The sequence below is a fragment of the Synechococcus sp. W4D4 genome, from assembly GCF_047716805.1.
Classification (GTDB): Bacteria; Cyanobacteriota; Cyanobacteriia; order PCC-6307; family Cyanobiaceae; genus Vulcanococcus.
On record NZ_CP180404.1, the window covers coordinates 222,067 to 275,058 of the forward strand.

Below are 52,992 nucleotides of genomic sequence, written 5' to 3' on the forward strand. Positions count from 1 at the left end.
GTCAGCAACGCAAGGCGGCGAGAGCCTAAATCCTTTCTTAGCACTCGGATCTCTTCGTTGCTCGCTGGCGAGTCAGGACTTCCATCAGCACCCCTACGCATAGGGCATGCGATCGGTACCGGTCGGTTGTTCCATCAGCCGGCGTTGCTTGTTGAGTGGCGTTGGCAGGCCTTGGCCATCAACACTGAGGGTGCGGCTTAGACCATTTACGCGTGTCCCCAGAAGGGGGGAAGATTCCTCCCTTTTTTCTCGATAGAGACACTCAGTCGATGCGAAAGATGGAGGCCTCTTGATGGCGTTGATTAACTCCATCAAGAGGCCTGATCTTCAAAGAAGGGGAACATCTTGAGAGGGGCAGCCTGATGAGGACTGCCCCTGAGATGAGCCACTCTTTTGGGTAATGCTACCCTTCAATGGATCGAGATAGAGCGATGTAGGACGTTTCAGATGATGCGAGATCGAGGGGGAAATTATGTGCATTCCGCTCATGGATTGCTTCAATCCCAATGTTGCTTCGATTCAGGACGTCTGCCCAGCTGTTGATGGTTCGCATTTGGATGTCGAGTATGGATTGGTTGAAATTGAATCCATTGAGACCGAAGGAAAAGGAAGCTACGGCCAGTGATGAGCACCAAATTCCAATGGTTGGCCATGCAAACAGAATGGCATGAATACTTCTGCTGTTATCTGATGCTGCATAGGGAAATACAAGGCGGCCAAAATATGCATGTGCAGCCACTAAATTGTATGTGGTTTCTTTCTGCCCAAATGCATAGCCGCGGTTGATTGATTCTGCTTCCGTGGTCTCTCGCACTAGGCTGCTGGTTACGAGAGATCCATGCAGTGCAGCAAGGAGTGAGCCTCCAAAAGTGCCTGCAACGGCGAGCATGTGCAATGGGTGCATGAGCACATTGTGTTCGGCCTGCAGGACCAGCATGAAATTAAAGGTGCCAGAAATCCCCAGTGGCATTCCATCGGAGAACGATCCCTGACCCATGGGATAAACAAGAAAAACAGCCATTGCTGCAGACCAGGGAGCTGAAAACGCAATGGCAATCCATGGGCGCATTCCTAGGCGGTAGCTCAATTCCCATTGGCGCCCTAAATAGGCTGTGATTGCAATGAGGAAGTGGAGGACAATGAGCTGATAGGGTCCTCCGTTGTAAAGCCACTCATCGATGCTTGTGGCTTCCCACAATGGATAAAAGTGCAAGCCTATGGCGTTCGAGCTTGGAACAACTGCAGCTGTGATGATGTTGTTTCCATCGAGCAAGGCTCCGCTGATCGGCTCTCGAACTCCGTCAATATCGACCACTGGAGCGCACAGTATTGCGAGTACAAATGCGATGGCGCTTGTCAGTGCCGTCGGGATGAATAAGACGCCGAACCAGCCGATGTAAATTCGCTGCTTCGTTGAAGTAATCCATTCCGAGAAGGCTTTGCCATTCCTGAGTAGGCGTTTCTTTGTTGTCAATGTTGCCATAAAGATTCTCCGCTGATTGGGTGTGTCTCTTTATCTCTCTCTGGTGAGAGAAGTTTTTCTAGCAGTGTTTGTTTGTTGTGGGGTGATTCAGGGAGTTGTTTATTCTCCTGCGCTTTCCCGTGAATGCCCTTGTCCAGCTTGAAAGCCTTCCCTGGCTATTTGCGATTGATCAGCTCTTCTGCCTCTGTTCAGCAGCAGAAAAGAACCGAGCGTTCGATGTATCTGGAATCTCAATGTGGTTGAGGCATCTCTGCCATGGATCTGCTTGTTGGATCTCCACCAGTGATCAATGGTTTTAGCGTTCATTTGTGGGTAATCAGCACCGTTCAAAGATTTCGGAGCTTACTCTCCGTGATTATGCGCTCTATCGAGCCATTTGCTCTGAACTGGAAGCGCTTGAGGATACGATTCAGGTCGCCGGTGAAATTGGGCGTGATTTTCTTGAGCTTGCTGTTGCCATGCGGGACCGTCGGCTTCTGATTGAGTGGCTTCGTGAGCTCAATCTTCCTCCTAGTTCTGAATATACATATGGGGGAATTACTCCAGATCTTGAGGAGCAATTGCTCTCGCAATCTTCTGATTAGTTATTTGCCCCGGTGCTCGCCAAAAAAAGAGGGGGTTAAGCCCCTCTGTTGCCTCACCGGAGAGTCCCTCTCCGTCTTTATTCTGGCGTTGATTCACGGGAGTGAATGCGTCACTCAGGCTGCGAAACTGCTGTTAATCTGCAGTCAACTAGTGGGGCGGGTTCATGGTGCCCAGCAGGGCATATCCAGGCCAATGGCTTTTGTCATTCAGCTTGATGCCTAGCGATGAATCATTTCTAGGCATAGACCTGTGTTTGAAAGCTCGGGGTCAACAGTGCACAGTCGTCCCATGATTTCTTGATGATCGATCTCAGAGAGTGATCCGTCCCCGCGCCATTTAAGGCAGGTCGTGTTGGAGTGGGTCCTGTTTAGTCTGGATTCGATATGGAATCTTGTTAGCGAGTTCTTCATGGTATGTGTGACGGCTGGAATCATGTAATGCAAATCGATTAATCATCCTCTGGTTGGCCCTTGCGTGGATCTAGGGCGTATCTGCGGCACTTTCCGGTCTTGTCGTTGAAGTGTGCAGACGCATGCATCGGATGGTTTGGATTGCCTCTCGCGATCTCCGCCTCGGCTATCGTTCATTTTTCTTGTTTTTGCCAGCAAGACTCTGTATTGCTGTTATCTGCCGATTGCTTGGATCAGTCTTTCTATGGCGCCTTAATAACGACCCCTTTGGTTCAACCTGGGGCCTCGATCTAACGGTTGTCGCGAAGGCTGTTTAGTCCTTGCTCACCACAGCACTGACTTGTTCTGCGAAACGGTCCCATAGTCTGGAGACCTTGGATTGTTGAGCTGTGGTGCCCTTCTCCTGGCTGAATTGTCCCTGCTTTTTGGTCAACACTTCGTTGGTTAAGAGGCCCTGCTTCCTGATTTCTCTTCGCTTCTGTTGGAGGTAATCGCGAGATTGTCTAACGTTCATCGGCTGACTCTGCATGGGATTCAGGTTAGTCATTACAGGTCGTCCGGAGACTCCTTATCGCTAGCAAGGCAAAGAGCTGTTGCCATTGGGGCTTATGGCCTAGCTGTTGCTCGACTGGTGCTAGCCCACTCTCTCCAGGCCAGCCGCGGTGCGCTCCAGAGACTCAACAGCACCAGTGGTGTGACAGGAACTGCCGCGATGACGATGAAGGCCTGCAGCGCGTCAATGGACGTGCTGTCGCCCAGGCTTGTTCCGATTCGAAGCAGCACCAGGGTGAGACTGCCGATCATGAGGGCCCAGAACAATCGCAGTAACGGGGCGGGCTCGCGCTCTCCACTGACCACCATGGCCGCTGCGTAGCTCATCGAATCAGCGCTGGTGGCCATAAACAGAACCACCAGTAGGAGTCCCGTTGGGATTAACAGCCAGGCCAGAGGCAGTTGGCTGAGGATCGCCAATAAGGCAGCCGCCGCTCCGCTCATTTGAAGCGGCCCACTGATGGAACCAGCATCGGCGAGCTCCAGGGCGATTCCCGTGCCCCCCAGCAGGGTGAACCACAAATTGGTCACGAGTGGACAGAGGATGGCCACCGCCAGTACCAGCTCCCGCATGCTTCTGCCACGGCTGACCCCGGCGGTGAACAGCCCCATGAGTGGGGCATAACCCAGAAACCAACCCCAATAAAAAATGGTCCAACCGTTCAACCAGCCGGCTTGCTCGGCGTTGTTGCTCGCCAGGGCCATTGCGGGCAACTCGTTGATGTAGAGCAACATTGCACTCAGGAAATGCTGGAGCAGCCAGAGCCCTGGGCCAACCAAAAGGATTGCTGCCGCCAGCCCAAGGGTGAGTACAACGTTCAACTCAGAGAGCCATTTGATGCCGCGCTGAATTCCACTGACTGTGGAGGTGGCAAACACCGCTGTGAGCAAGATCACCACGAGGGATTGCAAACCAGCGCTGTCGCTGAGCCATGGCAGCTGTCCAGCTGCATTACTCAGTTGCAGGGAGAGAAAGCCCAGAGGGCCGACGGTGCCCGCAACAGCGGCGACGACCGAGAGCCCATCCGCGAAATCACCAACAGCTCCATCCACCCAATCCCTTGGGAGGACCCCCACCAGCAGTGAACGAGGCCGCAGGGGCTCCCCCCGTTTCTCCAGCATTGAGAAGGTGATGGTCACTGTGGTCGCCACCAGTGCCCAAGCCAAAAACCCCCAATGCAGAAAGCTCACGGCCAGCGCCGGATCAACGGCTTCTGAGCTGCCCCCAGTGATTTGTGGGAAGTAGGGAGCTGGAGATTGGAAGTGGAACAGAGGCTCTGCGGCAGACCAGAACACCCCTCCACCCGCCAGCAGTGTGCAGATCAGGACTGCGCACCAATCAAAAAAACGAATGGTTGGTTTGGCTCCGGCTCCCCCCAACTTCACTGATCCGATGGGACTGATCGCCAGGCCCATGGCCACGAGGAACACCGCGAGCACCAGCCACTGCCAGAGGCCACCGATGTGTTGGCTGATGATTGTTTTGCCATTGCTGGTGAAAGTCCTGGCGAGTTCCAGATCCACCGCTGCGATCAGCAGAAACAGAAGTAGTGGGATAGAACCAACCCAGAGGGGTGGCTGTTTCAGCCAGGGAACGTCCCGTGGGGTGATGATGTCAGGTTGTGGTTGTCTTTTAAGATCAGGCAAAACGCTTATGCAGTGACGGCAGGTCGTTGATGGCTCCAGCAGCTGACATCAACAGCTGGTTGTTGACCACTCGCGAAGCGCGCAAGGGAGTCGCCAATTAAGGGGGCAAACTTGAAGGACTGTCCTGACCCCCCGCAGAAGAGACTGATGGTTGGCGTGATGCGATCGAGAACGAAATTTACGTCCTCGGTCATTGAATAGGGGCTCATGACGGTCTCCACGCGATCTTGGATGCCCTCGAGCTCGTTGAATAGAAATTGATCCAAGAGTTCAACCAATCGAGGTGGAGGATCCCTCTGCATCAAGCCTGGTTCATGGACACGCAGTTCCTTGGGTGTCCAATCGATTCCACACTTGATCCGGGGACGCCCATCAGGGGTGTGGCTTAACACGGGGAAGCCGTAATAGAGGCCGCCGTCATCACCACGTTCTTGTTGAAAACAGAACCATTGGGGATAGCGATCTGCCAGCGCTGGATCGACCGTGTAATGCGCCCAAAGCATCGGCCAGATCTCAAGTTTTGGCTGTAGCCCCAGGGGGGCGAGCAGCTGTTGACTCCAGATTCCACAAGCGATCACCAGTTGATCGGCCCTGATGTGTTGCCCTTGTTTGAGGGTCACGCCGCGTCCATCAGAGTCAATGCTCTCTACAGGGGTGTGCTCCAGGAGTTGATGTCCTGCGGCCCGAGCTGTTTGGCACCAGTGCGCAATGACCCTGTCGCTGCGCACAGCTCCGGCCGTGGGTTCGAAGAGTCCTGTGAACTCATGTTTTGGCTTGAGTGGAAACCGTGCGGCGATCTCTGCCGAAGAGAGTGTTTCGTAGGGAATGCCCTGCTCATCCATGACCCGGCGGGCCCCAGGGATCGAGCCTTCGATGGTTTCCTCTTCCCAGCTTTCGCCGTAGAAGAGCAATCCATGGGTTGCCCTGAGCGGGACTCCAGCCTCTTCTTCTTCTTTGATCCACAGTTGATTTGCGGCTTGAGCCAGCTCGCAGAGCACTGGATCGGAGTACATCTCCCGGAACATCCGAGTCTCACCGAAGCTGCTGGCTTGGGCATGGGCGAGGGTCTTCGCTTCAAGTAGCAGGACATCGGTGATTCCTTGTCTCGCTAGGGCAGCGGCACAACTGAGGCCGGCCATGCCTCCACCCAGGATCAGGACGCTGACGCTCTTGGGGATGGTGAATGTCATGGATCATGCCTTCCTCTGAAGCTCAGACCAATCGGTCGTCCCTCAGAGCCTGCGGCGACGGTGCCCAGGGCTGTGTGTGCTGATGCTCCTCTCTTGCGCTGTTGCAAGTACTCATCGGAGCGGTTACGGATTTCCTCGCGTACAAAGGAATAGACCGCATCCGCTTCAGCTTGCCGCCAGCTATCTGGAGAGAAGCGCTCGATTGAGTCGGCGATGACCGCGCCTGCATTGACCAGGGGGTCGGGCAGTACAGGAATTGCTCGTTGGCGCAGCTCCTCAGCGAGATGGGCCTCATGAAATGGAGCATTGGCAGCCGGCACCACGGCTCTGGCACGCAGCGCTTCAGTCATGTCTTGATCAATCAGCCCGGAGATTGAACAAGGAAGCAGCAGATCAAGGTCCAATTCCCACCATGAACAATTTGCGGGAAGTGGGGTGGCTCCACGGAATCTGGCGCGGTCGCGATAGTGATCCATGGTGAACACCGTCCAACCGTGATCCACCAGAGAGCGGGCCACCGTTCCACCCACCGCTCCGCAGCCATGCACCAGAGCCCGACCTGGTTCGGCTGTTGCCAGCGTCTCGCCCAAGACGGCCTCCACGGCACCAAGCGTCCCATGGGCTGTTGCCGCACTCGCATCGATTGGACTGCCGACTGCGGCCAGGACATGGGGCGTGAGCGTCGTTAGACGCTCCATGTCCTCCAGGGTTGTGTTGAGATCACACCCAGTCACCATCGCTCCATCCAGGGACTCAAGGAGTGTTGCGGTGACTCCAATGAGCTCGTCTTTGACGGCGTCGAGATCGGCCGCGCGCGCCACAATTTTTCCGCCCGCGAAGCCGGTGCCGTAGAGATCGTGTTTGTGTGTCATCAGTGCTGCGAGCCGTCGACCATCGGCGATGCAGGCGTCATCGCTGGAGTACGGAAGTAGCCGAAGCCCGCCATTGGCGGGGCGACCCGGGTGGGTCGTCTCTCCAACAATGAAGACCGAGAGATGCGGCGAGACATGCTGCGACAGCACCGACACATCCGGCGGCGCTGTTGTCGATAACACCATCAGCCCACGCGCTCCATCATTTGGTGGTGCTCGACGTAGTCGAGGCTCCACTCATCCGGTGCTTCCGCGATGCGTTTCTCCAATCGCTGGTAAACCATGTCAGCGGCTTGAGTACCGGCCGCGTTGGCGAAGCTGTGGCGACTCCAGCTGCGAATGGTCGCCATGAGTCCCGCTGCGAAGGCGGCCGTATCACCGTTCTCTTTCCACCGGCGCCGGTACGGGCACTTCACATAGACGGTGCGTTGGTCGACGAGTCGCAGCCCATTTCGATGGGCGGGAGAGTTGGGATCCTTCAGAGGAGCCATGAATTCCTCGGGGGACTTGTAGAAGTTGTTGACCGTGCCGCTGCGGTACTGCTCCTCGCTGATCAGCTTCTCGTCGGCCATACCTCGCCAGATCTCGTGAAGTTGGTCGTGAACATTCCTGGTTTCACCTCCGTTCTCTCCGAGGTAGAGCCCCTGCTCATCGCGCGAGAGGTTGACCGTTAGCAAGCGCCCCCCGACCTTGAGCTCGCGGCTGCGGAGCTCAAGGATGTGATTCCAGTCCTTCATGGCTTGGGCCTTGAAGCGCTGGAGAGCTTCGTCATCTCCTGAGGCCAAGACGTGTGTGTGGGTGTTGAGGGGCCCCGGCGAGGCACTCAGCCAGTGCATTGCCGTGGCTGAAAAGCCAAAACTGACCGTCTCAGGGGCGACGGATGGTTCATAAAAACTGCGGGCACTCACAAGCACCGTCGGCTTGGGTGGCCTTGGGATTTGCAGGGCCAGGTTGTCTGCCAGTGCTTGGTTGTCGTTGCTGGGCAGATCGTTGCCAATCAGCGTGAGGTGTGCATTGGGGTGGTTGGCATGAAGCCGGTCCAGCACCTTTTGCCAGAGCCCGACGGCCGTTCCTCCGTCGGCAGCGCCGTAGTCGATCAGGATGTAATGGCGATCGCCCGCCAGGCTGTCCACACAGCTCAATGCCCAGTCAGTAGCAGCTTCAATGCAAAGCAGAGCCCCCTCAGTCTGTGAGCTGTAGCCCGTGGTCATCGCAATGGCCATCGAGTTCAACAGCACCTGGAATCAACGTACAACGTCAGAAATCAGTGCTTTGAAGCGTTGATTCAGCCTTGATTTTGATTAAATATTCTTTCTTGAAATGTTTTTCTCAGTGGAATTTATTTCTGACCTTTTTGATCAGGAATGCGCTTTCACCCGTGAGCTGAGGTCTGACCTCTGCAATGTCTGTCGGTGCAGCATCGATGGAGAGTGAAAAGAAAAGCCTTGGCGCTTGATTTTTGCGTTGGAGACCACAGCGTTGACCACGCGAGCGCCCCGTGGTGCACCGCACCAAATCACAGGGGGTAGGCCACTGTGTTCGCAAATGGCATTGGAGAGCTCCCTTCTGCTCAGGCGCATGTCATCGACCAAGTTGAAGGTGCCGTTTAAATCGCGATCCCAGGCAAATTGAACGCCTCGGGTGATGTCGTCAAGGTGAGTCCAGGCCGGAATGTGATCACCATCGCGAGCGATGCGTTGACCAGCGGCGTCCTTGACGAGTGAGACCATGTCACGGCCAGGGCCATAGATGCCTCCTAGGCGGAGAGTGCAGACGGTTGTGTTGCCACCCTGAAGCCCGTGAAGCGCCAGCTCAGCGTTGATCAGTAGGCGGTTGATGGGATGGCTGATGTCAAGCGGCGATCCTTCGCTCACGGTTTGACCGCCCTGGTCTCCAAAGACCCCAACTGTGCTGATGTAGGTGATGTGCAGTGGTTTCTGCTCTGGACGCTGCCGAAGAGCCTGAACCAGGTTGCTGATTCCTTTGGAGAAAACCTCCTCGTAGCTCTCGTCTTTCCGTGTTGGCGCAACGCTGATCAGGAGGCCGTCGAGTTGGTCGATGAAGCTGAAGTCCGCCTGGTCAGAGGCGATGTTGAGCTGCGCTGGCGTCACCCCCAGGTTTTTCAGTGCTTCAAAGCGAGACCGATCTCGGGTGGTCGCCAAAACGTCATGGCCGGCCAGCCGAAGTCTCTTGCAGACCGCGGATCCCACGTAGCCACAGCCGATAACACCAAAGCGCTGAGGCAAAACGAAGCAGTGCTTTTACAAATTTTTACATAGCGCCCCTCGTCGGCGTGGCTTCTGTTGGCCCCCACGGGCTTCGGTGAACCGAACCCTGTGGAGGTCACGCCCTGGCGGTGCCGTTCACGAGGCTAAAGAGAGTTCCGGGATTGGTATGGACCGTGTGGAGCGGGAGAATTGGCTGAAAATTGCCGCCAGGCTTGACCAGTCCGATTCGGCGGAGACTTGGTTTTGCGCCCGAGCAAAAGCGATTGCTGAGGGTCGTCCTGATCCCTTGGCTGAGCTTGGTCGGTTCCGCTCTTGATCGTTATGGGTGATCCTGCCGGCGCTCCAGACCTACAGGTCTGCTCGAATCTCGCCGTTTTCGTTGAGATACTCCGCGATGAGCGGAGAGGGCTCCTCGCGGTTTAAGGCTTCCAGCTCACGTTCGATGTTGCTCTGCATCTCTTTGTTTTGGTTGGCCTTGGCAATCGCCAGGACGCGCTCAAGCCGGATCTGCTCGCTCTCTTTCCAGGCTTGATCCACTACAGGGCCTCGTCGGTAACCCATCCTTGCGCCCATGGCAATGGCGAAGGGCGCGCCATTGATAAGCCATGCCTATTGAGGGGGTTTGCGGGCTTGATCTCGCTTGATGCTTTTCCCTGTGCTCTTTAGATTTTCTTCAAGAGAAATGCGTCGAGCCCCGTCCAGGGGCTCTTTTTTTTGTCTGTCAGCCGGCTTGGGGCGGCTGGCTGATCAGGCGCTGAACGACTTTGTTGCAGGCGGATTGGCTGTCCCTCTCGACCCGGGTCATGGCGCTCGGGGTTGGTGCTGGTCTTGCGAGTCCTGTCTTTTGCGGGAGAGGCTCTGCCTGTTGGGCCACCAATGAGATGCTCGATGGCGGTTTCGCTTGCCCCTTCGGACGATGGATGAGCAATTGGCTCGAATCGCATCTCAGCTGAACGATGCTGCTGCCTTTGTGACTCCGGAGGTGATTCGTGCCGGACGCAAGAGCGCTGCAGGTGCTGAGGCCTTGGTTGCAATTGAGTACGCAATCAACACGATGGGGAAGGCGCTTGTGTTGACGGACCTCAGCATTGACCCTGAACAGGATGCTGAGGTCCTTCGGAAATTCAGGCAGGGCTAGTCCTCGGGATGGCTCCGGACGAGTTGGTTGGCTGCGTCGTACCTGCGGGTAATGGACTGTGGGCCCCAGCTCCAGGTTGTTGCTTGCTGTTCAGGTGTATTTGAGATGGCAACGCTTAAACCCAAGGGTGCGCCATTGCTGAGTACCTCAAGCTTCGGGTCATGGCTTTGGCTTGATTCCTGCAGGCCGAGAGGGTGGGGAGAGGCCAGCGTGATGGGGGGTTCAGTGGAACCCTCTCTCCATTCGATGATGACGACGATTGATTCCAGCCAGGATCGGCTTTGGCGGATCACTGCTCTGCGGCGCTCCTGCGGTCTGCAAAGGCAGAACTCGGTGGTCCAAAACTCTTGGGTCAGGTATTGCGGGCCAAGAGACCAGTGCCCACCCGGCTCAATCTGCATCGATTCGGGGATGTCTCGGAAGGCAGACCTTGCAATCTTTCCTGACTGCTTGTAGGTCAAATTGGCCTGAATCAGATCGTTGCTCTCGAACACGCTGAGATGGCATGGAAAACGTTCGAGCTCCCGTCGGTTGCTCCCGATGCGGATGAAAATGCTTTTCCATTCTCCGCTGTTGTATTGAACTAGGTTGCCTCTCTGCTTTTCTATACGGCTCGATCTTGGCTCTTCGTTATGCATCAAGGACTGGGCGTTCAATGAATGAGCAAGGGATTCTTCAATACAGAGAGTGTCGCTGCTGCCTTCCTCTTTGGTTGTTGTGAAAAAATCCTAGGGTCTTTGCTGGTTGAGGTGTTTTGAGGGTTCTGGCCTATCGCCGAGTGCTGCTTGGAGTCTTAATCCTCTCGGGGTTTGTCGGCGTAACGCTGTTGGCTCAGGCCCACCTCATGCCTCCGATCCGGCAGGCGGTAGAGGCGATGGGGGTTTGGGCTCCCCTCGGGATCATGCTTCTTCGCGGATTGAGTATTGTTTTGCCTGCTTTGCCGAGCACGGCCTACTCGCTCTTGGCTGGGGCGCTGCTTGGCTTTAAGACTGGTTTTTTGACGATTGCAGTCACCGATCTCATTGCGTGCCTGATTGCCTTTTCGCTGGCTCGCTATTGGGGAAGAGGGCCCGTTCGTCGGTTGGTTGGGGATAAGGCGATGTCGGTTGTTGAGCGTTTTAGTGGGTCCAGGCTCGAGTCCAATTTCTTTTTGATGACGGGTCTTTTGATGACCGGATTCTTTGATTTTGTGAGTTTTGGCTTGGGTCTAGCGGGGACATCACTGCAGCGTTTCATGCCCGCCTTGGTTTTGAGCGTTGTGGCCAGTGATCTGCCGATCGTGGCCCTTGGTGCGGGCGTCTTTGATGGTGGGAAGACAACTCTGGTTGCTTCGATTGTGGGTGTTTTTCTGTTGGCTTTGGTGCAGGGCAAGGTTCGCCGCCGGTTTGCTGCGCTGAAACAGCTCAAGGGTTGAGTGTTCGTTACTTGTTGTTGATCAATGGCCGCGATGGATCCAATCAAGCATTCACTTGAGTCCTCATTTGAAAGTGAGAAACTCGTTCGTTGGATTAACGACTGCACGGAGTTGGAAGCGCTACGCGAGATGGCTCTCTTGCTGGTTCAGCAGCTGGCTCAGCAGAAAGCGGCTCGCGCCTGGATGGCTTCCCGTGCGTCTGAGTCTGAAAATTCCAAGCTGGAGATGTTGGCAGAGTTGATCCGTCGCTCTCAAGACTCCTCTGATCAAAGTCCTGATCAAAAGGATCCCTCTTGAGGTTCAGGAGCCGCTCGTGTCCTTTTTCTTCAGCACGCAGCCAGCGACTCCGCAGACCACTTCGTAGGCCTCTTGGCTCTTCTGGCTAATCAGTTTTTTGGTGTAGGCCCGTTTGGAGTTCCCCTGGGTCAGGCGGTCCATTGATTGAATCAGGCGCTTTTTGATTGAGCGCAGTCGCTGAAGGGCCATGGATCGGGCTGCATCCATTCCACATCTAGCGCCTGCTTGCCCCAGGTGGCTGCGGCTTCACTCTGCTGAGGGGTGCTCCTGGGCATTTCTCAGTTCAACCGCCAGTTCCTGCAGGCCAAAACCGGCCAGGGCCAGGAGTATCACGAGCCCTGCGAGTCCAAGGAGTCCGTCTTCCACCGCATCGCTTCGACTGGTTCTGTCGTAGCCATCTGCGCCCGCTGCGGCCACCCGCTCTCGATGGCCCGCGTTTGGATTCGCTTCTTTGCATTGGCCGCATTGGACCAGCGTTCCTAGACCGGGGGCACAAGCCTCAAGGGGTTGCACCCGTGTTTAATTCCCCCCACGCTGTACCGGCCCATGGCACCCGAGGAGATCTCCATCTCGCCTCCTTGCGCTGCCAACTGCAACTCCATTGTTCTGGGTGTCGCTACGTCAAAGGTGATCCGAGTTGCCACGGTTTCTGCAGCTTGCACGGGGCACTCTTGAGTCCCCACTCCCAGTTCTGGCAGGCCTGCAACGGACGTTTCAGCAAGCCGGTTCTGGTCTAGGGGCGGCTGAAATCAGCAATCCACTCTCGATCTGAACGGACTGGGAGGCAATGGGCATTAACCCCGATTGCTCTTGGCATTGCTTCCTCCGATGCTGAGCCCATCGATCTCGGAGGCGGATGTGACCGACACTCCACCGAACCAGTCCTGAGGAGCGAGCTGACCGAAGGCCCCTGCTCCAACAGTCTTCTACCGCTTGTGAGCGGGTCGTCAGATTGGACACAGAGTGAGCGTCTGATCTGTCGGCACTCCGTCTGCATCGCCTGAGGTGCCCTGGGAGAACCCACCGCTCGACACCTGGACCCTTGGCCCCAGGTGTGCCTCCTTCAGAAGCTCCGACCCACACGATCTCTCGAAGCCGGTGCCATTGGGTGCCGGCTTTGTTGTTGGGGGGTCAAAACTTCCCCAGCTCCCGCCGCTGACGTGGCCTCTGAGGTGCTGGGGTGTTTGCCGCGGGCAGGGGCGTTGGATTGGCTCTGGCTTGGGGCTCCGTTGTTGGGATGGCAGAGGTGCAGCGGTTGTCCTTTAACGCCAGCACCAAAACAGCCACCGATAAGAGCGACACCGCAACCGCATTGGCGACGTGGAATTTCATGGGCTGGCGCAGCCAAGTCAAGACCTCCTGTTCAGCATGGAGATGAATGCCAAGTTGTGCCGCGCCAGAGCCGCAAAAGGCTTCTTGGGTCAGCTCGCTGGTGACTAGGAGCCCTGGAAGCCGCTCCAGACCTCCAGTTCTTCCAAGGTCATGACACCTTCACGGCGCTCCTCCTTGTAGTCCCAGGTCGGGTAGGCCCTGACCTTGGCGGCCATGCAGCGTTTGCGCCCCTCCTCTTCTTTGTCGCATTCGACATAGGGCAGGAGTTCCATGGCCTCGACGCCAAAGAGCTCTTTCTGCGTGTTGCAGTGGGGACACCACCAGGCCCCATAGACCAGAAATCCCTGGCTCTGCAGGTGCTTGGCCAGTTGTTTTTGCCGCGTTGTCGACGCGCTGGCGGCTGCGGGTTGTTCCTCTGCCGCCTGGGCCGAGGGCACCAGCGCCGGCGTGGTGATCAGCAGCTCCAGGCTGAGGGCCAGGCGCCCGATGACTTGGACGCTGCGAAGGCCGGCCATGGCTTGCTTTGGAGGTGTTCGCCGCACCTTAAGGGTGATGCCGGGTCTGTTCACGCGTTCGGCCTTCCGCCTGTTTTGCCTCTCGCTCAATCAGCCCCGAGGCTGGGACACTTGAGGTGCCGTTGATCGTTCCTCCCCAGCTGCTGCGATGAGCGCCAACGGTTACCGCGACTATTTCAAAGTTCTGGGCGTTGAGCGTGGTGCCGATGCGGACACGATCAAAAAGGCCTTCCGCAAGTTGGCGCGCCAGTACCACCCGGATGTGAACCCCGGGGATCAGGGCGCTGAGGCGAAGTTCAAGGAAGTCAGCGAGGCTTACGAGGTCCTCTCGGATCCCGATAAGCGCCGGCGTTACGAGCAATTTGGGCAGTACTGGAGTCAGGCGGGTGCGGGCCCGGGCCCCGGCGGCGTGGATGTTGATTTTGGCCGCTACGGCAATTTCGACGACTTCATCAATGACCTCCTCGGCCGCTTCGGGGGGCCTGGGGGCGGAGCTGGTGGATTCCCCGGCGGTGGATTTGGTGGAGCCCCCGGCGGCTTCAGTGGATTTGGTTCTGGTTTCCCCGGCGGCTTCGCCGGCGGCCCCGGTCGTCAGGCCGCGCCGGTGAATCTCGATGCCGAGGCCAGCATTTCCCTGTCGTTCTCGGAGGCCTTCCGTGGCTGCGAGCGCACCCTGGCGGTGAATGACGAGCGCGTTCAGGTCCGGATCCCCGCCGGCGTGAAGCCGGGCAGTCGCCTCCGCCTGAAGGGCAAGGGGAACCTGCAGCCTGGAACGGGACGCCGGGGTGATCTCTATCTGACCCTCCAGGTCCAGGACCATCCGGTCTGGACCCTCGATGGAGATCAGCTCAAGGCGGATCTTCCCCTCAGCCTCGATGAGTTGGCCCTTGGTGGGGAGGTGCGTGTGGCCACTCCCGATGGTGAAGCCACCGTGACGGTGCCCCCGGCGATGGCCGTCGGCCGCAGTCTTCGCCTCAAGGGCAAGGGTTGGCCGGCCAAAGGAGGACGTGGTGATCTGCTGCTCAGCCTCAGCTTGAAGCAACCGGCCCGCTACAGCGACCAGGAGCGTCAGCTGCTCGAGCAATTGCGGGCTGCCCGCAGTTCTGATCCACGGGCGGACTGGATTAGCGCGGCTCGTCTGTAACTAAGCCCCCCCGATTGCTCGGTCTCTGTGGCCACCTGTGGCAGGGTTCGCCAAGCACTGCATTGGCTGTGAAGCGTCTTCTGCTGGGCTGTTTGGTCTGGGCGTCCATGCCAGCTGCCATGGCCTATGAGGCCTGGTTGGTCCGTTCCACCTTTGAGCCCCACAAGATCGGCCCCAAGGACGTGGCGGTCACCAAGGTTCCGATGCCGACCCTCAAGGGCTGTATCGAAACGGGTCGCCGCTGGGTCGCGGCAGCACCCAGTGATGGCAAGACATCTCGTGGATTCGACTGCATCCCCTACCGCTAGTGGCGAGGCTCCGCCCCCGAGGCCCCACTGGTGTAGATGTGGGGCTCAACCAGAGCGGGATTGATGGCTGCCAAGCGCCGGAAACTCAACAAGGAGATGGAGGCGGAGATGGTCGTCGCTCAGAGAAAAGTTGAGTTGATGACAGCCAAGATCCGAGATATCCGCGACGAAGATATTCAGAACGAATTTGCCCAGGCCTTTGCCCAGGTGCATTCCTCGCTGGCCCATCTGATTGAGGCCTATCGAGTCAAGGGCTTCTGCGAAGAAACCGAGGGCACCCTCGCCCTCTACAACGGCCTGATGGCGCGTTTCGAAGAGGAGTACGAGCTCTAGACGCCCCCTGTTGGATTCGAACCAACGACCGGCTGCTTAGAAGGCAGCTGCTCTATCCAGCTGAGCTAAGGGAGCTTGGATCTGACGCATTGTGCCAGCTGAGCTAGAGCTTCTATGGTGGTGTGCTGGACGTCAAAGTCGTAATGCCCGCTCCACGGCTGACAGAAAGCCAAAAAGAGGAGCTGGTCGCTCGTTACCGCCAGGGTGAAACCGCCCAGGCCCTGGCCGCGAGCTATGGCTGCAGCCCCAACACGGTCAGCCGCGTCCTGAAGGCCGGGATCGATCCCGATGAGCTGGCTGCGCTGAAGAAGCAATCCCGCAGCCGCTCTGCCGCCAAACCGGTCGAAGCTGTTGCCCAAGCGATCGAAATACCTGCGCCTGATCCGCTGCTTGAGGCTGAGCCCGTCAGCAGCGAAGTGGAGATTGCTTCCGATTCAGACGCCGCCGATGACGATGACGATGACGAGCACGTCGGCGTTCTGGCCATCGATGACGCCGATGACTTCGGCGATGACGGAGAGGAGGAGAACTTCGACGACGGCGATGACAGCTCCGACGCAGCGACTCTCGGCGGTGCACCAGCGGCTGAGCTGATTGATCCGATTCCCCTGCTTCCCGGCCTGCTGCCCAGCAGCGTCTACATGCTGGTGGACAAGGTGGTGGAGCTTCAGGCCAAGCCCCTCAACGAATTCCCTGAGCTGGGTTCTCTGCCGGAAGCCGAGCAGGCCCGCCAGGCCCTCATGCTCTTCACCAACCCCCGCCAGGCCAAACGGCAGTGCGGCCGCAGCCAGCGGGTGATCAAGGTGCCCGACAGCGACGTGCTCCAACGGCGCTCCTCCTACTTGGTGGCTCAGGGCATCACCCGATTGGTGGTGGAAGGCGGCCTGCTCTATTCCCTCTCAGAAGCCTGATCGCCGCCCGGCAGCAATAGAGCGGTTGCGGCGCCGCCACTGATGACTCCAAGCACCAGGGAAACCCCCAGTAGGAATCCGGTCGGGAGCTCAGCCGTGCGGCCAAACCCCAGGTTCAGCCGCGTCCGTTGATCCAGGTTCTGGGCCCCCAGGCACAGGATCAGCAGTAGCAGCACCCCGCCTCCAAGGCTGGCCAGAAGCAAGCGCAGGCGCAGCAGCATCAGGGGGTGTCGTCGTCTTGATGCAGCAAAGCGTAGAGCTCACGTTTGGCGATGCCCGTGCTGCGGGCCAGTTGGCGAGCGGCATCGTTGCTGCTGAGCCCACCGCTGACCAAGGCCTGCAGCTGCTTCCGTAGATCGGCATCGCTGGGCCGCTCAGCTGCGTTGATCTCAGCTCCGCCGAGGACGAGGGTGAATTCGCCCTGGGGAGGGTGCTGCCGGAAGTGCTCCAGGGCAACCGTCAGGGTCGGGCCCACCTGCTCCTCGTGGCGCTTGGTCAATTCCCGGGTCACGGCCACCGGGCGATCCCCCAGGAGTTCCAGCAGGTCCTCGAGCACCGCCAGCAGGCGGTGGGGGGCCTCGTAGAAGACCAAGGTCCGCTCCTCCTGAGCTAAGGCCTGGAGCCGCGCCCGGCGTGCTGTGGCTTTGGGAGGCAGGAAGCCTTCAAAGCAGAAGCGGCCGCAGGGCAGCCCACTGCTCACCAGGGCGGTGGTGGCGGCGCAGGGCCCGGGCACGCAGATCACGGTGCGGCCTTGGCTGCGGGCTGCCGCCACCAGTTCCTCGCCGGGGTCGGAGATGCCTGGCAGGCCGGCGTCGCTGATGACAGCAATTGCCTCTCCGCCCTCCAAGGCCTCCAATAACTCCGGGATCCGGGTGGCTTGGTTGTGCTCGTGGAAGCTCACCAAACGGCTCTTGATGCCCAGGTTGTGCAGCAGCAGGCCGCTGCGGCGGGTGTCTTCGCAGGCGATCCGATCTGCCCCGGCCAGCACGGTTTTGGCCCTGGGGGAGAGATCCCCTGTGTTCCCGATCGGTGTGCCCACCAGGTAGAGCACGCCTGCAGCGGGTTCGGCGCCCTGCATCAGAATGCTCCTTTGCCCTTCCATGATGCCCGCCGCTGCCTGCTTTCCCCCTGGCATCGAGGAGAAGCAGCTGTTGGCGGACCTGCGTCGACTCTGCTGGGGTGCTGCGGATATCTTGCTGGCCTACGGCCGCGGGGAGCAGCCCCCCTATGGCTTTCCCAAGGCCCTGAGTGTTGATGACGGGGGCGAGGGCCCCGTCAGTGCGGCGGATCTGGCTGTGAACCAGTGGCTGCTCGAGGGGCTGGCCAAGGCCTATCCCGAGGCCGGTTGGACGCTGCTTAGCGAGGAGACCGCCAAGGAGCAACTCACCGCAGGCGAGCCCCTCGATGCCGAGTGGCTCTGGATCCTGGATCCCCTCGATGGCACCAAGGATTTTCTGCAGGGCACCGGCGAGTACGCCGTGCACCTGGCGCTGGTTCACCGCGGTGAGGCCGTCTTGGGGGTGGTGCTCCAACCGCTGCTGGAGGACCTCTGGTTTGGTCTGGTGCCCCAGGGCCGGGCTTGGCGGGAGAACCGCGCTGGTGAGCAGGAGCCCGCCCAGCTCAGTTCCCGCCAGGCCCTTGGGGAGATGGTGCTGGTGGCCAGCCGCAACCACCGGGACCAGCGGCTGGAGCAGCTACTGGAGGCTCTGGCCCTGGGCGACACCAAGGCCATCGGCAGCGTTGGCGGCAAGGTCGCCACGATCCTGCGTGGTGAGACCGACGTCTACATCTCACTGTCGGGCAAGAGTGCCCCGAAGGACTGGGATATGGCGGCGCCGGAGGCCGTGCTCAAGGCCGCTGGCGGGGCCTTCACCCATGCCGACGGTGAACCGCTCCGCTACAACACCGGCGACGTGCGTCAGGCCGGTTGCCTGATTGCCAGCCACGGCGTCAGCCACCAAGAGCTCTGCGCCAAAGCCGCCGAAGCGATGGGCCGCATCGATCCGGGGTTTGCCGTTTAGGCATGAAAAAAGCCCCCTTTCGGGGGCTTGGCTGGATCAGGCCTGAGCCGGTTCGTCCTGTTGGGGAACACCCCGCAGGGTGAGGTTGATGCGGCCGCGGTTGTCGATCTCGCGGACGCGGACGGTGACGTGGTCACCCACCTTCACCACGTCTTCGACCTTCTCAACGCGGGCTTCGCTGAGCTGGGAGATGTGGATCATGCCTTCCTTACCGGGCAGGATCTCGACGAAGGCGCCGATGGGGATCACGCGGGTGACCGCACCGCTGAAGACCTCGCCTTCGGAGACGCGACGGGTGAGGCCTTCGATGATGCGCTGGGCTTCCTCAGCCGCTGCACCGTCGTGGCTGGCGATCGTGACGATGCCGCCGTCCTCGATGTCGATCTTGGTGTTGGTGCGCTCGGTGATGCCCTTGATGGTGCGGCCGCCGGGGCCGATCACGGTGCCGATCAGCTCGGGATCGATCCGGAAGCTGAGCAGGCGAGGGGCGTGGGGGCTCAGGACATCGCGGGGCTTGTCGATCGCCGAGAGCATCTTCTCGAGGATGTGCAGACGGGCCGGGCGGGCCTGGTTGATGGCCTCAGCCACGGTCTTCACTTCGAGACCGGTGATCTTCATATCCATCTGAAGGGCAGTGATGCCCTTCTCGGTGCCGGCCACCTTGAAGTCCATGTCGCCGAGGAAGTCCTCGATGCCCTGGATGTCGGTGAGGATCCGCACCTCAGAGCCTTCCTTGATCAGGCCCATGGCGGCACCGCTCACGGGGGCCTTCAGGGGCACGCCGGCATCCATCAGGGCCAGGGTGCTGCCGCAGACCGAACCCATGGAGGTGGAGCCGTTGGAGCTCAGGCATTCCGAGACGACCCGCAGGACGTAGGGGAAGCTCTCCTTGCTGGGGAGGACGGGAATCAGGGCCCGCTCCGCCAGGGCGCCGTGGCCGATTTCGCGGCGGCCGGGGCTGCGCATCGGGCGGGTTTCGCCGACGGAGTAGGGGGGGAAGTTGTAGTGGTGGAGGTAGGTCTTCTCGTTGGACGGGTTCAGGTCGTCCATCTCCTGGGCGTCACTCGGGGTGCCGAGGGTGGCGCAGGAGAGCACCTGGGTCATGCCGCGCTGGAACAGACCGGAGCCATGCACGCGCTTGGGCAGCACGCCGGCGGCGGCGCTGATCGGACGCACCTCATCGAGGTTGCGGCCATCGACGCGCTTGCCGTCCTTGACGATCTGGGCGCGCATCAGCTGTTTGGTGAGCGCCTTGTAGTTGTTCCCCAGGGCCTTGCCGTTGCTGCTGACGGCCACCTTCACGGCATCGTCGTCCTTGAGGCCGCTGATCTTCTCGGCCACCTGGGCCTTGATGGCATCGAGCTGCTGGTCGCGCTCGGCCTTGGTCAGGGTGAACTGCTTGAGGACCTCGCCGATGCCTTTGCTGCATTCCTTCTCCAGGAAGCTGGGCAGGGTGGCGTCGACGGTCTGGGCCTCGGGGAGGACCTGCTCGATGCCGAGCACCTTGAGCAGGTTCTGCTGGACCTTGATCAGTTCGCAGACCGCCTCATAACCGAAGTCAATCGCTTCGATGACGTCCTGCTCGGGCAGCTGGTTGGCGCCTGCCTCGACCATGATCACGCCCTGGGGGGTGCCGGCGACCACCAGATCGAGCTCGGAGCGTTCGATCTCGCGGTAGCTGGGGTTCAGGATGAAGTCATCACCCAGCAGACCCACCCGCACGGCGGCCATGGGGCCGTTGAAGGGGATCTTGGCCAGCAGGGTGGCCAGTGATGCACCGGTCACGGCCAGGACATCGGGCGGAACCCGCTCATCCAGGGACATGCAGGTGGCGACGACCTGCAGGTCGTCCCGCAGCCAGCTGGGGAACAGCGGGCGCATTGGGCGGTCAATCAGGCGCGCGATCAGGGTGGCGCGCTCGGGAGGACGGCTCTCGCGGCGCATAAAGCTGCCGGGGATGCGACCAGCGGCGTAGAGGCGCTCCTCGTAGTCGCAAATCAGCGGCAGAAAATCGATGCCCTCACGGCCGCCGGAGCGGGTGGCAGTGACGAGAACAGAGGTATCTCCGCATTCGACCATCACGGAACCCCCGGCCTGCGGGGCGAACCGACCTGTGGTCAGTCGGATCTCCCGACCATCGAAGGAGACCGACTGAGTGTGACCTTGCACGTGGGCTTATGTCTTGTTTGTTGTCAAGACCAATTCTTGCATCTGAGCCCAAAGACTTGCGGAAAACAGGCGCAATCTCTTCCGGAATGCCACAACGCAGGCCGGCAACAAAAAAGGCGCCCTTCGGCGCCCTTCGGATCGATCAATGGACCGGGAACTCACCAGGAGGACTTGACCACGCCGGGCAGTTCGCCTTTGTGGGCACGCTCGCGCAGTTGGTTGCGGCACAGGCCGAAGTCGCGGTACACACCACGGGGCTTGCCGGTGGCCCAGCAGCGGTTGCGCAGACGCACGCGAGCGCTGTTGCGGGGCAGGTTTTGGATCTTGCGGTGGATCTCCAGGCGCTCCATCGGATCGCCAGCAGCTTCGAAGGCGGCCATCAGAGCTGCGCGCTTGGCGGCGTAGCGATCCACAAGCTTTTGGCGCTTGACGTCGCGCGCAATCATCGACTTCTTCGCCATGCGGCCTGGATCTCGTTAGCAGTGACCAGGAAGCCTACCTCTTAGCGTCCCAGCAACTGTTGAACTGCCGCCAGCTGGCTGGTGTCCTTGACGATCAACACCAGGCTGAGGCCCATCAGCAGGACAAAACCTGACTGCATGAAGGCCATCTGGAACTTCTCGGGCAGGGGCTTGCGGCGCAGGCCCTCCAGCAGCAGCAGCATGAACTGCCCGCCATCGAGCATCGGCAGGGGAAGGGCATTGAGCACCGCCAAGTTGATCGAGATCAAGGCGGTGTAGAGGAACAGGCTGCTGCCGCCCTGTTTGGCAAGGGAGGCCCCCATCTCGACGATCTTCACGGGGCCAGAGACTTGCCCTGCGGTCTCGCCGAAGTGGGTCACGAGGGTCACAAAGCCATCGACCGTTCGCTTGGTCAGCAGGGCGACATCGTGATTGGCCTGTTTGATGACCTCGATGGGGCTGCGGGGGCGGCGAAAGACTTCGCTGCCGTTGGGCTGCAGTTGGGCGCCAATACGGCCAATGCCGCTTAGGTCAGCGGGGGTCAGCTGGAGTTCCAGGGCTTGGCCTTGGCGCTCGGCGCTCAGAAGCAGGGTCTGATCCGGGGCGCCTTTAACCAGCTCGACCAGTTGGCTGACGGCGCTCTGCCCGCCCCCGAGGTCGAGGCCATCCACCGCCAGGATCCGATCGCCGGCCTTCAGGCCTGAGGCGGCGGCCGCCAGCCCCTGCTGGACTCCGGACACCAGGACCCCGGGGGTGGCGCTGAAGCCAGCGGGGATGCCGACGAAGGTCCCTTGGGCCATCAGGACCGCCCAGGCCAGGAGCAGGTTGGCGATCACTCCAGCGGCGATCACCAGGGCCCGCTGGTGCAGGGGGCGATTCCTCAGCAGGTCGGGGTCATCGAGGGGGATGGAGCTGTCTTCGTCGTCATCGGGAAAGGAGACAAAGCCCCCCAGGGGGATTGCCCGAAGGGCGAACTGCACCCCCCGACGCTGCTTCTCCAGTAGCACCGGTCCAAAACCCACCGAGAACCCGCTGACGCGGATCCCCTGCCATGTCGCAGCGAAGAAGTGCCCGGCCTCATGCACCACGATCAGGCCGGCCAGGATCGCCAGAGCCGTCAGGACGCCCATCTCTGCTGATCCAAAGTCCGCCCATTCTGGGGGGGAAGGCACGGCCATAGCGTTGGGAGGTTGAGCGCCCTGCCTGACTCCGGCTCCATGAGTGAACGCTGTGATGCCCTCTTGGTGGGTGCCGGGATCATGGGCGCCACCCTGGCGAACCTGCTTCGGCAGCTCGATCCGGGCCTGAAGGTGGTGGTGCTGGAGCGGCTCCCGCAGCTGGGTTGCGAAAGCAGCGGACCGATGAATAACGCCGGCACCGGGCATGCCGCCAACTGCGAGCTCAACTACACCCCTGAGGCCTCCGACGGCTCGATTCCAACGGGCAAGGCCCTGGCGATCAATGCCTCCTTTGAGCGCAGCCTCGAGTTCTGGAGCTCCTTGGTCGAGGGCCAGCAGCTCAGCGATCCCGCCGGGTTCATTCGTGCGGTTCCTCACCTGAGCTTTGTCTGGGGTCAGGGGAATGTCGATTACCTGCGCCGCCGCTTTGAGGCCCTGCAGGGAGCGCCCCAGTTCGCCGACATGGCCTGGAGCACCGATCCGGAACAACTGCGGGAGTGGATGCCCTTGGTGATGGCGGGCCGTCGCCTCGATCAACCCCTGGCGGCTACCCGCGTGGCCCGCGGCACCGATGTGAATTTCGGGGCGCTGACCCGGGAGCTACTCCAGGGCATGGATCTGCGCCTGGGCCAGCAGGTGCTGAGCCTGGAGCGGGGCGGTGCCGGTTGGCGAGTCCAGACCAGCTCCGGGGAGCTGGAGGCTCCATTTGTGTTTTTGGGGGCTGGGGGCGGCAGCCTGCCGCTGCTGCAGCGTTCAGGCATCCCCGAGGCGCGGGTCTACGGCGCCTTTCCGGTCAGCGGCCAATGGTTGGTCTGCCGCAATCCGGCGGTGATTGAGGCCCACAACGCCAAGGTCTACGGCAAGGCGGCGGTTGGCGCTCCGCCGATGTCGGTGCCTCACCTCGACACCCGCTGGATTGATGGCCAGCGGGCGCTGCTCTTTGGTCCCTATGCCGGCTTCAGCACCCGCTTTTTAAGGCAGGGCTCTCTCTTGGACTTGGGCCGCTCCATTAAGCCCTACAACCTGCTGCCGACCCTGCAGGTCGGGGCCAAGAACTTCGATCTGGTCCGCTACCTGGTGGGTCAGGTCGTCCAGCGCCCGAAGCAGCGGATCGACAGCTTGCGGGACTTCCTGCCCCAGGTCAACGCCAATGACTGGGAGCTGGCGGTGGCGGGCCAGCGGGTGCAGATCATTAAGCAGGTCAACGGCCGCGGCAGCCTTCAGATGGGCACCGAGGTGGTGAGCAGCGCCGATGGCTCCCTGGCCGCCCTGCTGGGTGCCTCCCCGGGTGCCTCGACGGCGGTGGACACGATGCTGCAGGTGTTGCAGCGCTGCATGGGAGAGCGCTTGGCCAGTGAGGCCTGGCAGCAAAAGCTCAAGGCGTTGATTCCCTCCTGGGGGGAGGAGCTGGGGTCCAGTGCCGAGCGACTGGATCAGATCCGTCAGCGCAGCAATGGACTGTTGGGCCTGGGCGCTTAGGCCGCGGGGATGCTGTCGGCGCCGAAGTAGGGCACTAGGGCCGCGGGGAGCTTGATCGAACCGTCGATCTGCTGTCCGTTCTCCAGCAGGGCCGCCATGGTGCGCCCCACCGCCAGGCCACTGCCGTTGAGGGTGTGCAGCAGCTGAGTGGTCTTGCCCTCCTTGCAGCGGATGGCGGAGCGGCGGGCCTGGAAGTCGCCGCAGACCGAGCAGCTGGAGATTTCGCGGTAGGCGCCGGCCCCGGGCAGCCAGACCTCGAGGTCATAGGTGCGGGTGGCGGAGAAGCCCATATCCCCGGTGCAGAGCTCGATCTTTCGGTATGGCAGCTCCAGGGCTTCGAGGACGGCTTCGGCGTCAGCGGTGATCTGCTGGTGCGCCTCGGCGGAGTGCTCCGGATGGCAGAACCAGTAGAGCTCCACCTTGTTGAACTGGTGCAGGCGGATCAGGCCCCGGGTGTCGCGGCCGTAGCTCCCGGCCTCGCGGCGGAAGCAGGGGGTGTAGGCGACGTACTTGAGCGGCAGTTGCTCGGCGGGGATGACCTCGCCGCGGTGCAGGGAGGTGACGGGCACCTCAGCCGTGGGGGTCAGCCAGAGGTCGTCTTCGGCGCAACGGAAGCTTTCCTCAGCAAATTTGGGGAGCTGGCCGGAGCCGGTGAGGCTGGCGCTGTTGACCAGGATCGGCGGCAGGACCTCGCGGTAGCCCTTGCCGCCGTGCAGGTCGAGCATGAAGTTGATCAAGGAGCGCTCGAGCCGAGCCCCGAGATCCATCAGGGTCACAAAGCGGCTCTGGGCGATGCGCACGGAGCGCTCGGTTTCAAAGAGGCCGAGGCGCTCGGCGATCTGCCAGTGCTCCTCGAGCCAGTCTTCGTTGGCCCGGGGGGTGCCCCAGGTCTTGATCTCGACGTTGTCGTTCTCGTCCTTGCCGTCGGGGGCCTCGGCCGAGGGCAGGTTGGGAAGGGTCAGCAGCTCCTGGCGCAGCTTGGCCTCGAGGGTCTTCTCTTCCTCTTCAAGGACCGCGACCTGCTGCTTGATCCGGTTGCCCTCGTCGCGCAGGGCCTGGACCTCGGGACTGTTGGGAGCCGAGCCACCCTTGATCTTGAGGCCCACCTCCTTGCCGATGCGGTTGCCCTCGGCTTGGAGGTTGCTGCGCTTTTCTTCGAGGTCGCGCTCCTGGCGCGCCATCAGCTGCAGGCACGTGAGATCGAGCTTCATGCCACGGCGCCCGAGCTGCTCGGTGATCAGCTCAGGGTTCTCGCGCAGCAGGCGCTGATCCAGCACGGGCCCAAGGGTTCAACAGTGGGCTGAGCCTACGGGGAGGGGCTCAGAGCACCTGCACGACTTCGCTGACTTCGGGGATGGCTTCGCGCAGCTTGCGCTCGATGCCCATCTTCAAGGTCATGGTGCTGCTGGGGCAGGAGCCGCAGGCGCCCTGCAGACGCACCTTGACGATCGGGCCGTCGATTTCCACCACTTCCACGTTGCCGCCGTCGGCCATCAGATAGGGACGCAGCTCATCGAGGGTGCGCTCCACGTTCTCGATTGTTAGGGCGCGGGGATCGGCGTTTTCGGTCGCCGCTGCTGCTGGGGTTTCGGTGCTCATCGCGCTGAGACGGTGTTGCGCCGAGCTTAGGAACGCGGGGCCGCTGCCTAGGATCGAGGCCGTCCGAGCCGGGACTCTCACCAGCGCATGACCGACGTCCCCGCTTCACGGATCCGCAATTTCTGCATCATTGCCCACATCGACCACGGCAAGTCGACCCTGGCCGATCGCCTGCTGCAGGACACCGGCACGGTGGCCGTTCGGGACATGCAGGAGCAGTTCCTCGACAACATGGAGCTCGAGCGCGAGCGGGGGATCACCATCAAGCTCCAGGCCGCGCGCATGGAGTACAAGGCGGCCGACGGCGAGACCTACATCCTCAACCTGATCGACACCCCCGGTCACGTTGACTTCTCTTATGAGGTCAGCCGCTCCCTGCAGGCCTGTGAGGGGGCGCTGCTGGTGGTGGATGCCAGTCAGGGCGTTGAAGCGCAGACCCTGGCCAATGTCTATTTGGCTCTTGAGAACGACCTAGAGATCATCCCGGTCCTCAACAAGATCGACTTGCCGGGCGCGGATCCCGATCGGATCAGCGAAGAGATCGAAGCGATCATTGGCCTGGACTGCACCGGCGCGATTCCCTGTTCAGCCAAGAGTGGCTTGGGGGTCCCGGAGATCCTGCAGGCCGTGGTGGACCGGGTGCCCCCGCCGCCGGACCGGGTGAAGGAGCCCCTGCGGGCGCTGATCTTCGACTCCTATTACGACCCCTATCGCGGGGTGATCGTCTACTTCCGGGTGATCTCCGGCTCGATCAGCACCAAGGACAAGGTGCTGCTGATGGCCAGCAAGAAGACCTACGAACTCGATGAGGTGGGGGTGATGGCCCCCGACCAGCGCAAGGTCGACAGCCTGCAGGCCGGTGAGGTGGGTTACCTGGCGGCCTCGATTAAGGCCGTGGCCGATGCCCGCGTCGGCGACACGATCACCCTGGTGAACAACCCCGCCGAGGCGCCGCTGCCGGGTTACACCGAGGCCAAGCCGATGGTGTTCTGCGGTCTGTTTCCGACCGACGCGGACCAGTACCCGGATCTGCGCGAGGCCCTGGACAAGCTGCAGCTCAGCGATGCGGCACTGAAGTACGAGCCGGAAACCAGCAGCGCCATGGGCTTTGGCTTCCGCTGTGGCTTCCTAGGTCTCCTGCACATGGAGATCGTGCAGGAGCGTCTGGAGCGTGAGTACAACCTCGATCTCATCGTCACCGCTCCATCGGTGATCTATCAGGTGAACATGCTCGATGGGGAGACCTTGATGGTCGACAACCCCGCGACGCTGCCCGATCCGCAGAAGCGCGAATCGATCGAAGAGCCCTACGTGAAGCTCGAGATCTACACGCCGAATACCTACAACGGCACCTTGATGGAGCTCTGCCAGGAGCGCCGCGGTGAGTTCATCGACATGAAGTTCATCACCACCGAGCGGGTGACCCTGCACTACGAGATGCCTCTGGCGGAGGTGGTGACCGACTTCTTCGATCAGATGAAGTCGCGCACGAAGGGCTACGCCTCGATGGAGTACTCCCTGATCGGCTACCGCAAGAACGATCTGGTGCGCCTCGATGTCTTGATCAATGCCGAGCGGGCCGATCCCCTGACGACGATCGTGCACCGGGACAAGGCCTACAACGTGGGCAAGGGCCTGGTGGAGAAGCTCAAGGAGCTGATCCCCCGCCAGCAGTTCAAGATCCCGATCCAGGCCTCCATCGGCAGCCGGGTGATCGCCTCCGAGAGCATCAGCGCGATGCGCAAGGACGTGCTTGCCAAGTGCTACGGCGGTGACATCTCCCGGAAGAAGAAACTGCTGCAGAAGCAGGCCAAGGGCAAGAAGCGGATGAAGGCGATGGGCAAGGTCGAGGTGCCCCAGGAGGCCTTCATGGCCGTGCTGAAGCTGAACCAGTGATGCGGCGCGTTCTGGCTCTGGCGGCTCTGCTGACTGCCTCCACCGGTCTCGCTCCGGCAATTGCGGAGCCGTATCCCGCCCTTCAGCTCACCACGGGAGCCGATGTCTGGAGCATCCCCTACGCGGCGCTCGAGCAGTTCATCAACGAGGGCACCTTCAGTGACCAGCGCTTGATGCAGCTGGTGATTCGCTCGGGTTGGCCCGAGGCTGATCTGCGGGTAGCCCTGGCCAAGCCCTACAGCGTGGACTACCTGACCCTGTCGCGCTTTCTGAACTCCAAGGAAGGCGAGGCGTTTCTGGTTCAGCAGAGCCAGGCCTACAGGCCCCTGAAGGCCAGCGGCACGGTGGGGATTGAAGCGCTGCGCTACGCGATCCTCGAGAACGCCAAGGGCGGCACGCTTTCGGCGATGGGGATCTTGAAGCAGCTGCCCGTGCCGATGGCTTTCAATCTGAGCGGTCCGCCGATTGTGCGTTGCTCGTCGCTGCCCTGCGACAAGCCGGAGCAGTGCCGCTCGGTGCTGAGCTGGTGGATCTTCCTGCCGGCCTGCCTCCAGGCCGCGGCGATGAACGGCTGATTAGCTCGGGTTGTTGATTTGATCGCGGGCCAGTAGGGCCCGCTCTTCGGCGCAGTAATCGCGGCGGCCCAGTTGGTGAGCGCTCTTGCTGAATCCCGTCTGGGCCTCCAGGCGCAGGTTCTCGGTGCAGCGGCGGTAGAGCTCGGCGCGGTTGATCGCTGTGGTGCTCCACCAGAGGCGTGGCTGGCCGACGGCTTTGCAGACGAGGGTGCCGGCTGGGGAGACGAGCCACTGGGCCGCTTGGGTGCCGGCTTCGAGGGTGTTGCCGCCGCAGGAGCGGGGTTGATCGAGGGGGGAGAAGCGTTTGCTGGTGATCACCACGGTGGTGGGGTGACTGCGGTCGCAGAACAGCTCCCTGCCATCGATCGGGTTGCGGATGCCGCCGCTGCCGCTGTTGTTCTTCAGGGCCAGCGCGCAGGCGCGGGCGGCCTTATCGGCTTCGCTGATGGAGATGGCCGCTAACGGGGCATTGATCGCGGCATCGGGGCCGGGCGCCTGCAGCATCCGCAGGGCCACCCACTGGCCGTAGGCCAAAGGCGGAGCGGCGACGACTCCGATGAGCGCCCAGGGCACCCAGCTGCCTTTGAGCCGCTCAAAAGCAGCGATGGAGGCCAGCAGTCCGACGGGGCCAGCGGTCAGAAGTCCGGCACCAGCGGCCATCAGCTTCTCGCGCCACTGCTGCGCCTCTTGGCTTTCTAGTAGCTCGGTTTCGCGATTCCTGGACTCGGCCATGGAGACGCTCTCCTTGACTCGTTCTAGCGAGGTTTGGCCGTTTGATCCTGCGGGTTGGGAACGCTCAGGCCAGTTCGTCTGGATTCCGATGTCACGCCGAACGCCTGAGGAGGCCGGTTTTGTCTTGCCCTTGGCCCTGGCCGGGGTGCTGCTGCTGTGGCTGAGCAGCCTGTCGCTGCAGGCCGCGGTTTTGCACGGCCGGCGCCTGGCGCACCTGGAGCGGCAGGGTGTGCAGCAGCGCGATCAGCTGGCCTCCGCCGCCCAGCTCTGGGCGGACTGGTTCAGCGGGCCAGGGCAGTGCCAGCGGGCGGTCGCTTTGACTCAGTGGGCCGAGGCCTGCACGACTGACCTGCCCGCTTTCGATGACCAGGGCGTGCAACTGCAGGCCTGGAGCCCCAGCGATGGCGGCGGGACCTTGGCGCTGCGCTTATCGGAGTCGGGAGCGCAGGCGCGCTTTGCCCTGGGCCCCTTCGGCGTTCGGGAGCTGGACTGATGCAGTTGATCGAGGTGAGTCTGGCGGCCGTGCTCTTTACCGCCGCCAGTGGGGGATCGCTCCAGCTCTGGGCGGCCAGCGGCGGACAGCAGAAGCAGTTGGCCTCCCGCAGCGAAGTGGAGGAGCGGATCGAGCTCGATCGCCTCCAACTCCAGGCCCGTTGGCGTCAGGCGATTGCGCCGGGGCAGACCTGCTCGGCGGTGGAGGAGCAACTGGAGCCGGTGGCGGCACGGATTCAGCCGCCCCCTCAAGTCCAGCGGACGCTGAGCCCCGCCAGCGATGGCCGCGGCGTGGAGGTGGTCTGGAGCGGCCTTGAGCAGCCCATGCTCGAGCGCCAGCGGCGTTTCACCGCTGCCGGGCTTGGGCTGTGTTGAGGTCCGCTGGTTACTCCCTACCGGAGCTGCTGCTGGTGATGGCTTTGCTGGGGTTGCTTGGGTCTCTGAGCGTCCAGAACGGCGGTGGGTTGCTGGCTCGCCAGCGTCTGGAGGCGGCAACGCGGTCCCTGGAGCAGGGGATTAACCGCGCCCGCTCGGAGGCGATCCAACGGCAAGGCCCCTGCGGGATGCGTCTGGGGGAGACGGCCTGGCTGCCTCCCGCAGCCGGCAGTGCCCTGGAGCCGTGTTTCAGCGGGAGCGTGCCTTGGCCGCAGGGGGTGGTGCTGCAACACAACTTCCCCGAGTTGCTGCGTTTTACCGGCTCGGGCTTGGTGCTGGATGGCGGCACGGCATTGCTGACGCATCCCGGGACGGACTTGGCGCGCTGTTTGGTGATGGGCTTGCCGCTTGGGGTGGTGCGATTGGGACGGATCGGCGAGAAGGGCTGTGAAGTCGATCCGAGCCTCTAAGAACGCTGGTTTTTCCCTGGTGGAGCTGCTGTTGGCGCTGGCCCTAGGGATGGGGTTGTTTGGCGTGATCCTGCAGGCCCTGCTGGCGGAGGGGCGTAACAGCGGTCAGCTGGTGCGGCTGCTGCGTGAGAAGGCGTTTCAGCGGCGCAGCTTGGACCTGGTGGCCTCTGATCTGCGCCAGGCCAAGGGGATCAGCGCCTGGCCGGAGCTGGCGGAGCCGGCCTGTTCCCTGGCGGGGCGCGCCCCGGTGCTGCACCTGGAGACTGCAGTTGGGCCGATTAGTTACTCATTCGGGAGAGCCCCCAGTGCGATCTGGCGAGGCCAGGTGTTGATGCGCTGTGGTCCGCCCTATGGCCTCGATGGGTTGCTGAGTGCAGGTGGATCGACTCCCAACCGTGTGGTGATCGATGGCTTGATGGCAACTGGAGCGGAGGTATCTCCATCAGAGGGGGTGTTGCGGCTGGAGTTGGTGCAGCAGTTCGCGAGCGGCGGCCGCGAGCAAACCATTCGTTCCCAGCGGCTGTTGGATTTGACCGGCCTGGAGCTGCTTTAGGTGGCAAGCGGAAGCTCGTTACTTCAGGTCGTAGCGACCGTCGCGGAAGATCAGGACCTCTGCCTTGGTCGTAGTCAGGGTGTAGTCCGTGCCTGCTTTGGTGTGGCTCAGGCTGCAATTGCTGCGGGTGCAGGCGCTGAGGCCAGCGAAGTTGTTGCGGACGTCATCGAGAAACACCACGTCCAAATCAGGGCCACCCACGACGGAGTCGTTGCCGAAGCCCGGGAGGTAGCGGTTTTCTCCGGACCCGCCGGAGAGTGTGTCATTGCCGTCTTGGCCAATCAGGACGTCATCACCCTCGTTGCCATTGAGGGTGTCGTCTCCTTTCCCTCCGACGAGTCGGTCATTGCCGGCCAGACCACTGAGCGTGGCGCTGGGATGGCTGCTGCCCGTTAAGTCACCTGCTTCAAGGACGTCATTCCCTGTTGATCCCTCGATCGTGTCGCCCCCGCCATAGCCACAGATCAAAACGTCTTGGTCTTCGGGGACTTCGCCTTGGGGGACGCTCAGATTGTTGGCATCACTGTCGCCACCGCTGAGTTTGTAAAACCCTTCAATCGTGAGGTTTTGATCGCTGCAGAGGCTCGTGGCACTGGGGTAGGAAAAGATTGGACTGATTCGCGAGTAGGTGCTGGTTTCTCCTTCGAATGTTTGGGTGCTGATTCCCTTGATGCATAGGTTGATCCTCAGCGACTTGCTGGTATTGCTGGTATCGCTTGGATCGGTGATGACCGTGAGATTGCAGTCCTGTGTTAAACCATCGAGGACCAGTTTGCTGCCTCCGAGGCTGGAGCTCGATCCAGTGATCTGGTTGGAGTAATTTCCGTCTTCAGCAATCCCTGGACCGCAACGGTAGAGACTTTCCGTGCCGTTCCAAACGCTGGAGCTATTTGAATCATTATCGCGTACGAAATAAATAACTGGTTGCAGGTCTCGCCGAATTTCCAGGGCGAAGCGAAACTCTTCAGCCGTGATCTCAGTACTGCACTGATCCAAATTGACGGAGCCGGCGCTGGTGAGCACCCGTTCGCTCAGCGCGACTTCCGATTCAATGAAATGGCTGGCTCTGTTCCAGTCATTGCGCAGTCGCTCGAGGGATTCCAGGCGTGCATTGGATTGGAGGTGGGAGACCAGCGCCTCTCCAGCTACCAAGCTCAGCAAGACGCCCATCGAGGCAGCGAGAAGCAGCTCCGTGAGCGTGAAACCATCAGCTTGGGTGCGTTTCAGTAGCTGGTGGTGTAAACGCATAGTCCTGAGCGAAACTTGCCCGTACGCAGGGAGCCAAGGGGTTCCAGCAAACGCAGGCAACGTGCATGGCTGCTGCCGAGCAGGTTGATGCGCAGGTCACCATCGGTTGTGGTTGTTCCCCGAGGGGTGAAGATCCAGGTGGAGGGAGATCCGTTCTGCAACGCGAAACTCAAGCCAGTGGTGTTGGTGATCTCTTGCTGAAGATCCAACACCGAGCTTTGAGTCGGTTGGTGATCGCAGGTCCCTGTGAAGGTGGCCGCTGCACCGTCAATAACGGCCCGGCAGACCGTTGAATTTTGAATGGCCTTGCGTCTGAGATCCTCCAGCCAGCTGGTGGTGAGTTTTGCGGCACTGTTGAGGCGTTCGTCCTCCCAGCGCTGCAGAAAATTGGGAATGGCGAGGCCCGAGAGAATGCCAACGATCACGATCACAATCATTAGCTCGGGCATCGAAAAACCAGCCTCGTCTTTCATGGGCACCACCCCTGGGCATGGGGGACGAGGGTCGTGGAAACGACCATTTCTGGATTGGTTGCGGCCGTGTAACTGACGTGCAGGCGATTATTGTCCGCTGTATAGCTCACATTGACGTTGATAGGCGGTACGGAGGTAACGCTGAAACTGCTTGGCTTATCGGCTGTTGGAAGAGCGCTTAAAAAGGCTTGGCCAAGGCTCTTGCTGGCGCATAGTGGTTTAAGGGTGGTGAGGTCATATTGCAGCGCCTTGGTGAGCTCGTCATTACTGCAGCCTTGTGTGCAAAGAAACTCGAAGGTTTGCTTGCGCAGAGTTTCAATCTTTTGAGAAATAGCCACGTCAACGAGGGACCTTGCCTTCGACCTCCCCATGCCGCTAATGGCGTTAGTCGTCATCCGAACGCTGTTCAAAACAACCATGATCAAGATGAACGAGGCAATGAGGACCTCGGGAAGACTGATCCCGTCTTCATCGGTTCTTTTTTTTCTGGTAGTCCTCAGATTCATTTTGCTTCTGGATTGTTTTATTGTTTGGTCCAGCTGCTCCATTGGGAGACTCCCAGTGCGACGTAATCGCGTATGCCAAGGGCATATTGAGGGCCGAATTTGTTGAAAAGTTGGGTGCCGATATCAGCTGGGACAACAAGCTGTGCGACGTTTGAGGAAGAGCCGTTCCACTCCTTGGCCCAGACCGCACCATTGATATCTCCACCGGTGCATTCTCCTTCGGTGTCGCAATCAGCGGTTTCTTTAGAGCCCCCATTGATTCCCATGTTTCCGTCGGGGAAATATGCCCACAAAGCATTAGTGGTGGATGCCCCAGCGAGTCTCACGAGTTGATCTGTTGTTGTGTCATCTGGATCAATTGGGTTGCCAAATAAGCCAAGGGAGCTGGCGCTTGCTCCCTCGGGGATGTGTTTGATGGCAGCCCCACCCGTAAACACTGCTTCGCTGCCTCTGACGTAAATCCGGACATCGCCTGCGGTGGTATCCACCGTCAAGATCTCGTTTTTGCTTTTGAGACTGATGTCATTGACAACGCAGTGGGTGATGGATGTCTCATCTTCTCTTTGCTCGACTCGGCAAGCACCTGTGTCCTGCCCTGCGGTAAAAGTCGTGCTACTCGTCACAGATGCCGGTGGTTCGAAGTCCAGGCCAGAAGGGGGCTCCGGAACTGGTGGGAGGTCGATCGGCCCGAGGAAGATCTGACCGGCTACAGATCCATTCCTATTCATCTGTATATAGTCTTCTTGTTGCTCTCTGCTGAGCGATTCGGATTCTGTTCCTGAGTAGCATTGCAGGCATAGAACATTTCCGGAAAGGGTCCCAAATACATCGTTGTTTCCAAGTACGACTGTTTGCCCTAGTAGTCCAGGGAATCCGCTGGTGATCGTGGGCTCTCCAAATGAATTTGTGCAGCTTTTTGGTCTTATATCGATTGTCTGCTCCACGATTGAGGTCGCTGCAACTGAGTCGTTTGAATGCAGTCGCTCACCTTTCATCCTGAGTGTTGCTTTGCCTCCGTAAAAGGGGCTGCCTTGAAAGAGATAGCTGAGCAGGGTGTATTTCCCTTTGGCTCCAACGGTTCCGCTCAGGCTGGGCTCGCCAAAGATCACATCGGGGCAAACCGATGAGATGTAATTGCCATCATTCCAGGGCTTTCCTGCTTCGCTGGAGTCGTAACTTTTGATCAGAAGGTAGGAGTAGGACGCATTCAGTCTTTCAAGAGTGCGGGCAATTCCGGCTTCCGCGATTTCTCTGGCTTGTCTGGACTGGCTTTGGCGAAACGTGCCGGAAAGCCCTAGCCACGATCGCGCGGCTAGGGCCATCAGCCCGGTGGCAATGATCAGTGAGATGATCATGACGAGAGGGAGTATGAACCCTTCCTCCTGTTTTCTGGCTTTCCCCCTCTTTTTCATGCCGGATTACGAAGAGGCGTCTACGTCTTTAGTGCATGCAGTGATGATGCCAGTAGGACCATTAATTGCGCAGTCTGTCAGGTTCAGATTTTTGTTTGCGCCTGACCCAGCTGCATCCACCTTAAAAGTGTCGCCCGAGCCAGTGCACGTATATGTCCAGTCATTTTCGAGCCCACCCGTACCTGTAATCCCAACGTCAGGGCATGTCACTCCCGTAAAGGTTCCCTTCTCTACCCAGATGCTTTGAGCTTGCTTCAGTGCTGCAGATGCTTTGCCAAGTGGCTCGGTGATCTTGGCTTTAGAGCTTTGGCTTAAGAAGTTTGGTAGGGCAATTGCACTCAGAATTCCCACAATCACAATCACGATCATTAGCTCCACCAAGGTGAAGCCCTTCTGAAGCCAATTCTTCTTACCGGATTGTTTGGCGCTCAGTTTTCTCAGTAGAGCGTGGCGAAGCTGAGGCTTGAGAGAGGAAGCCGTCATGAATCTGTGCGGTGGCTTCTGTTCACCGTATGCAGCACAAAAGGCTGCGGCCAGAACAATTGTCTGGGGTTTGTCTGAGAGTTTCCTGAGTGGCGCAGATCCTCGGCCCTGTTTAGGGTCTGGGCCCAGAGGCTGCCGCGCAGTCCATGCCTGCCTCCTCCATTCGCCGTCACCTTCAGGCCACCAGCTTGCTGGCTGTTTTGGCTGGCTACGTCGTCCTGCTCGGTGTGAATCGCGAGCTCTCAGGACGCCTGCGCTATGACCGCCATGTCGCCCATGCGCAAGCCACCCGGGAGGTTCTTGAGCGCCAGGCGCCAGCAGATGTCGATACCCCTGCGGAGCTGCAGGAACTCCTCAGTGGGTTGGCGACCCCGACTTTAATGCTCTGGATGGTTTGGCTTCAGCCCCAAGCCGCAAAGAGCCCGCCCCTGCTCCTTCCGGTGGGTCCACTCTTTGATGACTACAGCGCTGCCCACCCTTTGATCGATGCTGCGGCTCAGGAGTTGCAGCTGAGCTCCAAACCCCACGAATTTCAGCTGGGTGGTCGTTTTTACTTCACCTCCGCCATCCCCATTCGCTTGGCGGGGCAGCCCTACGAACTGCGCTTTGTCCAGGACTTCACCCTGCAGCACGCCCAAGAGGAGCAACTTCATCTGCTGCTGATTGCTGTCGCTGGCATGTCGGCCTTGTTCACCTCAGCGCTGCTCCGTCTGGTGATCCACCGCGGCTTGCTGCCGCTCGAGCGGTTCAGTGTCTCGCTGAAGGGAATGACAAGCAGTTCCCTCAGTAGCGATCGCCTTTCCCTGACTGGTCAGCCCCAGGAGCTCAGGCCGATCGGCAACGCCTTTAACGACCTGCTGGATCGCCTTTCGGAGGCTTGGGAGCACCAGCGCACCTTCGTCAATGGTGTCTCCCACGAGCTGCGGACTCCGATCACCCTGATCTCCGGCTACAGCCGCCGGCTTCTGCGACACCGCGATCAGCTCTCCACGGCCGATCAAGAGCAGCTGCAGCTTGTCGCGGATGAATCCGAGGCCATGGGCCGCTTGGTGAATGACCTGCTTGAGATCGCTCGCGATGACGCCGGCCGGTTGCAACTTGAGTGCCGTCAGCTCGATCCGTGCACCGTCCTCTCCGATCTCTTCATTCGTCTCCAATCCAGTAGCGACGGCCGGCTGCGCCTTCTCCCAGCTCCTGCGGTCTATGCCTCGGTCTCGGCGGACCCCGAACGCCTCAGCCAGTGCCTGACCAACCTGGTGGAGAACGCCAGCAAATACAGCCCTCCGGCTTCGCCGATTGAGCTGTGTCTCAGCAGTGATGCCGAGGTCGTCGTTTTGCATGTGATTGACCACGGACCCGGGATTCCCGCCGAGGAGCGGCAGCAGATCTTTGAGCGCTTCCGCCGCGGCAGCACCACAGGTGAAGTCTCAGGCCATGGCATCGGATTGGCGGTGGTCAAGACCCTGATGGAGCGGATGGGCGGAAGCGTCGCGGTGGTGGATGCGCCCGCCGGTGGGGCTGATTTCCAGCTGCGCCTACCCGCCGTGCTGACTGCTTCGAGCGAGCCGCGCCCGAGCCGCAATGAGTCCCTCCGTCGCTGGTTCAGCGCCGGTTGAGCAGCTGCGGCAGCTGATCGATCGCCTCGGTTTTCAGCAGCGTCGCGGCCGCCCCTTCCCGCTGGGCGGTCTCGCTGACCCGCGGATCCGATAGGGCAGTGACGACCACCACGGGCGCCTGGAAGGCTTGGCCTTTGAGGGCCCGCAAGGTGGCCTCGCCATCCAGCCCGGGCATCACCCAATCCAGCAGCACCAGCTCCACTTGATCCAGCCGGCCGGCTGCCAGCAGCTCGCCCCCCTCGCGGCATCGCAACACCTCGGCTCCCAGGTCCTCCAGCTCGCAGGCCAGGAGTTCGCGGATACGCGGGTCGTCGTCGACCACCGCCACCAGTTGGGTCATGGCGCCACGATCTTTGGGGCCCCTGGTTTGAGCAGGAAGCCCACGCCGCGGACCGTCTGGATCAAGGTGGGTTGACCCTCCGGCTCGAGTTTGCGGCGCAGGTAGCGCACGTAGACATCCAGGACATTGCTGTCGCCGACGAAGCCTTCGCCCCAGACGCTGTGGAGCAGCTGCTCGCGGCTCTGCACCCGCCCCGGTTCGCGCATTAGCTCCCGCAGCAGGCTGAATTCCGTCAGGCTCAGGTGGATCGCGGCACCGCCTCGGCTGACCTCATGGCTGGCGGTGTTCAGCACCAGGTCGTCGATCTGCAGCAGGCCGGGCTCGCTGCTCGTCCCGCGCCGGGCCAGGGCCCGCAGCCGCGCCAGGAGCTCTTCGATCGAGAACGGCTTCACCAGGTAGTCATCCGCCCCGGCATCGAGGGCCTCGACCCGATCGGCCACGGCATCACGGCCGGTAAGCATCAGCACCGGTACCCCCAATCCTGTGGAGCGCAGCCGCTGGCAGACCTCGACGCCGCTGAGGTCCGGCAGCATCCAATCGAGGATCACCAGCTCCGGCGCGTCCTGGCGAATCGCCAGGAGGGCATCCATGCCGGTGGCGGCGCTCTGCACCGTGTAACCCTCCTCCGCGAGCTCGAGCTCCAGGAACTGCCGCAGCTTGGGATCGTCGTCCGCAAGCAGCAGTCGGGTGGCTTGGCTGCCAGGGGCCATCGGTGGCATGGTGTGCCGCAATGACTCCTCCTGTCTTACCCACATCTGCGGCATCGCGCCTTCTCGCCTGGCGCCCCCGCAGCCTCGCGGCCCGGATGGCCCGCTGGGGTGTGGTGATCGTCCTGGTTTACGCCCTGGTGGCGGTGCTGACGCCGCTGTTCATTCACCTGGGTTTGCTGCCCGAGGTGAATGGCGGGTTGGAGAACCCGATCTATGCGCCGCCGTCCTGGCAGCACTGGTGCGGCACGGATCGCCTCGGCCGCGATGTCTGCAGCCGCACCCTGGCGGGAAGCGGCGTGGCCCTGCAGGTCGTGGTGGTGGCCCTGGTCTCGGCCCTGGTGATTGGGGTGCCTCTGGGGATGGTCAGCGGCTACCTCGGCGGCTGGCTGGATCGGGTCCTGGTGCTGCTCATGGACACGCTTTACACCCTGCCCGTCCTGCTGTTGTCGGTGGTGCTGGCCTTCCTGCTGGGCAAGGGCCTGCCCAATGCCGCTGCGGCCCTCTGCGTCGTCTACATCCCGCAGTACTTCCGGGTGGTCCGCAACCAGACCGCCCAGGTCAAGGCTGAGCTCTACGTGGAAGCGGCCCGCTCCCTGGGGGCCAGTCCCTGGTGGATCCTGCGCCGCTACCTCTTCCGCAATGTCATCACCTCGGTGCCGGTCCTGCTGACCCTGAACGCGGCCGACGCCGTGCTCGTGCTCGGTGGCCTGGGCTTCCTCGGCCTAGGGCTTCCCGAGACCGTGCCGGAGTGGGGCAGTGATCTGCAGCAGGCCCTCAATGCCCTGCCCACCGGGGTCTGGTGGACGGCCCTCTACCCCGGGGTGGCGATGTTTGTTCTCGTGCTTGGGCTCTCGTTCCTTGGGGAGGGGCTTGAGAGTTGGCTGAGCGGTAGCAGCAACAACCTCCGCTCGGAGCAGTAGGGGTTAGGGGCGAATCAGCTCCAACCCTTGCTCTCCTTTCTTGACCTGGATGCGTTGATCGAGGGTGGCCAGTGTTCCGCCGTGATGCTTGGCCAGTGCAAGCAGGTAGAGATCTGTGATCTGCGCGTGATCGACCAACGCGGAACGTTCGATGAACGGTTGGCCGAGCAAGCTCGGATTGCTTTCCCAGAATTGATGGTTGGGATGTCCCACCAGGCTGTCGAGGTGGGGCGCCACGCTGGCCGGCGGACCTGGGGAGTTGGGATAGCGCGGATTGCCAAGGATCCGCAGCACAGCGTTTTGGGTGATGGCGCAACTGGCCCAGGGGGCATCGCCCCGGCTCGCGAACCAGCCATGGCAGAGCTCGTGGTGAACGTGTTGCGGATCGAGAAGGGCAATCAGAACATTGACGTCCAGGAGGGCTGTCGCTTTCGCCATTAGTCCTCCCGCAGGCTGTTCACTAGCTCCAAGTCCACAGGGGATCCATCTGCGCGTCGGGGAAGCAGCGCCAGGCCATTGCGCCTGGCCTTTGGGGTCTCCTGGTTCTTCCGATTGGCCTGCGCTAATCCTTCGCGAGCGAGGTCGCTGATCACGCTGCCAATCGGTTGCTTGCGTTGTCGCGCCAGCACCTTGGCTGCCGCAAGGACGTCGTCGTCGAGGGACAAGGTCGTACGCATCTGATGCTCTGCATCAAGCATCACAACTGTATGGGGAACTGCTCTCAGCGTTCCCGCTGCTGTCTCAGTAGCGCAGCTTCAGGGTGCGGGGGAGGTCCTCGGCGATTTCGCCCTCCTCGGTCAGGGCCGGGTAGGGGCGCCCCTCGCGGCGGCACCAGTCCGCCACCTGGGGGTAGGCCCACTCAAAGAGGATTCGCTGGTAGGCGTCCGCGCCCCCCGGGATGCCCTCGCCGGCGCTGGGGACCTTGCCGGCCCGCTCCCGTTGGCGCAGGGCTTCAAAGAGCAGGGTGGCTGCGGCGACGCTGACGTTCAGGCTCTGGACCATCCCGGTCATCGGGATGAAAAGCGGCTGATCCACCAGGGCCAGGGCCTCATCGCTCATGCCCCACTTCTCCGCCCCCATCAGAAAGCAGCTGGGACCGGTGAAGTCGCAGTCGCGGTAGTCCACCGCGTCGACGCTCAGGTGGGTCCCGTAGATCCGGAAGCCTTGGTCCTTGAGCCCCTGCAGGCAGCCCTCGATGCTCGGGTGCGGCTGCAGCGGCACCCATTTCTGGCTGCCCTTGGCGGTGTTGTTGAAGGTCCGCGGCCGCCCGGGCAGGCTCACCACATGGGCCTCGAGCACCCCGACCGCGTCGCAGGTGCGCAGGATCGCCGAGAGGTTGTGGGGCTTGTCCACCTGCTCCATCACCACCGTCAGATCGCCCATCCGGTGGTTCAGCACCGACTGGAGGCGCTCAAAGCGGCGGGGTAGCAGCGGCATCGGCGAGGCAGGGGCCAACATCCATCGTGTCTGATGGCCGTTCGCAGCCCATGGACCGGAGCTTTGATGAGCGGGTCTGGCAGACCGTGGCCAAAATCCCCCCGGGGCGGCTGGCCACCTACGGCCAAATCGCCGAGCTGATCGGGGCCTATGGCTGTGCCCGCCAGGTGGGCTGGGCCCTGCGCCGTCTGCCCCTGCCCTCCGAGATCCCCTGGCAGCGGGTGGTGAATGCCAAGGGCTGCATCTCCTTGAGCCTCAGCCGCGAGGGCTCTGACTGGATGCAGCGGGATCTGCTGATCGCCGAGGGCATCCCCGTCGACCCCGAGGGCCGGCTTCCCTTGGCCCAGTACCGCTGGTCGCCGGGCGCTAGTTGTGGAGGATGACCAGCACTCCTCCAGGATTGGCCTCCCGTCAGGTGGCATGGCAGGTGTTGCAGGCGGTGGCTGCCGGTGCCTACGCCGATGGGGCCCTCGAGCGGGAGCTGGGGCGCACGGAGCTCTCCGGACCGGACCGAGGCTTGGCCACGGAGTTGGCCTATGGGGCGATTCGTCAGCGGCGCTTGCTGGATGCCTGGCTGGATCAACTCGGGAAGGTCCCTGCTGACCGCCAGCCCCCGAAGTTGCGCTGGCTCTTGCACCTGGGGCTTTATCAGCTGCTGAGCAGTGACCGCATCCCCGCCTCAGCGGCGGTCAGCACCACGGTGGAGTTGGCCAAGCGCGGTGGCTTGAGCCGACTGGCCCCGGTGGTCAATGGAATGCTGCGGGCCTTCCTGCGGCGCCAGGAGGCTGGCGAAACCCTGCCTCTACCTGGAGATCCCGCGGCTGCCCTGGCGATCCGCCAGTCCATGCCGGACTGGCTTGCTGAAGGGCTCTTGCAGTGGCAAACCCCCGAGCAGGCGGAGGCCTTCGCTGTGGCCTGCAATACGCCTCCGGCTTTGGACCTGCGGATCAATCTCCTGCGCGCCACCCCCGACGCAGTCCAGGCGGCCCTCGCCGCCGCAGGGGTGGTCGCCGAGCCGATCGAAGGCCTGCCTGCGGGCCTGACCATCAAGGGCCGCTCCGGGGATCTGCGCCATCTGCCTGGCTACGACGAGGGCCACTGGTGTGTCCAGGATCGATCGGCTCAGCGGATTGCGCCGTTGCTTGATCCCACGCCGGGTGAGCGGATTCTTGATGCCTGCGCTGCTCCGGGGGGCAAGAGCACGCACCTGGCGGAACTGATGGGGGATCAGGGGCAGGTGCTGGCCCTCGATCGCGGTGAGGCGCGCCTGCGCCGGGTCGCCCGCAACAGCGAGCGCCTGGGCTTGGGTTGCATTGAGACCCGCCACGGGGATGCCTTGGCCTTGGCCGCGGAGGCGCCGGAGCTCGTCGCTCAATTCGATGCCCTCTTAATTGACGCCCCCTGCTCGGGGCTTGGCACCCTGGCGCGCCATGCCGATGCCCGCTGGCGGATTGACCCGGCGGCCATTGCGGGTCTGGTCACGCTGCAGCGGCAGCTGCTGGAGGGATTGCTTCCCCTGCTCAAGCCCGGTGGTCGCCTGGTCTATGCCACCTGCACGGTCCATCCCGAGGAGAACGGCGCCTTACTGGAGACGTTCCTTGGGGCTCACCCCCAGCTGCGACTCGAGCAGAGCTGGCAGCTCTGGCCTGGGCAACTGGCCGGAGCTGGGGATGGTTTCTTCGCGGCGCGGATTGCCTTGGTTTAAGGGGCTGGCGGGGCCGGGGCGGCAGGTTTGGGCGCGCTGCGGCGGCGATCCAGCAGATCGAAGCGGCAGTCGACGTAGCGGGGGTTGGTCTGCATGCTGCCGCAGGGGTCCTGGCGCTTCGCTGGACGAGCCGGAGCCGGCGTGTTCAGGCCGGGTTGGCTTGGACCGGACGGAGCCGTGGTCTCCTCAGTGGTCTCCTCCACCGTGGTCTCCTCCTCCTCGGGTTTCACCAACTTGAGGTTTTTGGTGAGGGCCTTGAGTGGGTTGAACTTGCCCTTCAGCACGGGCTTCGGCGGGAACTGCTCCACCGGCAGTTCTTTGAGGATCGGTGCCATGTATTGCGACCAGGCCACCACAGCGCGGGAGCTGGTGCTCTTGGTCTCCTTGTTGTTGTCGTAGCCCAACCAGAGGCCGGTAACCAGCTGGGGTACGCCGCCGATGAACCAGAGGTCACGGCCCCCTTCAGAGGTGCCCGTTTTGCCAGCAGCAGGTCGACCGGGTGGAACCGCCCCATAGCCCGTGCCGCCGCTGACAACCTTCTGCAGCATCCAGAGCATCGCGTCGGCAATGTCACTTGGCACTACGCGTTTGCCTGGATCACCGTTGACCCGGCGGCTCCAGAGCAGTTCTCCGCCTGGGCCCAGGATTTCCTCAAACGGGGTGGGTTTGATGTACACCCCGCGGTTGAAGACCCCCGCATAGGCCGCCGTCATATCCAGCACGGTCTGCTCGGTGGCGCCCACCCCAAGCGGGTAGAAGCGGCCCAGCCCTTTGGTGATCCCCAGGCTGTTGGCGGTGGCGATCACCTTGTCGAAGCCCACCTGTTTGAGCAGGCTCACCGACACGGTGTTGAGTGAGTTCTGCAGTGCCATCCAGAGCGGGACGGTGCCGAAGTACTTGTCCTTGAAGTTTTTTGGGCAGTAGCCGCCGTAGCAGACCTTGCGGTCCGTGATCTTGTCCTCTGGCTTCATGCCCTCCTTGAGGGCCGAGAGATAGACGAACAACTTGAAGGTGGAACCAGGGGAGCGCAGCGCTTGGGAGGCCCGGTTGAACTGACTGTCGTTGAAGTTCTTGCCGCCCACCATTGAGCGGACCAACCCGGTCCCGGGTTCCATCGAAACCACTGCTCCTTCCATCGCCCCTGGGGTGTGGCGGTTGATGGTGTTCTGGGCCTTCTCCTGCCAGTCGATGTTCAAGCTGGTGCGAATCGTCAGGCCGCCCACTTCCAGTTGTTCCTTCGAAAGGAGGTTGGGCAGTTCCTGGGCGACCCAACTGGTGAAGTACGGCGCGCGGCTGGTGAAGTACTTGGGCTCGGCCGGCTTCAGTAGCAGCGGTGAGCCATTGGCGCTGGCGAACTGCAGGTCGTCAATGAAGCCCGCTTCGCGCATCCGGCGCAGCACAATCGCCCGGCGCTGCAGGGCTAGATCGGGATTGACTAGCGGTGAGTAGACCGAGGGGGCTGGCGGTAAGCCTGCAATCAGCGCCGCCTCCGGCAGGTTTAGCTCGGATGGGGTTTTTGAGAAGTAGATCCAGGCCGCATCGGAAACCCCATAGGCCCCAGCGCCGAGATAGACGTAGTTGAGGTACTGCTGAAGGATCTGCTCCTTGCTCAGTTGGCGCTCGAGCTTTCCGGCGAGCAGGGCCTCCTTGAGCTTGCGGATGATCGTTCGGTCCTGGCTCAGGAAGACCGTGCGGGCCAGCTGTTGCGTGATCGTGCTGGCGCCTTCTTCGACAGAGCCGCTGGAGATGTTGCGCACCATCGCCCGGCCGATCCCGATCGGATCGATGCCGTCGTGCTCGTAGAAGCGCCGGTCCTCTGCGGCGATGAAGGCGCGCTGAACCAGCAGGGGCATTTGGCCGGTGACCAGCTTCTCCCGGGTGGCGGGGCCCAGCTTCTGGATGACCTGGCCATCGCTGGCCAGCAAGGTCAGGGTGCCGGGGCGGTTGTAGCTGCTGACGCCGCGAACATTCGGCAGCAGGCTGTCGACGCCGCGGGTCACGACCGCCTGGGTCAGCCCCACAGCCAGACCAGCACCAGCTCCAACGAGACCGGCTGAGATCAGCTGCCGCCGGCGCCTGTGCTTCACATCACCACCAGGTCGCTGTGCCCGATTGCCAGAGCCGTGACCAGCATGCCGAGGACCAGAAAGGGCTGGGCGCTGGCTTGATACTTCACGTCGAAGGCCACGGGATCGCGCAGCAGCCAGATGTCCTGGAAGGTGATCTGGGGGACGATCAACAGCACCAGGAGGACGGCAGCGAAATGTTGGCCGATGGCGATCAGAACCGCCACCATCGCCAGCTGGAAGACATCAATCATTCCGGCGCTGATCCAGCTGGCTTTCTCGATGCCAAAGGCCACTGGGAGGGACTGGAGGCCCAGGGCGCGATCGCCTTCGACGCTCTTGAAGTCATTGACCACGGCAATGCCGAGACCGGCCAGGGAATAGGCCAGGGTCAAGATCGCGGTGGTCCAGGTCAGGTGACCGAAGAGTGCCTGGCCGGCCCACCAGGGCAGGGCGATGTAGCTGGCGCCCAGGGCGTAGTTCCCCAGCCAGCCGTTTTGCTTGAGCTTGAGCGGGGGGGCGGAATAGATGTAGCTGACAAACGAACCACCCAGGGCGAGCAGGAACAGCACCGGGGTGTCGTGGCCTGCCCAGAGGTCCAGGCCGTAGGCCACACCAAGGCCGGCCAGCAGCAGGACCCAGATCTGAGCCTTGACCTGCCAGAGGGGAATCGCCCCTGAGGGGATGGGCCGGTAGGGCTCGTTGATCGCGTCGATTTCGCGGTCGTAGTAGTCGTTGATGGTCTGGGTGAACCCAGCCAGCAAGGGGCCACTCATCACCATGCAGGCAATGGAGGCTCCGACCTCAGGGAAGGTCCAGTGGAAGTTCCCTGAGGCCGCTGCTCCGCAGAGAACCCCCCAGATCAAAGGAATCCAGGTGACCGGCTTCATCAGCTGAAGACGGATCTTCCAGATATTGGTGGTGCCGCTGGCACCTTTCATGCCCAGAAGCTGCCGGGCACCGCCACCAGTGGCAGCGGTGGGGTTGGGGGAGTCGCTCACGAACGGTGGATTTATGCGGCGGTGATCTCGTCGTCGAAGAACCAGGTGGTGGTTCCGTTGCTCAGCTCAACCACCACACCGATGCCTTTGCCATCGGTGACCTTGAAGTCCTTAACGGTGCCGGTGGCATCGTTTTGGAGGGCGGAAACCAGGTCGGCGGGGATGCGATCGCGCACCCGGGTGACCCGCACCTTCGAGCCGACGGTGATGGCAGCCTGGGACATGTCCGGCGCGACGAAAAAGTGGCGTCAGGCTAACCCGCTGCAAACCTTCCTCCATGGTCGCCAAACGGATCATTCCCTGCCTGGATGTGGCCGATGGCCGGGTGGTGAAGGGGGTGAACTTCGTTGGCTTGCGCGATGCCGGCGATCCCGTGGAGTTGGCTTGTCGCTACAGCGCTTCTGGGGCCGATGAATTGGTCTTTCTCGACATCGCCGCCAGTCACCAGGGGCGAGCCACCCTGGTGGATCTGGTTCGTCGCACCGCCGAGGCGGTCACGATCCCGTTCACCGTGGGTGGTGGGATCAGTTCTGTTGAGGGCATCACGGAATTGCTGCGGGCTGGGGCCGACAAGGTGAGCCTCAATTCATCGGCGGTCCGTGATCCCGAGCTGGTGGCCCGCGGGGCCGAACGCTTTGGTTGTCAGTGCATTGTCGTGGCGATTGATGCCCGTCGCCGAGAAGGGGGCTGGGACGTGTACGTCAAAGGGGGCCGTGAGAACACAGGTCTGGATGCGGTCGAGTGGGCGCAGCGTGTGGTGGCGCTGGGCGCTGGGGAGATCCTGCTGACCTCGATGGATGGGGATGGAACCCAGGCGGGCTATGAGCTGAACCTCACCCGGGCGGTCTCCGATGCCGTGGATGTACCGGTGATCGCCAGCGGCGGGGCCGGTTGCATTGACCACATCGCCCAGGCCCTGGATTCCTCAGCCTCTGGAGGCCATGCCTCAGCGGCCTTGCTGGCGTCCTTGCTGCATGACGGCGTGCTGACGGTCGAGCAAATCAAAGCTGATTTGTTGGGGCGTGGCCTGAACATCCGCCCGCTTGAGAGGGGGTCGCGCGCCGCTTAACCCGCCGTTACAATTCGCTCAGATAGTGTCGTTTAACCAGTGCTGGCCCTCGATCAGAGCCACTCTCCAGTGCTGGCAGGGTCCGTTGTCCTTGTCGTGATCGTGATGGTCGCCTGGGCTTTGCAATTGATGCAGGCGGCCAGCGATCGCAAGGAGTTCTCCTTGATGCTGGCCGGATGCATGGTCTGCTCAGCAGCCATTGGTTTGGCCACCGTGATGGTGATGACCTTCACCAGCGCTGAACGACTGGAGGCCCAGGGCTATTTCACGGCTTTGGAGTCCGACCAGTCCGAGATGGTGGCAGCGGGTGTCAGTCTCGATTCGATCTCGTTGCCTTGGGATGCCGCCGAGCCCTGAGCCCTCTGCCTCGATTCCGCCAGGGAATCCCGAGGCGGTTCGTCAGCTGTTCGATCGGATTGCGCCGGAATACGACCGGTTGAACGATCTCCTCAGCCTGGGTCTCCATCGTTTGTGGAAAAGGCAAGCCGTGGCTTGGCTCCAACCGGTACCAGGGCAGAGGCTGCTGGACCTGTGTTGCGGAACGGGCGATCTGGCGCTCCTTCTGGCTGAGAAGGTCAGGCCCGCTGGGTTGGTTTTGGGTCTCGACGCCGCAGCAGCCCCCTTGGAGCAGGCGCGCCGGCGGGCCTCCCGCTGCCCCTGGTTGCCGCTGGAATTTCGTCAGGCCGATGCCCAGGCCACGGAGCTGGCCGATGGCTGGGCGGATGGTGCAGTCATGGCCTACGGCCTACGCAATCTGGCCGATCCCGCGGCGGGGCTGCAGGAATTGCGGCGCTTGCTCCGTCCCGGCGGGCGGGCCGCTGTTCTTGATTTCAACCGGGCCCTCGACCCCCAGGGGCTGACGGCCCAGTTCCAGCGCTTTTACTTGCGTCAGTTGGTCGTACCCCTGGCCAAGCGGGCAGGCCTGGAGGCTCAGTACGCCTACCTAGAGGACAGCCTGGCGCGATTCCCGACTGGGCCCCAGCAAGAGGAGTTGGCTCGGGAGGCGGGCTTCAGCCAGGCCCAGCATCAGCTGCTGGCGGGCGGGCAGATGGGGCTGCTGCAGTTGATTGCCTAGGGATCAGAAGCGGAAGGTGGTTTTGACCAGGGCCCCCAGCTGATCGAATCTCTCGCCGGCCGGTGTGTTCGCCCCCTGGGGCCGGCTCAGATAGAAGAGCGCTGGGGTCACCGCGAGGTTGTCGCTGACCTGGATGGAGTACCACCACTCCCAGACGTAGTTGGCGTCGTTGGCACCCCGGTCGCCATAGAGGCTGGTGGCGTAGGTGGCCTGACCGACTGCCATGCCGGCGCTGTTGCCCTTCACCAGGGCATTGCTCCAATTCAGGCCGAGGTTCCAGGAGCGGCTGTTTTTGGCAAGCCCATCGCTCTCTACCCCGGCCTCGTAGGTCGTGGTATTGATGCCGAAGCCCGCGCTCAGCGAGGGGACCCAGCCGTCGTCTGCCGGGACCCAGTAGCCGCTCAGGCCGTAGGCCGCCGTGGTGCCGGGATTCTGGAGTTGGCTGCCGGTCAGGAAGTTGGTGCCGTAGCCAATCCAGGGGGTTTGGTTCTGGATTTGGGAGTAGATCCCCGCTAGGCCAAAACGATCGTGGCTGTAGCCGAGCTGGACGGTTCCCGTGCCGCCGGAGCCTGAGGTGGCGATCCCGCCGACGCCTGGGCTGCCGAGGCCGCCGCGGTCCGCGACGTAGTTGGCGCTGACGGCGAAGCCAGCCTTCTGCCACCAGAGGCCCGCTCCGGTGCCGAGGTTTTTGTTGTAGGCCTCAGGCGCACCGTTCAAGGTGGTGACATCGAGGACCGTTTGTCTGGGGTAGACGCTCGGCCAGATCGCCAGCATGTCTTCCTGACCGACGCGGCCGCCGATGGAGACGGTGAAATCGCCGGCAGGGAATTGATAGAAGAGCCGATCGATCGAGACCTCGTTGGGCTTGCCGATTTCTTGAAAAGCAATCTCCAACTGGGAGAGGTTGGTGGGTGCGGGGAAGGGGCCGCCGAAGCTGTTGCTGGCCAGCGTGAAGTTGCCCGTCCGCAGCACTAGGCGCAGCAGGTCCTTGCCGCTGAAGCTGGTGTCGGAGAAGAGCTCGAGTTCGTAGTTGAAGGTGGCGGCGCCAAAGCAGCGTTTGGCTTGCTCCACCCCGTACTGCAGAAATTGCGGGTCGCTCTCTTCGACATCGCTGATGTCGGGACACCCGTTCACGGTTCTGTTTTGGGCCGTTCCATAGAACTGGTTCCCGCCCACTACGAAGACCGCTAGGCCCGAGAGCTTGGTGGTCGTGGAGAACTGCAGGGCCTCGAGCACGCCCACCTTGGCGTCGAGGGCATCGACCCGGCCCCGCAACACGGCCAGTTCCCGCGCGAATTCCTGGGTGAGGCGTTTGAGCGCGTCGGTCACCTCCGTGACCCGATCGAGGCAGGCGTTCAGTAGGGCTGCTGCCTCGTAGCGGCTCACCGCTCGGTTTCCGTCAAAGCTGCTGTTGGGGTAGCCGGCCACGCAGCCATAACGCTCGATCAGGTTGCTGAGCGATTGATAGGCCCAGTCACTCGGCTGAACATCTAAGAACTGGCTGATCGTGCTGACCTGCTCGAGTTCTGCCGCGGGAGCGGGTTGGCTCACGCTCAGCCCGGTCCCAAAGACGCTCCCCAACAGGAGCGCACGTAGCCGTGGGGGACCGGGCATCCAGGTCTGAAAGCTCGGGAGATTCTGCCTCCTGATTGATCAGTTCGTTTTCGTTCTGAACATGTTCATGTTTCAAAAATCACTAGTCTTTGTTCTGCAAGAAGGCTCTCGGGATTCATGAGCAGAACGCGGGACGCGATCAACGCTCACCTCTTCCCGGTGTTGGCCCTCATCGCCACGGCCAGCTCGGTCTCGATCGCCCTATCGCTCGGGGCGATTGGCGGTCAGTCGGTGCGATGGAACAAGTGCTTCAACACCTCCCTGGAGTGGTACCAGCGGAACCACCCCAACCTGAGCCTTGAGGAGCAGAAGGCCTGGTCGGCCCGGTTCTGCAATGGCGGTGCCTTGGTGAAGCCCACCCCTTGAGCTCGCCCCTGGAGCGCTGCCGGGAGATCGCTGGTTTTGAGGTGTTGGTTGGCGCCTTGGGCTACGCCTCCCTGGCCGATTGGGTGGCGCGCTGGGCGGCCATCGATGGACTGTCTCTTGCCCGCGAGGCCTGGCCCGTTGGGGTCGACTTCACCTGGATGGCGTCGGTGGGCTTGCCCCTGCTGGATCAACTGCAGCAGTTCCAAGGACGCTCATTGCTGGGTTTGGCGGCGATGCCGGGCTGCGGTAAATCCACCCTCTGCGCCTGGGCCAAGGCGGCAGCGGCCTCCTTGGGCATGGCCGTTGAGGTGGTGTCCCTCGATGACTTCTATTTCGAAGGCCAGGCGCTGGATGCGGCAATGGACGGCAACCCTTGGCGGGCACCCCGGGGCATTCCTGGTAGCCACGATGTGGAGCTCATGCTGCGCTGCCTGCGGCAATGGCGCAGCGAGGGGTCTTGTGAGGCCCCTGTTTTTGACAAGGCGCTGCGGCAGGGCCGGGGCGATCGCGCGGGTACTCGGCTGCTCAAAGCCGATCTGTTGATCCTGGAGGGCTGGTTTGTTGGAGCCGGTCCTTGGGCAGCGGCCCGTCATGGGGAGGAGAGCGCTGATTTGACTCCCTTGACCCACGCGGAATTGGCCTACAGGCCCGTCATTCAACGGAACGTTCTTCCCTATCAAGAGGTCTGGCGGCAGCTGGACGGTCTCTGGCAGCTGAGCCCGACCACGCTCTCCACGGTGACGGGCTGGAAGCGCCAGCAGAACCTGAGTCAGCAGCAACAGACGGGGTCTGGGCTGGCTGAGCACGAGCTTGAAACCATGACGCGCAGTCTTCAGGTCTGCATCCCGGAGTCGGCGCTGGTGTCGGGGCGATCCGCCGATGTCGTGCTGCGGGTCAATGCCCAGCGGCAGGTGGAGGAAGTTCGGCTGGCGGGCGGTTAGCGAGAATCCCCGCACGACGAACCCAGTCCAGAGCATCCGTGCATTTCCAGGACATTATCCAGACCCTGAACCGCTTCTGGGCTGAGCGGGGTTGCCTGATCCTTCAGCCCTATGACACGGAGAAGGGTGCCGGGACGATGAGCCCCCATACGGTGCTCCGCGCCATCGGACCGGAGCCTTGGGCGGTGGCCTACCCCGAGCCCTGCCGCCGGCCCACCGATGGCCGCTATGGCGATAACCCGAACCGGGCCCAGCACTACTTCCAGTACCAGGTGCTGATTAAGCCCAGCCCGGATGCCATTCAGGAGACCTATTTGGCCTCGCTGGAGGCCCTGGGCATCCGCGCCAAGGACCACGACATTCGCTTCGTCGAGGACAACTGGGAGTCCCCCACCCTCGGCGCCTGGGGTGTGGGCTGGGAGGTCTGGCTGGATGGCATGGAGGTGACCCAGTTCACCTACTTCCAGCAGTGTGGAGGCATCGATTGCCGGCCGGTCTCGATCGAGATCACCTATGGCCTGGAGCGCCTCGCGATGTACCTCCAGGACGTGGAGAGCATCTGGGATCTCTCCTGGGATGGCAACCGCTCCTACGGCGACATCTGGTTGCCGTTTGAGAAGGGTCAGTGCACCTACAACTTCGAGGCCTCCAACCCGGAGCGCCTCAAGCAGCTGTTCGCGATCTATGAGGCCGAGGCCGCGGATCTGGTGGCCAAGAAGCTGCCCGCTCCGGCCCTGGACTTCGTGCTGAAGTGCAGCCACACCTTCAACCTGCTGGAGGCCCGCGGCGTGATCTCGGTGACGGAACGCACCGCGACGATCGGCCGGATCCGCAACCTCGCCCGCCAAGTCGCCGAGGCCTGGCTGGAGGAGCGCGAAGCCCTGGGCTTCCCGCTGCTTAAGAAAGAGGCGGCGGTCGCGGCCTAACGAAGGGAACGCTCACTCCAGCCGGACTGGGGTGAGGTTTGCCATTGCTGCTCTTGGGCGGGGCCTTGGTGGCCCTGTCCCTTGGAGTCCTGCCGCTGTTGCTGGCGTCTCGGCTGGCCTTGGCGGTGGTGTTGGGTCTGCTGCAGTGCGGCTGGGCTCGCCGTCAACGCTGGTCCCTCTCCCAGCTATTGGCCTGGCTGCTGGCTCTGCTGTTGCTGGGTGGTTGGGGCTGGATGGGACGGCCCCAGCCCTCAGCGACTGATCCGGTTCAGCGGATTCCGCCCCACCAGCAGTCGCAGCAGGTCCAGGTGGAGGCGCGGCTGCTGCAGGACCCGCGAGGAATGGGTGCGTCCTGTCAGGCCTTGGCCGAACTTCCGCAGGGGCGGGTTCGTCTGCGCTTTCGCTCCTGCCAAGAGTTGCAGCAGGGCTGGCGTTTGCAACTGGAGGGCCGACTGAGGCGGCTGAGCGGCGGACCGCACCCGCTGCTGCCTGGGGCGGCGGAACGGCTCGCGGGCAAAGGGGTCTGGAGTGAACTGCGGGTTGAGCGTTGGCAGCTGATCGCCCGCCCGCCCACGCTGATGGCGGATGGTCGCCGCTGGATTGCTACGGAGCTGCGGCGGGTTGGTGGGGAGGAACCCGGCGGGCTGCTGGCGGCTTTGGTGTTGGGGCAAGCGATGGTGCCGCTGCCCGCGAGCCTGAAGGAATCCTTCCGGGCGGCGGGCCTCTCCCATGCCCTGGCGGCTAGTGGGTTTCATCTGAGCGTGCTGCTGGGCGCCGTGCTGCTGGTGACTCGCCGCGCTCCTGCCTTGATCCGTTGGCCGGCGGCCTTCGGTGCGATGGGGTTGTTTGGACTGCTGGCGGGCGGTCAGGCCTCCGTGGTTCGCGCTCTGTTGATGGGGGCGATGGCGTTTGTCCTGAAGGAGAGCGGTCGCCGCGCTCGTCCGCTGTTCACGCTCTTGCTCTGCCTGCTGCTGATGTTGGTGTTGCGGCCGAGCTGGCTTCTGGATGTGGGCTTTCAGCTGAGTGCGGCCGCCACGGCTGGCCTGATCCTCTCGGCCGGTCCCCTGGAGGAGCGACTGCGCAGGTGGCTCCCCCGTTGGGCGGCTGCCGCGATGGCGGTCCCTCTGGCCGCTTCGCTCTGGACCCTGCCGTTGCAGCTGCTGCATTTCGGCGTGGTGCCCAGTTACGCGGTCCTGGCCAATGTCCTGGCGGCTCCGTTGCTGACACCGCTGACCTTGGGGGCGATGGCGATGGCCCTGACTGCGGTGCTGATGCCACCCCTACTCGGGTTGCTGGGTGCGCTGATGGTGCCGATGGCACAGCTGTTGCTGGCTTTGGTGCAACTGATGGCCCGCTTGCCGATGGCCCAGTTGCCGATCGGACAGCTAGGGGTGCTCCTGGTGTTGCTTCTGCTGGCGGGGCTGCTGCCCTGGTTGCTTCCGGCCGGTCGCCGTTGGCGTCTGCTGGCGCTGCCACTGCTTCCCCTGTCGGTTGGCCTGCGCTGCTGGCAGCAGAGCCGGGACCAACTGCTGCTGGTTCGCCAGGCTCCGCGCCAATGGCTGGTCGTCCGCCACCAGGGCCGGGCGGGTCTGGTGAGCCTGAAGGCCGACCCCAGCAGTTGCCGCCGCGCTCAGCAACTGGCCCAGGGGCTGGGGGTTCCGCGCTTCGATTGGCTGCTCTTGCTTGATCCACTTCCTCAAGAGCCCAATCCCTGTTGGTCGCGCTTGGCCCACACCACGGTCGATCGCCTCTGGCCTGGGCAACAGCTGCACAGCCCAGGGCTCTCGGTGAGTCGCATCAGTTCCGATAGCCAGGGCCTGTCCTTCAGGGCAGGGCGACAGCGTTGGTTGGTGCTTCCCGATCGGCAGGCCTGGTGGAGCTGGCTGCGGCAGGGCCGCGGCGGCGGCTCGGTCTGGTTGGGGTTTGTTCCCAGCGCCCGGGAGGTGCAGGCCTTACGCGGCCTTCAGGCCTGGTGGCCCACTGCCGGTTCCACCAGCGGATGGCACCAGAGCTGAGCTGGCTGCTTGATCCGTACACTGGCCCAGTCGCCTGGAGAGGTGGCTGAGTGGTCGAAAGCGAACGACTCGAAATCGTTTGAAGGGCAACCTTCCGTGGGTTCGAATCCCACCCTCTCCGTTGCTTTTGATCAGCTGTGGAAGACCAGGACCAGCCCTTGGCTGACCTGGTGAAATTCCCGTTCTTCCCGGCTGAGATCGAGTCCGACCTCGAGCCCTTCTTTGAGGGCGTTGTCGTAGGGCGGTGGAGTCGGCGCTTGACCGGCAGTCCAGAGCGCCGCAATGCCAACCGAGGTGGCGTGCCAGCTAAAGCAATCGGTTGTGCCAATGGAGGGAGTCTTTAGCTCGTCTTCCAGCAGCTCGCGGATGGCCATGGCTCAGGAACAGTCCTCTCAGCATTCAGAGTTCGCTCTCTGACGGCAATCAGCTGACAGGTTTCGTGACTGATGGGCAATCAAACTTCAAGAGAACGCCCTTAGGCTGCGGCCCATGCTTGCTGGAATCGGGCCGATCGCCCTGGTGCACGAGTGGTTCACCCCCCGGTCGGTGGGGGGCTCGGAACTGGTGGTCCAGGAGTTGGATGCCCTGCTGCAGCAGCCCCAGCTCTTTGCCCTGGTGGATGGGGAGAGCGGTCGCCGCGGCAGCTGGCTGCAGGGTCGCTCGATCACCAGCTCCTTTGTCCAGCGCCTGCCCTTTGGCGTGAGCCATGT

Annotated in this window: 62 protein-coding genes and 2 tRNA genes (2 of these 64 cut by a window edge); 30 read left to right on the forward strand and 34 right to left on the reverse strand. The window is 62.0% G+C overall.

The window, feature by feature from the left end; all coding sequences use genetic code 11:
- A protein-coding gene (locus ACLM42_RS01190; RefSeq protein WP_247911716.1) for a hypothetical protein crosses the window boundary here: on the forward strand, positions 1–29 show its end. The gene continues 214 nt to the left of window position 1, outside the view; only the last 29 of its 243 coding nucleotides appear in the window; its start codon lies off the left edge, out of view; it ends in the stop codon at positions 27–29.
- Positions 30–403: 374 nt separating this feature from the next.
- Here the strand turns inward: ACLM42_RS01190 and psbA are convergent, their stop codons facing one another.
- On the reverse strand, positions 404–1,483 hold the full coding sequence (psbA, locus tag ACLM42_RS01195) for a photosystem II q(b) protein (RefSeq protein ID WP_415399472.1): 1,080 nt from the start codon (positions 1,481–1,483) through the stop codon (positions 404–406).
- A gap of 308 nt (positions 1,484–1,791) precedes the next feature.
- On the opposite strand from psbA, the gene ACLM42_RS01200 reads away from it, so the two are divergent.
- On the forward strand, positions 1,792–2,067 hold the full coding sequence (locus tag ACLM42_RS01200; protein ID WP_247911714.1) for a hypothetical protein: 276 nt from the start codon (positions 1,792–1,794) through the stop codon (positions 2,065–2,067).
- Positions 2,068–3,084: 1,017 nt separating this feature from the next.
- Here the strand turns inward: ACLM42_RS01200 and ACLM42_RS01205 are convergent.
- From ACLM42_RS01205 to ACLM42_RS01235, 7 genes are all read right to left on the reverse strand, one after another.
- Positions 3,085–4,644, reverse strand: coding sequence for a BCCT family transporter (locus tag ACLM42_RS01205; RefSeq protein ID WP_415400104.1), 1,560 nt, complete (start codon positions 4,642–4,644; stop codon positions 3,085–3,087).
- 38 nt (positions 4,645–4,682) lie between these two features.
- Positions 4,683–5,867, reverse strand: a complete 1,185-nt coding sequence (locus ACLM42_RS01210) for an FAD-dependent oxidoreductase (RefSeq protein ID WP_415399473.1) — start codon at positions 5,865–5,867, stop codon at positions 4,683–4,685.
- The gene (locus ACLM42_RS01215; RefSeq protein WP_415399474.1) at positions 5,864–6,925 is read right to left on the reverse strand and encodes a Glu/Leu/Phe/Val dehydrogenase dimerization domain-containing protein; all 1,062 of its coding nucleotides are present in this window, start codon (positions 6,923–6,925) and stop codon (positions 5,864–5,866) included. Before ACLM42_RS01215 ends, ACLM42_RS01210 begins: the two co-directional genes overlap by 4 nt.
- Positions 6,925–7,962: an SAM-dependent methyltransferase gene (locus ACLM42_RS01220; protein WP_415400105.1), complete on the reverse strand. Its 1,038-nt coding sequence runs from the start codon at positions 7,960–7,962 to the stop codon at positions 6,925–6,927. The genes ACLM42_RS01215 and ACLM42_RS01220 overlap by 1 nt, the downstream gene beginning before the upstream one ends.
- A 135-nt stretch (positions 7,963–8,097) precedes the next feature.
- Positions 8,098–8,949 carry an NAD-dependent epimerase/dehydratase family protein gene (locus ACLM42_RS01225; RefSeq protein ID WP_415400106.1) on the reverse strand — a complete coding sequence of 284 codons (852 nt, stop codon included), beginning with the start codon at positions 8,947–8,949 and terminating at the stop codon, positions 8,098–8,100.
- Positions 8,950–9,315: 366 nt separating this feature from the next.
- Positions 9,316–9,504 carry a hypothetical protein gene (locus ACLM42_RS01230; RefSeq protein ID WP_247911709.1) on the reverse strand — a complete coding sequence of 63 codons (189 nt, stop codon included), beginning with the start codon at positions 9,502–9,504 and terminating at the stop codon, positions 9,316–9,318.
- A gap of 597 nt (positions 9,505–10,101) precedes the next feature.
- Positions 10,102–10,743 (reverse strand): hypothetical protein, encoded by a 642-nt coding sequence (locus tag ACLM42_RS01235; RefSeq protein ID WP_415399475.1) that lies wholly within the window; start codon positions 10,741–10,743, stop codon positions 10,102–10,104.
- Positions 10,744–10,859: 116 nt separating this feature from the next.
- Here ACLM42_RS01235 and ACLM42_RS01240 point away from each other — a divergent pair, with 116 nt between their 5' ends.
- The gene (locus ACLM42_RS01240) at positions 10,860–11,519 is read left to right on the forward strand and encodes a TVP38/TMEM64 family protein (RefSeq protein ID WP_415399476.1); all 660 of its coding nucleotides are present in this window, start codon (positions 10,860–10,862) and stop codon (positions 11,517–11,519) included.
- Between the two features lie 24 nt (positions 11,520–11,543).
- A complete protein-coding gene (locus ACLM42_RS01245) occupies positions 11,544–11,816 on the forward strand; it encodes a hypothetical protein (RefSeq protein ID WP_247911705.1) in 273 nt (90 codons plus the stop codon).
- 3 nt (positions 11,817–11,819) lie between these two features.
- On the opposite strand, the gene ACLM42_RS01250 is transcribed toward ACLM42_RS01245, so the two are convergent.
- On the reverse strand, positions 11,820–12,023 hold the full coding sequence (locus ACLM42_RS01250) for a hypothetical protein (protein WP_415399477.1): 204 nt from the start codon (positions 12,021–12,023) through the stop codon (positions 11,820–11,822).
- 54 nt (positions 12,024–12,077) lie between these two features.
- Between ACLM42_RS01250 and ACLM42_RS01255 the strand changes: the two genes are divergently transcribed.
- The gene (locus ACLM42_RS01255; protein WP_415399478.1) at positions 12,078–12,299 is read left to right on the forward strand and encodes a hypothetical protein; all 222 of its coding nucleotides are present in this window, start codon (positions 12,078–12,080) and stop codon (positions 12,297–12,299) included.
- A gap of 953 nt (positions 12,300–13,252) precedes the next feature.
- On the opposite strand, the gene ACLM42_RS01260 is transcribed toward ACLM42_RS01255, so the two are convergent.
- Positions 13,253–13,663 (reverse strand): hypothetical protein, encoded by a 411-nt coding sequence (locus ACLM42_RS01260; RefSeq protein WP_415399479.1) that lies wholly within the window; start codon positions 13,661–13,663, stop codon positions 13,253–13,255.
- A 148-nt stretch (positions 13,664–13,811) separates the two neighbouring features.
- On the opposite strand from ACLM42_RS01260, the gene ACLM42_RS01265 reads away from it, so the two are divergent.
- From ACLM42_RS01265 to ACLM42_RS01275, 3 genes are all read left to right on the forward strand, one after another.
- Positions 13,812–14,807: a DnaJ C-terminal domain-containing protein gene (locus ACLM42_RS01265; RefSeq protein ID WP_415399480.1), complete on the forward strand. Its 996-nt coding sequence runs from the start codon at positions 13,812–13,814 to the stop codon at positions 14,805–14,807.
- A gap of 68 nt (positions 14,808–14,875) precedes the next feature.
- Positions 14,876–15,115 (forward strand): hypothetical protein, encoded by a 240-nt coding sequence (locus tag ACLM42_RS01270; protein WP_247911700.1) that lies wholly within the window; start codon positions 14,876–14,878, stop codon positions 15,113–15,115.
- A 63-nt stretch (positions 15,116–15,178) separates the two neighbouring features.
- Positions 15,179–15,448 (forward strand): hypothetical protein, encoded by a 270-nt coding sequence (locus ACLM42_RS01275; RefSeq protein WP_415399481.1) that lies wholly within the window; start codon positions 15,179–15,181, stop codon positions 15,446–15,448.
- 1 nt (position 15,449) lies between these two features.
- Here ACLM42_RS01275 and ACLM42_RS01280 read toward each other — a convergent pair.
- Positions 15,450–15,523 (reverse strand) — tRNA-Arg (locus ACLM42_RS01280).
- A gap of 68 nt (positions 15,524–15,591) precedes the next feature.
- On the opposite strand from ACLM42_RS01280, the gene ACLM42_RS01285 reads away from it, so the two are divergent.
- A complete protein-coding gene (locus ACLM42_RS01285) occupies positions 15,592–16,359 on the forward strand; it encodes a hypothetical protein (RefSeq protein WP_415399482.1) in 768 nt (255 codons plus the stop codon).
- Here the strand turns inward: ACLM42_RS01285 and ACLM42_RS01290 are convergent.
- Together ACLM42_RS01290 and rsmI are read right to left on the reverse strand one after the other, a co-directional pair.
- Entirely contained in the window at positions 16,338–16,580 is a 243-nt protein-coding gene (locus ACLM42_RS01290) for a hypothetical protein (protein WP_247911697.1), read from the reverse strand. The genes ACLM42_RS01285 and ACLM42_RS01290 overlap by 22 nt on opposite strands.
- Entirely contained in the window at positions 16,580–17,437 is an 858-nt protein-coding gene (gene rsmI, locus ACLM42_RS01295; RefSeq protein ID WP_415399483.1) for a 16S rRNA (cytidine(1402)-2'-O)-methyltransferase, read from the reverse strand. Before rsmI ends, ACLM42_RS01290 begins: the two co-directional genes overlap by 1 nt.
- A gap of 22 nt (positions 17,438–17,459) precedes the next feature.
- Between rsmI and ACLM42_RS01300 the strand changes: the two genes are divergently transcribed.
- Positions 17,460–18,380, forward strand: coding sequence for a 3'(2'),5'-bisphosphate nucleotidase CysQ (locus tag ACLM42_RS01300; protein WP_415400107.1), 921 nt, complete (start codon positions 17,460–17,462; stop codon positions 18,378–18,380).
- Positions 18,381–18,416: 36 nt separating this feature from the next.
- Here ACLM42_RS01300 and ACLM42_RS01305 read toward each other — a convergent pair whose 3' ends face one another.
- The 3 genes from ACLM42_RS01305 to rseP form a co-directional block, all read right to left on the reverse strand.
- Positions 18,417–20,549, reverse strand: a complete 2,133-nt coding sequence (locus ACLM42_RS01305) for a polyribonucleotide nucleotidyltransferase (protein WP_415399484.1) — start codon at positions 20,547–20,549, stop codon at positions 18,417–18,419.
- 158 nt (positions 20,550–20,707) lie between these two features.
- Positions 20,708–21,010 carry a 30S ribosomal protein S14 gene (gene rpsN, locus ACLM42_RS01310; protein ID WP_010312910.1) on the reverse strand — a complete coding sequence of 101 codons (303 nt, stop codon included), beginning with the start codon at positions 21,008–21,010 and terminating at the stop codon, positions 20,708–20,710.
- Between the two features lie 41 nt (positions 21,011–21,051).
- Positions 21,052–22,140, reverse strand: coding sequence for an RIP metalloprotease RseP (gene rseP, locus ACLM42_RS01315; protein WP_415399485.1), 1,089 nt, complete (start codon positions 22,138–22,140; stop codon positions 21,052–21,054).
- An 87-nt stretch (positions 22,141–22,227) separates the two neighbouring features.
- Between rseP and mqo the strand changes: the two genes are divergently transcribed.
- A complete protein-coding gene (gene mqo, locus ACLM42_RS01320) occupies positions 22,228–23,667 on the forward strand; it encodes a malate dehydrogenase (quinone) (RefSeq protein ID WP_415400108.1) in 1,440 nt (479 codons plus the stop codon).
- Here mqo and serS read toward each other — a convergent pair.
- On the reverse strand, positions 23,664–24,944 hold the full coding sequence (gene serS, locus ACLM42_RS01325; RefSeq protein WP_415399486.1) for a serine--tRNA ligase: 1,281 nt from the start codon (positions 24,942–24,944) through the stop codon (positions 23,664–23,666). The two genes, mqo and serS, sit on opposite strands and share 4 nt — an antisense overlap.
- A 43-nt stretch (positions 24,945–24,987) precedes the next feature.
- Positions 24,988–25,266, reverse strand: a complete 279-nt coding sequence (locus tag ACLM42_RS01330; protein WP_010312903.1) for a NifU family protein — start codon at positions 25,264–25,266, stop codon at positions 24,988–24,990.
- A gap of 87 nt (positions 25,267–25,353) precedes the next feature.
- Between ACLM42_RS01330 and lepA the strand changes: the two genes are divergently transcribed.
- Together lepA and ACLM42_RS01340 are read left to right on the forward strand one after the other, a co-directional pair.
- The gene (gene lepA / locus ACLM42_RS01335; RefSeq protein ID WP_247911691.1) at positions 25,354–27,162 is read left to right on the forward strand and encodes a translation elongation factor 4; all 1,809 of its coding nucleotides are present in this window, start codon (positions 25,354–25,356) and stop codon (positions 27,160–27,162) included.
- Positions 27,162–27,737: an alpha/beta hydrolase gene (locus ACLM42_RS01340; RefSeq protein ID WP_415399487.1), complete on the forward strand. Its 576-nt coding sequence runs from the start codon at positions 27,162–27,164 to the stop codon at positions 27,735–27,737. Before lepA ends, ACLM42_RS01340 begins: the two co-directional genes overlap by 1 nt.
- Here the strand turns inward: ACLM42_RS01340 and ACLM42_RS01345 are convergent, their stop codons facing one another.
- On the reverse strand, positions 27,738–28,469 hold the full coding sequence (locus tag ACLM42_RS01345) for a hypothetical protein (RefSeq protein WP_415399488.1): 732 nt from the start codon (positions 28,467–28,469) through the stop codon (positions 27,738–27,740).
- Between the two features lie 88 nt (positions 28,470–28,557).
- Here ACLM42_RS01345 and ACLM42_RS01350 point away from each other — a divergent pair, with 88 nt between their 5' ends.
- From ACLM42_RS01350 to ACLM42_RS01365, 4 genes are read left to right on the forward strand one after another with little or no spacing between them, the layout of a single operon-like run.
- Positions 28,558–28,962, forward strand: coding sequence for a hypothetical protein (locus tag ACLM42_RS01350; RefSeq protein ID WP_415399489.1), 405 nt, complete (start codon positions 28,558–28,560; stop codon positions 28,960–28,962).
- The gene (locus ACLM42_RS01355; protein WP_415399490.1) at positions 28,962–29,336 is read left to right on the forward strand and encodes a hypothetical protein; all 375 of its coding nucleotides are present in this window, start codon (positions 28,962–28,964) and stop codon (positions 29,334–29,336) included. The genes ACLM42_RS01350 and ACLM42_RS01355 overlap by 1 nt, the downstream gene beginning before the upstream one ends.
- Entirely contained in the window at positions 29,333–29,806 is a 474-nt protein-coding gene (locus tag ACLM42_RS01360) for a GspH/FimT family protein (RefSeq protein ID WP_415399491.1), read from the forward strand. The genes ACLM42_RS01355 and ACLM42_RS01360 overlap by 4 nt, the downstream gene beginning before the upstream one ends.
- Entirely contained in the window at positions 29,784–30,359 is a 576-nt protein-coding gene (locus ACLM42_RS01365; protein WP_415399492.1) for a prepilin-type N-terminal cleavage/methylation domain-containing protein, read from the forward strand. The genes ACLM42_RS01360 and ACLM42_RS01365 overlap by 23 nt, the downstream gene beginning before the upstream one ends.
- Before the next feature lie 18 nt (positions 30,360–30,377).
- Here the strand turns inward: ACLM42_RS01365 and ACLM42_RS01370 are convergent, their stop codons facing one another.
- The 5 genes from ACLM42_RS01370 to ACLM42_RS01390 all read right to left on the reverse strand — a co-directional run bounded on the left by ACLM42_RS01370 (position 30,378) and on the right by ACLM42_RS01390 (position 34,481).
- Positions 30,378–31,529, reverse strand: coding sequence for a calcium-binding protein (locus ACLM42_RS01370; RefSeq protein WP_415399493.1), 1,152 nt, complete (start codon positions 31,527–31,529; stop codon positions 30,378–30,380).
- 53 nt (positions 31,530–31,582) lie between these two features.
- On the reverse strand, positions 31,583–32,080 hold the full coding sequence (locus tag ACLM42_RS01375) for a Tfp pilus assembly protein FimT/FimU (RefSeq protein ID WP_415399494.1): 498 nt from the start codon (positions 32,078–32,080) through the stop codon (positions 31,583–31,585).
- Positions 32,077–32,628 (reverse strand): type IV pilus modification PilV family protein, encoded by a 552-nt coding sequence (locus tag ACLM42_RS01380; RefSeq protein WP_415399495.1) that lies wholly within the window; start codon positions 32,626–32,628, stop codon positions 32,077–32,079. Before ACLM42_RS01380 ends, ACLM42_RS01375 begins: the two co-directional genes overlap by 4 nt.
- Positions 32,604–33,941 (reverse strand): hypothetical protein, encoded by a 1,338-nt coding sequence (locus ACLM42_RS01385; protein WP_415399496.1) that lies wholly within the window; start codon positions 33,939–33,941, stop codon positions 32,604–32,606. The genes ACLM42_RS01380 and ACLM42_RS01385 overlap by 25 nt, the downstream gene beginning before the upstream one ends.
- 63 nt (positions 33,942–34,004) lie before the next feature.
- The gene (locus tag ACLM42_RS01390; RefSeq protein WP_415399497.1) at positions 34,005–34,481 is read right to left on the reverse strand and encodes a type IV pilin protein; all 477 of its coding nucleotides are present in this window, start codon (positions 34,479–34,481) and stop codon (positions 34,005–34,007) included.
- A gap of 146 nt (positions 34,482–34,627) precedes the next feature.
- On the opposite strand from ACLM42_RS01390, the gene ACLM42_RS01395 reads away from it, so the two are divergent.
- Positions 34,628–36,097, forward strand: a complete 1,470-nt coding sequence (locus ACLM42_RS01395) for a sensor histidine kinase (RefSeq protein WP_415399498.1) — start codon at positions 34,628–34,630, stop codon at positions 36,095–36,097.
- Here the strand turns inward: ACLM42_RS01395 and ACLM42_RS01400 are convergent.
- Complete coding sequence (locus ACLM42_RS01400) at positions 36,084–36,437, reverse strand: response regulator (protein WP_415399499.1); 354 nt, start codon at positions 36,435–36,437, stop codon at positions 36,084–36,086. The genes ACLM42_RS01395 and ACLM42_RS01400 overlap by 14 nt on opposite strands.
- Positions 36,434–37,147 carry a response regulator transcription factor gene (locus tag ACLM42_RS01405; RefSeq protein WP_415399500.1) on the reverse strand — a complete coding sequence of 238 codons (714 nt, stop codon included), beginning with the start codon at positions 37,145–37,147 and terminating at the stop codon, positions 36,434–36,436. Before ACLM42_RS01405 ends, ACLM42_RS01400 begins: the two co-directional genes overlap by 4 nt.
- Positions 37,148–37,242: 95 nt before the next feature.
- Between ACLM42_RS01405 and ACLM42_RS01410 the strand changes: the two genes are divergently transcribed.
- Entirely contained in the window at positions 37,243–38,067 is an 825-nt protein-coding gene (locus tag ACLM42_RS01410; protein ID WP_371820712.1) for an ABC transporter permease, read from the forward strand.
- 3 nt (positions 38,068–38,070) lie between these two features.
- Here the strand turns inward: ACLM42_RS01410 and ACLM42_RS01415 are convergent, their stop codons facing one another.
- The 3 genes from ACLM42_RS01415 to trmH form a co-directional block, all read right to left on the reverse strand.
- Entirely contained in the window at positions 38,071–38,505 is a 435-nt protein-coding gene (locus ACLM42_RS01415) for a TA system VapC family ribonuclease toxin (RefSeq protein ID WP_247911676.1), read from the reverse strand.
- Entirely contained in the window at positions 38,505–38,744 is a 240-nt protein-coding gene (locus ACLM42_RS01420; protein ID WP_247911675.1) for a CopG family transcriptional regulator, read from the reverse strand. The genes ACLM42_RS01415 and ACLM42_RS01420 overlap by 1 nt, the downstream gene beginning before the upstream one ends.
- A 64-nt stretch (positions 38,745–38,808) precedes the next feature.
- Positions 38,809–39,504, reverse strand: coding sequence for a tRNA (guanosine(18)-2'-O)-methyltransferase TrmH (trmH, locus tag ACLM42_RS01425; RefSeq protein WP_415399501.1), 696 nt, complete (start codon positions 39,502–39,504; stop codon positions 38,809–38,811).
- Positions 39,505–39,554: 50 nt separating this feature from the next.
- Between trmH and ACLM42_RS01430 the strand changes: the two genes are divergently transcribed.
- Both ACLM42_RS01430 and ACLM42_RS01435 read left to right on the forward strand, forming a co-directional pair.
- Positions 39,555–39,887, forward strand: coding sequence for an MGMT family protein (locus ACLM42_RS01430; protein ID WP_247911674.1), 333 nt, complete (start codon positions 39,555–39,557; stop codon positions 39,885–39,887).
- Positions 39,884–41,209: a 16S rRNA (cytosine(967)-C(5))-methyltransferase gene (locus ACLM42_RS01435; protein ID WP_415399502.1), complete on the forward strand. Its 1,326-nt coding sequence runs from the start codon at positions 39,884–39,886 to the stop codon at positions 41,207–41,209. Before ACLM42_RS01430 ends, ACLM42_RS01435 begins: the two co-directional genes overlap by 4 nt.
- Here ACLM42_RS01435 and ACLM42_RS01440 read toward each other — a convergent pair.
- The 3 genes from ACLM42_RS01440 to ACLM42_RS01450 all read right to left on the reverse strand — a co-directional run bounded on the left by ACLM42_RS01440 (position 41,206) and on the right by ACLM42_RS01450 (position 44,500).
- Complete coding sequence (locus ACLM42_RS01440; protein ID WP_415399503.1) at positions 41,206–43,296, reverse strand: transglycosylase domain-containing protein; 2,091 nt, start codon at positions 43,294–43,296, stop codon at positions 41,206–41,208. The two genes, ACLM42_RS01435 and ACLM42_RS01440, sit on opposite strands and share 4 nt — an antisense overlap.
- Positions 43,293–44,216 (reverse strand): chlorophyll synthase ChlG, encoded by a 924-nt coding sequence (gene chlG, locus ACLM42_RS01445; RefSeq protein WP_247911967.1) that lies wholly within the window; start codon positions 44,214–44,216, stop codon positions 43,293–43,295. The genes ACLM42_RS01440 and chlG overlap by 4 nt, the downstream gene beginning before the upstream one ends.
- 71 nt (positions 44,217–44,287) lie before the next feature.
- Positions 44,288–44,500 (reverse strand): DUF2862 domain-containing protein, encoded by a 213-nt coding sequence (locus tag ACLM42_RS01450; protein ID WP_415399504.1) that lies wholly within the window; start codon positions 44,498–44,500, stop codon positions 44,288–44,290.
- Positions 44,501–44,553: 53 nt separating this feature from the next.
- Here ACLM42_RS01450 and hisF point away from each other — a divergent pair, with 53 nt between their 5' ends.
- From hisF to ubiE, 3 genes are read left to right on the forward strand one after another with little or no spacing between them, the layout of a single operon-like run.
- Positions 44,554–45,345 (forward strand): imidazole glycerol phosphate synthase subunit HisF, encoded by a 792-nt coding sequence (gene hisF, locus ACLM42_RS01455; protein WP_247911671.1) that lies wholly within the window; start codon positions 44,554–44,556, stop codon positions 45,343–45,345.
- Between the two features lie 39 nt (positions 45,346–45,384).
- On the forward strand, positions 45,385–45,702 hold the full coding sequence (locus ACLM42_RS01460) for a hypothetical protein (RefSeq protein WP_247911670.1): 318 nt from the start codon (positions 45,385–45,387) through the stop codon (positions 45,700–45,702).
- Positions 45,686–46,420, forward strand: coding sequence for a bifunctional demethylmenaquinone methyltransferase/2-methoxy-6-polyprenyl-1,4-benzoquinol methylase UbiE (ubiE, locus tag ACLM42_RS01465; protein WP_247911669.1), 735 nt, complete (start codon positions 45,686–45,688; stop codon positions 46,418–46,420). The genes ACLM42_RS01460 and ubiE overlap by 17 nt, the downstream gene beginning before the upstream one ends.
- A 3-nt stretch (positions 46,421–46,423) precedes the next feature.
- Here ubiE and ACLM42_RS01470 read toward each other — a convergent pair whose 3' ends face one another.
- The gene (locus ACLM42_RS01470; protein ID WP_415399505.1) at positions 46,424–48,034 is read right to left on the reverse strand and encodes an iron uptake porin; all 1,611 of its coding nucleotides are present in this window, start codon (positions 48,032–48,034) and stop codon (positions 46,424–46,426) included.
- A gap of 117 nt (positions 48,035–48,151) precedes the next feature.
- On the opposite strand from ACLM42_RS01470, the gene ACLM42_RS01475 reads away from it, so the two are divergent.
- The 5 genes from ACLM42_RS01475 to ACLM42_RS01495 all read left to right on the forward strand — a co-directional run bounded on the left by ACLM42_RS01475 (position 48,152) and on the right by ACLM42_RS01495 (position 52,403).
- Positions 48,152–48,400, forward strand: coding sequence for a hypothetical protein (locus tag ACLM42_RS01475; RefSeq protein ID WP_247911667.1), 249 nt, complete (start codon positions 48,152–48,154; stop codon positions 48,398–48,400).
- The gene (locus ACLM42_RS01480; RefSeq protein ID WP_415399506.1) at positions 48,397–49,341 is read left to right on the forward strand and encodes a kinase; all 945 of its coding nucleotides are present in this window, start codon (positions 48,397–48,399) and stop codon (positions 49,339–49,341) included. Before ACLM42_RS01475 ends, ACLM42_RS01480 begins: the two co-directional genes overlap by 4 nt.
- A gap of 38 nt (positions 49,342–49,379) precedes the next feature.
- A complete protein-coding gene (gene glyQ / locus ACLM42_RS01485; protein ID WP_415399507.1) occupies positions 49,380–50,267 on the forward strand; it encodes a glycine--tRNA ligase subunit alpha in 888 nt (295 codons plus the stop codon).
- A gap of 38 nt (positions 50,268–50,305) precedes the next feature.
- Entirely contained in the window at positions 50,306–52,282 is a 1,977-nt protein-coding gene (locus ACLM42_RS01490; RefSeq protein WP_415399508.1) for a ComEC/Rec2 family competence protein, read from the forward strand.
- A 36-nt stretch (positions 52,283–52,318) separates the two neighbouring features.
- Positions 52,319–52,403 (forward strand) — tRNA-Ser (locus ACLM42_RS01495).
- A 10-nt stretch (positions 52,404–52,413) separates the two neighbouring features.
- Here ACLM42_RS01495 and ACLM42_RS01500 read toward each other — a convergent pair.
- Positions 52,414–52,656, reverse strand: a complete 243-nt coding sequence (locus ACLM42_RS01500) for a hypothetical protein (protein WP_185186007.1) — start codon at positions 52,654–52,656, stop codon at positions 52,414–52,416.
- Positions 52,657–52,771: 115 nt separating this feature from the next.
- Between ACLM42_RS01500 and ACLM42_RS01505 the strand changes: the two genes are divergently transcribed.
- On the forward strand, positions 52,772–52,992 hold the 5' portion of the coding sequence (locus ACLM42_RS01505; protein ID WP_415399509.1) for a glycosyltransferase. Its footprint extends 976 nt past the window's final position; 221 of the gene's 1,197 nt are visible here — the first part of the coding sequence; it begins with the start codon at positions 52,772–52,774; its stop codon lies off the right edge, out of view.

Coding starts and splice junctions, on each gene's coding strand:
- ACLM42_RS01475 (WP_247911667.1), top strand. CDS start 48,152: ATGAGCAGAACGCGGGACGCGATCAACGCTCACCTCTTCCCGGTGTTG.
- ACLM42_RS01390 (WP_415399497.1), bottom strand. CDS start 34,481: ATGACGGCTTCCTCTCTCAAGCCTCAGCTTCGCCACGCTCTACTGAGA.
- ACLM42_RS01330 (WP_010312903.1), bottom strand. CDS start 25,266: ATGAGCACCGAAACCCCAGCAGCAGCGGCGACCGAAAACGCCGATCCC.
- ACLM42_RS01375 (WP_415399494.1), bottom strand. CDS start 32,080: ATGAAAGACGAGGCTGGTTTTTCGATGCCCGAGCTAATGATTGTGATC.
- ACLM42_RS01345 (WP_415399488.1), bottom strand. CDS start 28,469: ATGGCCGAGTCCAGGAATCGCGAAACCGAGCTACTAGAAAGCCAAGAG.
- ACLM42_RS01410 (WP_371820712.1), top strand. CDS start 37,243: ATGGCCCGCTGGGGTGTGGTGATCGTCCTGGTTTACGCCCTGGTGGCG.
- ACLM42_RS01350 (WP_415399489.1), top strand. CDS start 28,558: ATGTCACGCCGAACGCCTGAGGAGGCCGGTTTTGTCTTGCCCTTGGCC.
- ACLM42_RS01215 (WP_415399474.1), bottom strand. CDS start 6,925: ATGGTGTTATCGACAACAGCGCCGCCGGATGTGTCGGTGCTGTCGCAG.
- ACLM42_RS01420 (WP_247911675.1), bottom strand. CDS start 38,744: ATGCGTACGACCTTGTCCCTCGACGACGACGTCCTTGCGGCAGCCAAG.
- ACLM42_RS01395 (WP_415399498.1), top strand. CDS start 34,628: ATGCCTGCCTCCTCCATTCGCCGTCACCTTCAGGCCACCAGCTTGCTG.
- ACLM42_RS01400 (WP_415399499.1), bottom strand. CDS start 36,437: ATGACCCAACTGGTGGCGGTGGTCGACGACGACCCGCGTATCCGCGAA.
- ACLM42_RS01500 (WP_185186007.1), bottom strand. CDS start 52,656: ATGGCCATCCGCGAGCTGCTGGAAGACGAGCTAAAGACTCCCTCCATT.
- ACLM42_RS01300 (WP_415400107.1), top strand. CDS start 17,460: ATGATGCCCGCCGCTGCCTGCTTTCCCCCTGGCATCGAGGAGAAGCAG.
- ACLM42_RS01290 (WP_247911697.1), bottom strand. CDS start 16,580: ATGCTGCTGCGCCTGCGCTTGCTTCTGGCCAGCCTTGGAGGCGGGGTG.
- ACLM42_RS01340 (WP_415399487.1), top strand. CDS start 27,162: ATGCGGCGCGTTCTGGCTCTGGCGGCTCTGCTGACTGCCTCCACCGGT.
- ACLM42_RS01415 (WP_247911676.1), bottom strand. CDS start 38,505: ATGGCGAAAGCGACAGCCCTCCTGGACGTCAATGTTCTGATTGCCCTT.
- ACLM42_RS01450 (WP_415399504.1), bottom strand. CDS start 44,500: ATGTCCCAGGCTGCCATCACCGTCGGCTCGAAGGTGCGGGTCACCCGG.
- ACLM42_RS01250 (WP_415399477.1), bottom strand. CDS start 12,023: ATGGATGCAGCCCGATCCATGGCCCTTCAGCGACTGCGCTCAATCAAA.
- psbA (WP_415399472.1), bottom strand. CDS start 1,483: ATGGCAACATTGACAACAAAGAAACGCCTACTCAGGAATGGCAAAGCC.
- ACLM42_RS01275 (WP_415399481.1), top strand. CDS start 15,179: ATGGCTGCCAAGCGCCGGAAACTCAACAAGGAGATGGAGGCGGAGATG.
- ACLM42_RS01220 (WP_415400105.1), bottom strand. CDS start 7,962: ATGGCCATTGCGATGACCACGGGCTACAGCTCACAGACTGAGGGGGCT.
- ACLM42_RS01265 (WP_415399480.1), top strand. CDS start 13,812: ATGAGCGCCAACGGTTACCGCGACTATTTCAAAGTTCTGGGCGTTGAG.
- chlG (WP_247911967.1), bottom strand. CDS start 44,216: ATGAAAGGTGCCAGCGGCACCACCAATATCTGGAAGATCCGTCTTCAG.
- ACLM42_RS01380 (WP_415399495.1), bottom strand. CDS start 32,628: ATGGAGCAGCTGGACCAAACAATAAAACAATCCAGAAGCAAAATGAAT.
- rseP (WP_415399485.1), bottom strand. CDS start 22,140: ATGGGCGTCCTGACGGCTCTGGCGATCCTGGCCGGCCTGATCGTGGTG.
- hisF (WP_247911671.1), top strand. CDS start 44,554: ATGGTCGCCAAACGGATCATTCCCTGCCTGGATGTGGCCGATGGCCGG.
- ACLM42_RS01210 (WP_415399473.1), bottom strand. CDS start 5,867: ATGACATTCACCATCCCCAAGAGCGTCAGCGTCCTGATCCTGGGTGGA.
- ACLM42_RS01235 (WP_415399475.1), bottom strand. CDS start 10,743: ATGCATAACGAAGAGCCAAGATCGAGCCGTATAGAAAAGCAGAGAGGC.
- rsmI (WP_415399483.1), bottom strand. CDS start 17,437: ATGCAGGGCGCCGAACCCGCTGCAGGCGTGCTCTACCTGGTGGGCACA.
- ACLM42_RS01435 (WP_415399502.1), top strand. CDS start 39,884: ATGACCAGCACTCCTCCAGGATTGGCCTCCCGTCAGGTGGCATGGCAG.
- mqo (WP_415400108.1), top strand. CDS start 22,228: ATGAGTGAACGCTGTGATGCCCTCTTGGTGGGTGCCGGGATCATGGGC.
- ACLM42_RS01370 (WP_415399493.1), bottom strand. CDS start 31,529: ATGGGCGTCTTGCTGAGCTTGGTAGCTGGAGAGGCGCTGGTCTCCCAC.
- ubiE (WP_247911669.1), top strand. CDS start 45,686: ATGCCGCCGAGCCCTGAGCCCTCTGCCTCGATTCCGCCAGGGAATCCC.
- ACLM42_RS01355 (WP_415399490.1), top strand. CDS start 28,962: ATGCAGTTGATCGAGGTGAGTCTGGCGGCCGTGCTCTTTACCGCCGCC.
- rpsN (WP_010312910.1), bottom strand. CDS start 21,010: ATGGCGAAGAAGTCGATGATTGCGCGCGACGTCAAGCGCCAAAAGCTT.
- ACLM42_RS01245 (WP_247911705.1), top strand. CDS start 11,544: ATGGCCGCGATGGATCCAATCAAGCATTCACTTGAGTCCTCATTTGAA.
- ACLM42_RS01285 (WP_415399482.1), top strand. CDS start 15,592: ATGCCCGCTCCACGGCTGACAGAAAGCCAAAAAGAGGAGCTGGTCGCT.
- lepA (WP_247911691.1), top strand. CDS start 25,354: ATGACCGACGTCCCCGCTTCACGGATCCGCAATTTCTGCATCATTGCC.
- trmH (WP_415399501.1), bottom strand. CDS start 39,504: ATGCCGCTGCTACCCCGCCGCTTTGAGCGCCTCCAGTCGGTGCTGAAC.
- ACLM42_RS01470 (WP_415399505.1), bottom strand. CDS start 48,034: ATGCCCGGTCCCCCACGGCTACGTGCGCTCCTGTTGGGGAGCGTCTTT.
- ACLM42_RS01260 (WP_415399479.1), bottom strand. CDS start 13,663: ATGGCCGGCCTTCGCAGCGTCCAAGTCATCGGGCGCCTGGCCCTCAGC.
- ACLM42_RS01385 (WP_415399496.1), bottom strand. CDS start 33,941: ATGATCATCTCACTGATCATTGCCACCGGGCTGATGGCCCTAGCCGCG.
- ACLM42_RS01430 (WP_247911674.1), top strand. CDS start 39,555: ATGGACCGGAGCTTTGATGAGCGGGTCTGGCAGACCGTGGCCAAAATC.
- ACLM42_RS01405 (WP_415399500.1), bottom strand. CDS start 37,147: ATGGCCCCTGGCAGCCAAGCCACCCGACTGCTGCTTGCGGACGACGAT.